The organism is Thermosyntropha sp. (genome assembly GCF_017656155.1).
Classification (GTDB): domain Bacteria; phylum Bacillota; class Syntrophomonadia; order Syntrophomonadales; family Syntrophomonadaceae; genus Thermosyntropha.
Genome location: NZ_JACDOH010000003.1, coordinates 115,343 through 173,013 on the forward strand (window position 1 = coordinate 115,343; position 57,671 = coordinate 173,013).

General features: G+C 39.2%; 60 protein-coding genes (2 of these 60 running past the window's edge). 8 read left to right on the plus strand and 52 right to left on the minus strand.

From position 1 onward, the window contains the following. From gatA to H0Z36_RS04195, 19 genes are all read right to left on the minus strand, one after another. On the minus strand, positions 1–360 hold the beginning of the coding sequence (gene gatA / locus H0Z36_RS04105; protein WP_296863978.1) for an Asp-tRNA(Asn)/Glu-tRNA(Gln) amidotransferase subunit GatA. Its footprint begins 1,092 nt before the window's first position; the window shows 360 of its 1,452 coding nt (coding positions 1–360); the start codon lies at positions 358–360; its stop codon lies off the left edge, out of view. Between the two features lie 17 nt (positions 361–377). Beyond that, positions 378–662: an Asp-tRNA(Asn)/Glu-tRNA(Gln) amidotransferase subunit GatC gene (gene gatC, locus H0Z36_RS04110; protein ID WP_296863979.1), complete on the minus strand. Its 285-nt coding sequence runs from the start codon at positions 660–662 to the stop codon at positions 378–380. A gap of 389 nt (positions 663–1,051) precedes the next feature. Continuing rightward, positions 1,052–1,627, minus strand: a complete 576-nt coding sequence (locus tag H0Z36_RS04115; protein ID WP_296863980.1) for a TetR/AcrR family transcriptional regulator — start codon at positions 1,625–1,627, stop codon at positions 1,052–1,054. A gap of 19 nt (positions 1,628–1,646) precedes the next feature. Next, on the minus strand, positions 1,647–2,765 hold the full coding sequence (locus H0Z36_RS04120) for an ABC transporter permease (protein WP_296863981.1): 1,119 nt from the start codon (positions 2,763–2,765) through the stop codon (positions 1,647–1,649). 23 nt (positions 2,766–2,788) lie between these two features. Then, on the minus strand, positions 2,789–3,688 hold the full coding sequence (locus H0Z36_RS04125; protein ID WP_296863982.1) for an ABC transporter ATP-binding protein: 900 nt from the start codon (positions 3,686–3,688) through the stop codon (positions 2,789–2,791). Beyond that, the gene (locus tag H0Z36_RS04130) at positions 3,672–4,598 is read right to left on the minus strand and encodes an ABC transporter ATP-binding protein (protein WP_296863983.1); all 927 of its coding nucleotides are present in this window, start codon (positions 4,596–4,598) and stop codon (positions 3,672–3,674) included. The genes H0Z36_RS04125 and H0Z36_RS04130 overlap by 17 nt, the downstream gene beginning before the upstream one ends. 2 nt (positions 4,599–4,600) lie before the next feature. Beyond that, the gene (locus H0Z36_RS04135) at positions 4,601–5,590 is read right to left on the minus strand and encodes an efflux RND transporter periplasmic adaptor subunit (protein WP_296863984.1); all 990 of its coding nucleotides are present in this window, start codon (positions 5,588–5,590) and stop codon (positions 4,601–4,603) included. 351 nt (positions 5,591–5,941) lie between these two features. Next, positions 5,942–8,014, minus strand: a complete 2,073-nt coding sequence (locus H0Z36_RS04140; protein ID WP_296863985.1) for a DUF6449 domain-containing protein — start codon at positions 8,012–8,014, stop codon at positions 5,942–5,944. Continuing rightward, positions 7,989–8,888 (minus strand): ABC transporter ATP-binding protein, encoded by a 900-nt coding sequence (locus H0Z36_RS04145; protein ID WP_296863986.1) that lies wholly within the window; start codon positions 8,886–8,888, stop codon positions 7,989–7,991. Before H0Z36_RS04145 ends, H0Z36_RS04140 begins: the two co-directional genes overlap by 26 nt. Continuing rightward, a complete protein-coding gene (locus H0Z36_RS04150) occupies positions 8,881–9,261 on the minus strand; it encodes a GntR family transcriptional regulator (protein ID WP_296863987.1) in 381 nt (126 codons plus the stop codon). Before H0Z36_RS04150 ends, H0Z36_RS04145 begins: the two co-directional genes overlap by 8 nt. A 241-nt stretch (positions 9,262–9,502) precedes the next feature. Next, positions 9,503–9,880 carry a hypothetical protein gene (locus H0Z36_RS04155; protein WP_296863988.1) on the minus strand — a complete coding sequence of 126 codons (378 nt, stop codon included), beginning with the start codon at positions 9,878–9,880 and terminating at the stop codon, positions 9,503–9,505. A 230-nt stretch (positions 9,881–10,110) separates the two neighbouring features. Continuing rightward, on the minus strand, positions 10,111–12,135 hold the full coding sequence (locus H0Z36_RS04160) for a sigma-54-dependent Fis family transcriptional regulator (protein WP_296863989.1): 2,025 nt from the start codon (positions 12,133–12,135) through the stop codon (positions 10,111–10,113). 93 nt (positions 12,136–12,228) lie between these two features. Beyond that, a complete protein-coding gene (locus H0Z36_RS04165) occupies positions 12,229–12,969 on the minus strand; it encodes a 2Fe-2S iron-sulfur cluster-binding protein (RefSeq protein WP_296863990.1) in 741 nt (246 codons plus the stop codon). Between the two features lie 13 nt (positions 12,970–12,982). Beyond that, positions 12,983–14,797, minus strand: coding sequence for an NADH-ubiquinone oxidoreductase-F iron-sulfur binding region domain-containing protein (locus tag H0Z36_RS04170; protein WP_296863991.1), 1,815 nt, complete (start codon positions 14,795–14,797; stop codon positions 12,983–12,985). Beyond that, the gene (locus H0Z36_RS04175; protein WP_296863992.1) at positions 14,775–15,281 is read right to left on the minus strand and encodes an NAD(P)H-dependent oxidoreductase subunit E; all 507 of its coding nucleotides are present in this window, start codon (positions 15,279–15,281) and stop codon (positions 14,775–14,777) included. The genes H0Z36_RS04170 and H0Z36_RS04175 overlap by 23 nt, the downstream gene beginning before the upstream one ends. Before the next feature lie 112 nt (positions 15,282–15,393). Continuing rightward, the gene (locus H0Z36_RS04180) at positions 15,394–17,193 is read right to left on the minus strand and encodes an aldehyde ferredoxin oxidoreductase family protein (RefSeq protein ID WP_296863993.1); all 1,800 of its coding nucleotides are present in this window, start codon (positions 17,191–17,193) and stop codon (positions 15,394–15,396) included. Positions 17,194–17,195: 2 nt separating this feature from the next. Beyond that, positions 17,196–17,702: a 4Fe-4S dicluster domain-containing protein gene (locus H0Z36_RS04185; RefSeq protein WP_296863994.1), complete on the minus strand. Its 507-nt coding sequence runs from the start codon at positions 17,700–17,702 to the stop codon at positions 17,196–17,198. A 259-nt stretch (positions 17,703–17,961) separates the two neighbouring features. Next, a complete protein-coding gene (locus tag H0Z36_RS04190; protein WP_296863995.1) occupies positions 17,962–18,651 on the minus strand; it encodes a HesA/MoeB/ThiF family protein in 690 nt (229 codons plus the stop codon). Continuing rightward, positions 18,644–18,868 carry a MoaD/ThiS family protein gene (locus tag H0Z36_RS04195; RefSeq protein ID WP_296863996.1) on the minus strand — a complete coding sequence of 75 codons (225 nt, stop codon included), beginning with the start codon at positions 18,866–18,868 and terminating at the stop codon, positions 18,644–18,646. The genes H0Z36_RS04190 and H0Z36_RS04195 overlap by 8 nt, the downstream gene beginning before the upstream one ends. A 425-nt stretch (positions 18,869–19,293) precedes the next feature. Here H0Z36_RS04195 and H0Z36_RS04200 point away from each other — a divergent pair, with 425 nt between their 5' ends. Both H0Z36_RS04200 and H0Z36_RS04205 read left to right on the plus strand, forming a co-directional pair. Then, positions 19,294–19,650: a nucleoside recognition domain-containing protein gene (locus H0Z36_RS04200; protein WP_296864130.1), complete on the plus strand. Its 357-nt coding sequence runs from the start codon at positions 19,294–19,296 to the stop codon at positions 19,648–19,650. Between the two features lie 10 nt (positions 19,651–19,660). After that, on the plus strand, positions 19,661–20,128 hold the full coding sequence (locus H0Z36_RS04205) for a nucleoside recognition domain-containing protein (protein WP_296863997.1): 468 nt from the start codon (positions 19,661–19,663) through the stop codon (positions 20,126–20,128). Positions 20,129–20,288: 160 nt separating this feature from the next. Here the strand turns inward: H0Z36_RS04205 and H0Z36_RS04210 are convergent, their stop codons facing one another. Both H0Z36_RS04210 and H0Z36_RS04215 read right to left on the minus strand, forming a co-directional pair. Beyond that, on the minus strand, positions 20,289–21,443 hold the full coding sequence (locus H0Z36_RS04210) for a hypothetical protein (RefSeq protein ID WP_296863998.1): 1,155 nt from the start codon (positions 21,441–21,443) through the stop codon (positions 20,289–20,291). 198 nt (positions 21,444–21,641) lie between these two features. Then, positions 21,642–22,121, minus strand: a complete 480-nt coding sequence (locus tag H0Z36_RS04215; RefSeq protein WP_296863999.1) for a flavodoxin domain-containing protein — start codon at positions 22,119–22,121, stop codon at positions 21,642–21,644. Positions 22,122–22,728: 607 nt separating this feature from the next. On the opposite strand from H0Z36_RS04215, the gene H0Z36_RS04220 reads away from it, so the two are divergent. Continuing rightward, entirely contained in the window at positions 22,729–23,982 is a 1,254-nt protein-coding gene (locus H0Z36_RS04220; protein ID WP_296864000.1) for a copper amine oxidase N-terminal domain-containing protein, read from the plus strand. Between the two features lie 97 nt (positions 23,983–24,079). Here the strand turns inward: H0Z36_RS04220 and H0Z36_RS04225 are convergent, their stop codons facing one another. The 5 genes from H0Z36_RS04225 to H0Z36_RS04245 are packed head-to-tail and all read right to left on the minus strand — an operon-like array spanning position 24,080 to position 29,838. Beyond that, on the minus strand, positions 24,080–24,778 hold the full coding sequence (locus tag H0Z36_RS04225) for a DUF554 domain-containing protein (RefSeq protein ID WP_296864001.1): 699 nt from the start codon (positions 24,776–24,778) through the stop codon (positions 24,080–24,082). 27 nt (positions 24,779–24,805) lie between these two features. Next, entirely contained in the window at positions 24,806–26,791 is a 1,986-nt protein-coding gene (gene ligA, locus H0Z36_RS04230) for an NAD-dependent DNA ligase LigA (protein ID WP_296864002.1), read from the minus strand. Positions 26,792–26,813: 22 nt separating this feature from the next. Further along, positions 26,814–28,907 carry a UvrD-helicase domain-containing protein gene (locus tag H0Z36_RS04235; RefSeq protein WP_296864003.1) on the minus strand — a complete coding sequence of 698 codons (2,094 nt, stop codon included), beginning with the start codon at positions 28,905–28,907 and terminating at the stop codon, positions 26,814–26,816. Between the two features lie 34 nt (positions 28,908–28,941). Beyond that, a complete protein-coding gene (locus H0Z36_RS04240) occupies positions 28,942–29,409 on the minus strand; it encodes a nucleoside recognition domain-containing protein (protein WP_296864004.1) in 468 nt (155 codons plus the stop codon). 15 nt (positions 29,410–29,424) lie between these two features. Next, entirely contained in the window at positions 29,425–29,838 is a 414-nt protein-coding gene (locus tag H0Z36_RS04245; RefSeq protein ID WP_296864005.1) for a nucleoside recognition domain-containing protein, read from the minus strand. A 184-nt stretch (positions 29,839–30,022) separates the two neighbouring features. Between H0Z36_RS04245 and H0Z36_RS04250 the strand changes: the two genes are divergently transcribed. Beyond that, positions 30,023–30,703 carry a DUF1287 domain-containing protein gene (locus H0Z36_RS04250; protein WP_296864006.1) on the plus strand — a complete coding sequence of 227 codons (681 nt, stop codon included), beginning with the start codon at positions 30,023–30,025 and terminating at the stop codon, positions 30,701–30,703. Here H0Z36_RS04250 and H0Z36_RS04255 read toward each other — a convergent pair. Then, complete coding sequence (locus tag H0Z36_RS04255; protein ID WP_296864007.1) at positions 30,691–33,435, minus strand: PAS domain S-box protein; 2,745 nt, start codon at positions 33,433–33,435, stop codon at positions 30,691–30,693. The two genes, H0Z36_RS04250 and H0Z36_RS04255, sit on opposite strands and share 13 nt — an antisense overlap. Before the next feature lie 158 nt (positions 33,436–33,593). Here H0Z36_RS04255 and H0Z36_RS04260 point away from each other — a divergent pair, with 158 nt between their 5' ends. Genes H0Z36_RS04260 through H0Z36_RS04270 form a run of 3 tightly spaced genes read left to right on the plus strand, consistent with a single transcriptional unit; the run spans position 33,594 to position 35,145 of the window. Further along, positions 33,594–34,070 carry a Smr/MutS family protein gene (locus tag H0Z36_RS04260; protein WP_296864008.1) on the plus strand — a complete coding sequence of 159 codons (477 nt, stop codon included), beginning with the start codon at positions 33,594–33,596 and terminating at the stop codon, positions 34,068–34,070. A gap of 28 nt (positions 34,071–34,098) precedes the next feature. Further along, positions 34,099–34,977, plus strand: a complete 879-nt coding sequence (locus H0Z36_RS04265; RefSeq protein WP_296864009.1) for an MBL fold metallo-hydrolase — start codon at positions 34,099–34,101, stop codon at positions 34,975–34,977. Between the two features lie 15 nt (positions 34,978–34,992). After that, a complete protein-coding gene (locus H0Z36_RS04270; protein ID WP_296864010.1) occupies positions 34,993–35,145 on the plus strand; it encodes a hypothetical protein in 153 nt (50 codons plus the stop codon). Here the strand turns inward: H0Z36_RS04270 and trpA are convergent. The 13 genes from trpA to H0Z36_RS04335 all read right to left on the minus strand — a co-directional run bounded on the left by trpA (position 35,120) and on the right by H0Z36_RS04335 (position 46,969). Further along, positions 35,120–35,911, minus strand: coding sequence for a tryptophan synthase subunit alpha (gene trpA, locus H0Z36_RS04275; RefSeq protein ID WP_296864011.1), 792 nt, complete (start codon positions 35,909–35,911; stop codon positions 35,120–35,122). The two genes, H0Z36_RS04270 and trpA, sit on opposite strands and share 26 nt — an antisense overlap. 4 nt (positions 35,912–35,915) lie before the next feature. Continuing rightward, positions 35,916–37,094 (minus strand): tryptophan synthase subunit beta, encoded by a 1,179-nt coding sequence (gene trpB / locus H0Z36_RS04280; protein ID WP_296864012.1) that lies wholly within the window; start codon positions 37,092–37,094, stop codon positions 35,916–35,918. After that, a complete protein-coding gene (locus H0Z36_RS04285; protein ID WP_296864013.1) occupies positions 37,084–37,707 on the minus strand; it encodes a phosphoribosylanthranilate isomerase in 624 nt (207 codons plus the stop codon). The genes trpB and H0Z36_RS04285 overlap by 11 nt, the downstream gene beginning before the upstream one ends. Positions 37,708–37,724: 17 nt before the next feature. Further along, positions 37,725–38,489, minus strand: coding sequence for an indole-3-glycerol phosphate synthase TrpC (gene trpC / locus H0Z36_RS04290; RefSeq protein ID WP_296864014.1), 765 nt, complete (start codon positions 38,487–38,489; stop codon positions 37,725–37,727). Continuing rightward, positions 38,474–39,505 (minus strand): anthranilate phosphoribosyltransferase, encoded by a 1,032-nt coding sequence (trpD, locus tag H0Z36_RS04295; protein ID WP_296864015.1) that lies wholly within the window; start codon positions 39,503–39,505, stop codon positions 38,474–38,476. Before trpD ends, trpC begins: the two co-directional genes overlap by 16 nt. Before the next feature lie 44 nt (positions 39,506–39,549). Next, the gene (locus tag H0Z36_RS04300; RefSeq protein WP_296864016.1) at positions 39,550–40,164 is read right to left on the minus strand and encodes an aminodeoxychorismate/anthranilate synthase component II; all 615 of its coding nucleotides are present in this window, start codon (positions 40,162–40,164) and stop codon (positions 39,550–39,552) included. A 1-nt stretch (position 40,165) separates the two neighbouring features. Next, entirely contained in the window at positions 40,166–41,647 is a 1,482-nt protein-coding gene (locus H0Z36_RS04305) for an anthranilate synthase component I family protein (RefSeq protein WP_296864017.1), read from the minus strand. A gap of 345 nt (positions 41,648–41,992) precedes the next feature. Beyond that, entirely contained in the window at positions 41,993–42,835 is an 843-nt protein-coding gene (locus H0Z36_RS04310; RefSeq protein WP_296864018.1) for an ABC transporter permease subunit, read from the minus strand. A 20-nt stretch (positions 42,836–42,855) separates the two neighbouring features. Beyond that, a complete protein-coding gene (locus H0Z36_RS04315; protein WP_296864019.1) occupies positions 42,856–43,755 on the minus strand; it encodes an ABC transporter ATP-binding protein in 900 nt (299 codons plus the stop codon). Between the two features lie 4 nt (positions 43,756–43,759). Next, on the minus strand, positions 43,760–44,857 hold the full coding sequence (locus tag H0Z36_RS04320; RefSeq protein ID WP_296864020.1) for a DUF4367 domain-containing protein: 1,098 nt from the start codon (positions 44,855–44,857) through the stop codon (positions 43,760–43,762). Further along, positions 44,829–45,356 carry a sigma-70 family RNA polymerase sigma factor gene (locus tag H0Z36_RS04325; protein ID WP_296864131.1) on the minus strand — a complete coding sequence of 176 codons (528 nt, stop codon included), beginning with the start codon at positions 45,354–45,356 and terminating at the stop codon, positions 44,829–44,831. The genes H0Z36_RS04320 and H0Z36_RS04325 overlap by 29 nt, the downstream gene beginning before the upstream one ends. 182 nt (positions 45,357–45,538) lie before the next feature. Further along, a complete protein-coding gene (locus tag H0Z36_RS04330) occupies positions 45,539–46,396 on the minus strand; it encodes a M50 family metallopeptidase (protein ID WP_296864021.1) in 858 nt (285 codons plus the stop codon). After that, positions 46,397–46,969 carry a M23 family metallopeptidase gene (locus H0Z36_RS04335; RefSeq protein ID WP_296864022.1) on the minus strand — a complete coding sequence of 191 codons (573 nt, stop codon included), beginning with the start codon at positions 46,967–46,969 and terminating at the stop codon, positions 46,397–46,399. It lies immediately after the preceding gene. A gap of 162 nt (positions 46,970–47,131) precedes the next feature. Between H0Z36_RS04335 and H0Z36_RS04340 the strand changes: the two genes are divergently transcribed. Next, the gene (locus H0Z36_RS04340; protein WP_296864023.1) at positions 47,132–48,109 is read left to right on the plus strand and encodes a nitronate monooxygenase; all 978 of its coding nucleotides are present in this window, start codon (positions 47,132–47,134) and stop codon (positions 48,107–48,109) included. A gap of 50 nt (positions 48,110–48,159) precedes the next feature. Here H0Z36_RS04340 and H0Z36_RS04345 read toward each other — a convergent pair whose 3' ends face one another. The 12 genes from H0Z36_RS04345 to H0Z36_RS04400 form a co-directional block, all read right to left on the minus strand. After that, positions 48,160–48,618 carry a YkvA family protein gene (locus tag H0Z36_RS04345; RefSeq protein ID WP_296864024.1) on the minus strand — a complete coding sequence of 153 codons (459 nt, stop codon included), beginning with the start codon at positions 48,616–48,618 and terminating at the stop codon, positions 48,160–48,162. 21 nt (positions 48,619–48,639) lie between these two features. After that, positions 48,640–49,776 (minus strand): rod shape-determining protein RodA, encoded by a 1,137-nt coding sequence (rodA, locus tag H0Z36_RS04350; protein WP_296864025.1) that lies wholly within the window; start codon positions 49,774–49,776, stop codon positions 48,640–48,642. Positions 49,777–49,902: 126 nt separating this feature from the next. Next, a complete protein-coding gene (minE, locus tag H0Z36_RS04355) occupies positions 49,903–50,175 on the minus strand; it encodes a cell division topological specificity factor MinE (RefSeq protein ID WP_296864026.1) in 273 nt (90 codons plus the stop codon). Positions 50,176–50,193: 18 nt separating this feature from the next. Continuing rightward, positions 50,194–50,994 carry a septum site-determining protein MinD gene (gene minD / locus H0Z36_RS04360; RefSeq protein ID WP_296864027.1) on the minus strand — a complete coding sequence of 267 codons (801 nt, stop codon included), beginning with the start codon at positions 50,992–50,994 and terminating at the stop codon, positions 50,194–50,196. Positions 50,995–51,006: 12 nt separating this feature from the next. Then, positions 51,007–51,663, minus strand: coding sequence for a septum site-determining protein MinC (minC, locus tag H0Z36_RS10645; RefSeq protein WP_366508860.1), 657 nt, complete (start codon positions 51,661–51,663; stop codon positions 51,007–51,009). A 144-nt stretch (positions 51,664–51,807) separates the two neighbouring features. Further along, a complete protein-coding gene (locus H0Z36_RS04370; protein ID WP_296864028.1) occupies positions 51,808–53,883 on the minus strand; it encodes a penicillin-binding protein 2 in 2,076 nt (691 codons plus the stop codon). Further along, positions 53,883–54,386 carry a rod shape-determining protein MreD gene (gene mreD / locus H0Z36_RS04375; protein WP_296864029.1) on the minus strand — a complete coding sequence of 168 codons (504 nt, stop codon included), beginning with the start codon at positions 54,384–54,386 and terminating at the stop codon, positions 53,883–53,885. The genes H0Z36_RS04370 and mreD overlap by 1 nt, the downstream gene beginning before the upstream one ends. A gap of 3 nt (positions 54,387–54,389) precedes the next feature. Further along, positions 54,390–55,250, minus strand: a complete 861-nt coding sequence (mreC, locus tag H0Z36_RS04380; RefSeq protein WP_296864030.1) for a rod shape-determining protein MreC — start codon at positions 55,248–55,250, stop codon at positions 54,390–54,392. 14 nt (positions 55,251–55,264) lie between these two features. Beyond that, a complete protein-coding gene (locus H0Z36_RS04385) occupies positions 55,265–56,284 on the minus strand; it encodes a rod shape-determining protein (protein ID WP_296864031.1) in 1,020 nt (339 codons plus the stop codon). 18 nt (positions 56,285–56,302) lie between these two features. Continuing rightward, positions 56,303–56,989 carry a DNA repair protein RadC gene (gene radC / locus H0Z36_RS04390; protein WP_296864032.1) on the minus strand — a complete coding sequence of 229 codons (687 nt, stop codon included), beginning with the start codon at positions 56,987–56,989 and terminating at the stop codon, positions 56,303–56,305. Next, positions 56,976–57,575 carry a nucleoside triphosphate pyrophosphatase gene (locus tag H0Z36_RS04395; protein WP_296864033.1) on the minus strand — a complete coding sequence of 200 codons (600 nt, stop codon included), beginning with the start codon at positions 57,573–57,575 and terminating at the stop codon, positions 56,976–56,978. Before H0Z36_RS04395 ends, radC begins: the two co-directional genes overlap by 14 nt. Positions 57,576–57,598: 23 nt before the next feature. Continuing rightward, on the minus strand, positions 57,599–57,671 hold the final stretch of the coding sequence (locus tag H0Z36_RS04400; RefSeq protein ID WP_296864034.1) for a DUF4321 domain-containing protein. The gene runs 194 nt beyond the window's last position; 73 of the gene's 267 nt are visible here — the last part of the coding sequence; its start codon lies beyond the right edge, outside the window; it ends in the stop codon at positions 57,599–57,601.

Here is a 57,671-nt window from a genome sequence, read left to right on the forward strand (position 1 = left end):
CATATTGAGCTTTCCTACCAGGACTCCATCCTGTTCATTTAATAGACGGGCAACCGTAGCATCATAAACTGGCACAAAATTTTCAAGCATTTTAGAAGAACAGGTCGTCCTTATCCCCTTAGTGCAGATAATATCTTTTAGGGCAAAAGGAATTCCTTTTATCGTGCCACCTTCCTTTTCCCGGTCGCACCAGTCTGCCTTATCATAAGCTAAATCATCTGTTATGGTTACAAATGATTTAACCTTTTCCTCAACTTTTTCTATCCGCCCCATAACTGAATCCAAAACTTCCCGGGCAGAAGCCTTATTTTGCTTTAGAAGATCTTTTACCTCATGCATTGTCATTTCATAAAGCTGCATCCAAAAAGAGCCTCCTCCTAAATAATTTTCGGCACCTTATAAAATCCGTCCTCTACTAATGGACCGTTAGACAGGATTTCATCTTGCGGAGTACTCGGTCTAACCTCATCTTCTCTAAAAACATTGTATACAGGAAGGATATGGGCTAAAGGTTCAACCCCTTCAGTATCAAGTTTATTAAGCCTTCCCGCATATTCCAATATCGCGCCTAACTGCTCGGCAAAAACCTGTTTTTCTTCATCATTCAGCTTAAGCCTTGCCAGTATAGCTACATGTTCTACTTCCTTTATAGTAAGAGCCATTTAAGACTACCTCCCTGCTTTTCACCAACATTTATGCTCAATATTATATCAAAAAAACGCATATTTAAAAAAAATTTTTACCTGAGACAAACTTTTTAAGTCAAAAAAAATCCATAATTTACTATATAGTTCTCTCCTTCTATAAAGATATAAATACTTCTAATCTCTCTTTAAAGGTCTTTAATTTCTTTTATCATTATTTATAATCATAAAATGTATATTTGTATTGCATAAAACGCAAAAAATATTTGTTATTTTACAGCCTGTATAAATGTATAATTATTCTTGTCAACTTATTTTAAAGGAGTAAACAGGAATCGCAAAATACCGGGGTAATATTTTAATACTCCCCGGTATTTGTAAATTTAAAAGCAAAATATAAATCAAACTCATGTTTCGCATTTTATAGATTTAAAGATAACAGAAAACAGCTTTCCCAACTGATTGGCAGCATCTTCAAAACCGATATTATTGTCCAGAATAAAAATTGGATTAAGCACTGCCTGAACTGCCGCAGCTAAAGCCGTTGATATAATTGTGGGGTTTACTTCTTTAATTTCAACAATGTTGCATTCATTTAAAGCTTTTTCAATAAGTTTTCGCATCTGTTCTATTCGGAAATTGTCTATTTTCTGCCATATATGGGGATAATAAAGTTTCAAATCTTCTAAAGAATTAGGCATAATGATAAATCTTCCGTGTTTTATTAAATTTTTCAACATGATATTTGGAATATCAGGCAATTTTTCATTTCCATTTATCAATTTATTAACTTCTTCTTGCATCTTAGTTAAAAAAACTTCTACAACCTTTTCAATTATTTCATCTTTGCTTCTATAGTACTTATATATGGTACGCTTACTCACCCCTGCATTTAGTGCCAAATCATCCACTGTAAAACCTCTAAATCCTCTTTGTTCAATAAGCATCCGGCAAGCCATCAATATTTTTTCTGCCATATCCATAACTCATTATCCTCTCAACTTACAAGATTTGTTTTTTAAATTTCAAACTGCTAAACACAATAAAAAATACGGAAAAAACTAAAAGTGCCATTACCTGCCCCACCAAATAGCCAAATCCTATCCCCTTCAAAATAATTCCTCTTATAATCTCCAAATAATACGTCAATGGAATAAAATCACTCATATAGTAAATTGCTTTCGGCATAGCAAGCCTTGGAAACATAAATCCGGACAAAAGTATACTCGGAAGCATTACAAAAAAAGCCATTTGAAAAGCTTGCATCTGGTTTTTGGCCAAATTAGATATCATTAAACCCAAACCAAGAGAAGCGGTGATAAAAAACAAGGTCAAAATATAAAGCTGAACAATGCTTCCGCGTATAGGCACCTTAAAAATCAATACGGAAATCAATAAGGCCACCGTTATCTGCAGATATCCCAGTATAATATAAGGAACAATTTTCCCAATCATAAGTTCAAAAGGTTTAATAGGAGTAACTATAAGCTGCTCTAAAGTACCTCTCTCTTTTTCCCTTACAATAGCTACTGCCGTTATTATAACCATAGTCATGGTAACAACAATCCCCAAAATAGCCGGAACCATATAATAAGCAGTAACCCCATCCGGATTATACCAGGGGCGAACCCTTACATCATAAGGTAATTCTTTATAATTCAAAGCTGTATTTTTCAGTAAAACTTCCTGTGATTTTATAAGCCCAATAGAATTAGCAATTGCCACCGCCTGGTTGGAAAGCATGCTGTCACTGGCATCCACCAAAACCTGTACCTGAGCAGATTCTCCCCTTTTAAGCTTTTTTGAAAAATCAGGAGGAAAAATAATACCTGCTCTGGCAGATCCTTTATCTATCAAATGATTAACCTCTTTAAAAGAGCTGGCTGAATGAACAATATCAAAATAGCCAGTTGCACTCAAAGTTTGCAGCATATCCCTGCTTTCCGGAGAAAGGGATTGATCAAAAACTACCGTAGGTATATGTTTAACCTCCGTCTGAATAGCATAGCCAAACAACAAAATCTGAATCAACGGAATCATCAATATAAGAGCCAGGGTCATCCTGTCCCTTCTCATCTGTAAAAATTCTTTTTTTAAGACCGCAATAATCCTGCTTCTCATCCCGTTCCCACACCTTTTTAAAATTATCTAAAAGATGATAGCTTTATAAAAACATCTTCTAAAGAAGGTTCAATTTTAACCGGTAAAACCCCAAAACAGTCAGCCAAATCACGAATATTTTTTTCCTCCTTAACCAGCACATGAATCATCTCTCCGTTTACATAACTTTCTTTTACATAAGGAAGAGAATTTAAAAAATCAATCTGCCCCATAGGATCAGGTAAATTAAGTTCCAATAGACAGCCTTCTATGCTGTTTTTAAGATTATCCGGCGTATCCAGGGCTAAAAGCTTTCCTTTGACAAAAAAAGCTATCCGGTCACACCTTTCCGCTTCATCCATAAAGTGGGTGGTAATAATTACCGTGGTCCCTTGATTAGACAAATCCTGAATAATATTGAAAAATTCACGCCTGGCGGTAGGGCTTACTCCGCTGGTAGGCTCATCTAAGAACAACACGGAAGGATATGCTATTATGGAACAAGCTAAGGCTAATCTCTGCCTGTGCCCTACACTTAAATTAGCAACCAGTTCACGTTTTCGCGTATGTAATTCAACCATGCTCAGCATCTCGTCTACCCTTCGTTTGCGTTCTGAATACGGTATATTGTAAATACCGGCATAAAATTCAAGATTTTCTTTTATGCTTAAATCCTCATATAGACTGAACTTCTGGGACATATATCCGATATGCCTTTTTATCTTTTCACTTCCCTTTACAAGGTCATATCCCAAAACCATTCCGCTGCCGCAAGTAGGAACAAGAATTCCGCACAACATACGGATTATAGTAGATTTTCCCGCCCCATTAGGACCTAAAAATCCACATACTTCTCCCCGATTTATTTTAATATTCACCCGGTCAACCGCAGTAAAATCTCCAAATTTTCGAGTCAAATCATTAGTTTCAATAACCCAGTCCATTCCGTGCCTCCCTCTCAATCAGCATAACAAATATATCTTCCATTGTAGGTTTAACCTTTTTAAAAAAATAATCTGCCATGCCGATTTTTGAAAGCCATTCTTTCAGTTCAGCCTCAGCTTTTTCATAATCAGATACAATAAGGCGGTATTTGCCCCCTCTAATAGAAAGATCATATATTGAAGAAAGCTGTCTTAAATTATTTATTAATTTCTTTTCCCGGATAATAATTTCAATGACCTGATAAGGGAAATTCTCCTTTAATCTGTACGGATAATCGACTAACTTTATGCTCCCACTGCTCATAAACCCCACCCTGGTGCAGAGTTCCGCCTCTTCCATATAAGGGGTAGAAATCATTATCGTCATGCCTTCCCCGCAAAGGTTATAAAGAATCCGCCAGAATTCCCGGCGCGACTGAGGGTCTACCCCATAAGTAGGCTCATCTAATATTAAAATTTTAGGTCTGGTTATAAGGGCACAGGTTAAAGCCAGTTTTTGCTTCATCCCTCCGGAAAGCTTACCAGCCAACCTTTTTTTAAAAGGCAAAATTCCGGTAACTTCAAGTATTTCATCCACACGTTTATTAATAGTTCTATAATCAAGCCCGTAAAGTGAACCGAAAAAATTTATATTCTCCATAACCGTCAAATCACCATAAAGACTGAAGCGCTGGGGCATATAGCCAACCTCATGTCTTAACCTCTCTATTTGGCTTATGGGATAATCCAGCAAATTTATTTCTCCTTCATCCGCCTTAATAATTCCGCACAATATGCGCATCAAAGTTGTCTTTCCCGCCCCGTCAGGCCCAATTAAGCCAAAAATCTCACCCTTATTTAAACTGATATTTACTTTATTAACTGCACAGATATCTCCAAAAAACTTTGAAACATCTTTAGCTGTAAGCAATTTTATCTCCCCGTTTCAAAAACAACATCAACCGGCATCCCCGGCTTTAAACTTTTATCATTGTTTTCTATCGCAATTTTTACCGCAAAAACAACATTTGCCCGCTCTTTTTTAGTCTGGATAGTTTTAGGGGTAAACTCACCCCTGTCTGCTATCTTAATTACCTTGCCCGAATAAACCTTAGAACTCCCGCTTACCGTGCATTTAACCTTTTGCCCCAGTTTGACTTTCGGAAGGTCATCGGTAGGTATATATACCTTAACCCATAAATCATCAAGGTCAGCCAGTGTATATACAGATGCACCCATAGTTACAAATTCTCCTTCGGTAAAGTTTCGGCTCAGCACTGTCCCCGAAATAGGAGCATTAAGCTTCAAATCTGATAATGCCGCTTCACTTGCCCGCAAAACTGCTTTACTCCTCTCCAGCTCAGCCACAGCTGCAGCGATCTGCCCCGAACGGCTTCCTTCTTTAATCAAGCTCAATTGAGCTTGAGCCGCTTCAAGCTGCTTTTCTTTCAAAACCATATCAGTATAAGCCTTTTCTACAGCTTCTTTAGAAACCGCACCTGCCTCAAAAAGCTCATTAAGCTTTTCCAAATCTGATTTTGCCTTATCTAAATTTACTCTTGCCATGTCAACATTAAGCATAGCCTGCATAACTTCCTGAGCCCGCGCACCGGTTAAAAGGTCACTAAGATTTGCTTCTGCCGCTTTAACTGCCATCTCATCCCTTGCTTTTTGAGCTTCTAAATCAGAACGGGATAACTCAGCCATCAGCTTCCCTTTTTCTACCGTGTCCCCTTCGTCAAAAAAACATTTTTCAAGGGTAGCAGAAACTCTAGCTTTCACCTCAACCGTTGTCGCTTCGATAGTGCCGCTGGCTTCCAACCGATAATCTCCATCCTTAAAATAAAATTTATAAATCCCCCAAAAAGCACCTGTTAAAACAAGAAAAACCATTATGGCAATAATAAGCCTTTTCTTATCCATTTACACCCACCCTCATCTATTTAAACTATAATCACTAATTTAGTTTACTTAGTAACATTCTAGCATCTATTCGGTTTTATCTGCAATAAAAAAGCAGGCTTTTCCAATTTAAAAACCTGCCTTTATAACACAAGCTTTGCATAAATTTATCTTCACTTTTTATCCTTTTTACTATTCAGCCGCTTTAAAGTTATAAACCGGGTTGACTACCTCGAGGACTTCTACCGTCTCGCCTATCAGCAATCACACTCCCTGAATTTTTTCCCAGTAACGGGAAAATCGCACAACTTACGCAAACAAACTAAACCGTCCTCTGAACATTCAATTTTGCACACCTCTCAAAACAGAATTCTACCACGATTCAAGCATTTCCTCATCGCCTTCTAGCACCCCGACAAAATCATTTCCATTATTAAGAACAAAAAGCAGAATATACCCGGAAAACATCTTTTCAGTTCCTTCGGAACGGTAAACATCCGAACAATTGCGCAAAAAATATTCTATCTTCTCCGGATCGTCTATTTTAAAAACCCCGGAGCTGTTTTGCCACGAAGACACATTTTGCCGTTTATATTTCAAATCTTTAGACACTTCATCAAAACTTACCCCCTCAACCCTTTGCACCAGAACATATGATATGTATTTACCAGGCATTACCCTTGCTTCTTCATATTTTCCAACCTCTTTCAGCCATTTTTCAAAATGGGTAAAAGACTTCTCCCAATCCATATAAAACCTTTCATAACCTTCTTTTCCATCTTCCCTTTCCACTTTTATCTTAAAGTCTATCCCTGCCCAAGTGGTTTTCCCTGGTTTTACCATCTCTTCATAAGTCATATCAAGCAGGTCCTTTTTTAGAGCTTCAACAGCACCTTTTATCAGAACCGGATCCTTTATTACAACAAGCGATCCTCCTTTCCCATAAGGAGTTATTTCCATTTCTTCTATCCTGTCAAGCTCAATACGGAAAAGAGCATTGCATGTTTCCTTATATTCATAAGATTCATAAATCGGCTTAAGCCATGCTTTATAATCATCTTTTCTTATTACATACTGGCGGGACATAAGACTTCCATCTTTCATCCTGTAAACAAAACAAATTTCCTCCAAATCCTTCTTAAGCCAATAAGGCTTCTGCATATTAGCCTTTTCCACATCACGTCGGGCAATTATATATTTATGCAAACCGTGGACTTTTTTAATATTTTCCCGGTCTTCAAATACCGCCGGCATAGCAAAATAATCATAAAGCGTTTTTTCTTCGAACACATTTCTTATATCCAAAAAACTGCCAGAAAAATATACCGTATCTACATTATCTAAAGAAGGCAGCCTCTTCTCATAACCAAAAATGTCAAATTTAAGCCCGACAATAAGCAGAACCACTACCCCTGCATAAACAAAATATCCCTTCATCTTCTTCCATCTAATTATATCAACCGATTTAGAAAGCAGAGCCTCTACTCCTATATAAGCTAAAATCGAACCTGCAAAATATCCAAAATAAACCCACGGTATATATCCCTGTGAATCCCCAAAATAAGCACCGAAAAGCAGCATAAAGCAAAAGACTACTCCATATTTAAAAATAACTCTTAAAACATCAAAAGCAATTGCTTCTCCAACCCTTTCCAGTCTACGCTTCCGGTATAAATACAGGCTGGCAAAATAAAGAACAATTATAAGAAAAATATATACTGCCCATTCTGTTCCACTTAAGTCATGCTGGGCAAATGCCCCCGAAATCCTTAGGAGAGGTGACAGGACTTCTATATTCTGCCCGTAATAATCCAAAGCCCAGCCATATATAAAAAAGTTCAAATTATAATAAACCAGCCCGATAAGTCCTGTCGACAAAATCATAATCACAAAAGTTAACAAAACCTGCAAAAAAGACATCCCAGTAATCATGCCCATCATAACAGTGGCAAAAAACAAAAGCCAGTTTAACAAAAGGCTTAAAATAAGCCATTTTAAAAGATAAGCATTTGTTATATACAAATTTATATTTAAAATATTAACTATTATCAGATTTAAGAAGAAAATCACTATTACAGGAAGGGACAGCAAAATACTGCCTGACAGCATATGGGTATGATACAAAACATCCCGGGTTACCGGCAGAGTATGCTGCATCCCAACCTCATTTTCTGCCTGCAGATACCTGAAAAGCAAGGTTCCAACCAAAACCGGCATAATAAGCAGCAAAAGCAACAGAAAAGGAGAATGATCCGGATAAAATATTACCAGATAATCGTAAAATTGATTATCAAGGTTATGTCTTAAATTGGTATTATGTTCCATAATTATCCTTAACGGGACCAGGAAAAACATGGCTAAAAAATAAACTATTCCTATCCAGCCGAATCTCTTAAAATTATTTTTTAAAATACCTTTATTAATCAAAAATACTTCTGATTTCATACCCTTCCCCCTCCATTTCATAAACAAATACTTCTTCCAAAGTAAGTGGCAAAACATCCAAAATCGCCGGTTCATATGAGTTAAAATGATTTATTACCTCATCTCTTTTTCCTTTTGCTATAAACACCAGAACACTTCCGCGTCTTTCCACACAATTAATTTTTTCATCCTTCCAAATCGCTTCAGGAACTTCCCGACTAAAAGCAATCTGTACCTTATGCATGTTGGCTTTATACTCATCCAGATCTTTCTGCACCAGCATTTTCCCTTCATGCAAAATCCCAATATAATCACATAAGTCCTCCAATTCCCGCAGGTTATGTGATGAAATGACAACTGTCGTTTCCCGCTCGGCAACATCCTTTACAATAAGGTTCTTTACCTTTTTTCTCATCACCGGATCTAATCCGTCCAAAGGCTCATCTAATATCATAACTTCCGGCATAAGGGAAAAATTGAGCCAGAAAGCAACCTGCCTCTGCATACCTTTAGATAAAGTCCTTATCTTTCTCTTTGGCTCGATCTTAAAAACTTCCCCCAATCCCATGTAACGTTCTTCATTCCAGCTTAAATATACTGAAGAATAAAATCTCGCCATATCCTCAATCGTGTAATTGGGGAAGAAATAAAGAGCATCAGGTATAAATGAAATCTTCCCTTTTATCACCGGGTTTTCAAAAACTTTTTCTCCTCCAATCCTGACCCATCCTTCATCTTCCCGGTATATTCCAGCCAGTATCTTAAGAAGCGTAGTCTTGCCGGCTCCGTTTGAACCTAAAAGCCCATAAATCGAGCCTTTCCTCACATTAAAACTCACCTGGTCCAATGCCCTTATATCATAAAAATCTTTAACCAGTTTATCTGCCTCAATCACCAGACTTACCCCCTTTAATTATCTCTGAAATAAAAGCCTTAATATCTTCTTCCCGCATACCGAAATAAAGCATCTCACGAACAATTCGTTTCAATTCAAGCTTAAGCTCATCAATTCTTTCGTCCTTTGCTCCGGGCTTTTGCGGATTGACATAGTTTCCTTTGCCCGGAAGTGAGTAAATATAGCCCATACGTTCAAGCTCCCGGTAAGCTTTTTGAATAGTATTAGGATTTATACCCAGGTCAGCAGCCAATATCCTGACTGCCGGAAGCTTCTCATCTGGTTTTAAAACTTCATTTATAATAAGCTCCTTTATCTTATCTACCACCTGCTCATAAATAGGCTGCCTGCTCTTAACATCCAGTTCAAACATGTTGCACCTCCTTTTAACTGTCCTATTACAACTAGGACAGTTAATACACTATAAATTTAAACCTTTTTTTAAAATCATGCAAGATATAATTTGCCTAAAAAGAAAAAAACTGCGGCATAAAACCGCAGGAAAAGCTAACAATACTTGTGGCAAAACATCTGAAGATCCTTTAACTGCCTATTTGGATTTCACCTTCACTTCCATCTTCTTCCCCTCCCCCTGCACAATTAGTTCTGTTAACTTAAATCATATTTGCAATCGTAGAACCCCGATGTTTATGCTGTTGGTGTAAGTTACCAGCTTCACCCCCAAACATAAACAAAGGATGTTCTACGAAAATGGGTAACTTATCCTGTCCCAAGTGTTCAAGTAATTCTCTTTGGAAATACGCCGCTATTATAAAGGTCGTCAAAAATATTGCTGTAAAAAATGCCGTACTCAATTTGTCCCTGAAGCAAGTCGACATAAGCAGCTTAATATTAAATGCCCTTGGTGTGGCTGTGCTATGGAAGTCTACAAACGCCGTAAGTTCTACACCCGTTATCGCTGCTCCTCTATTCATTACAAAAACCGGAAACCTTGTCGCTGTAAAATTAATATCTTTTCTATTCTCTTCCATAGCCGCCCGGCGCTCTTTAAAGGTCTCCGATGAATGGCATCTGGATGAAACTGTTGTTAAGGTAGCCGGTAAAAAATATTACCTTCTCAAACTCAACCTGTTGCTGGTTTTACACCAAAATTTAAACATAATCGCCGGTTTTCTATGATTGCGTGAGTTTTCTCATCATTTTAAGTTAACAGCTCCTATTTTTTATTTGCCTGTTAGGTATTCCTTCATCTATTCCCGGTTCACCTTAAAATATTATACTTTCTAAGTTTTCTGTATATAGTGTTCCTGGAAACCCCCATCTCCTTGGCTACCCGGCTTATATTACCTCCATGCCGGGCAAGAAGGGTTATAAGCAGGCTGTACTCTTCTTTTTCTACATATCTTCGGTGCTTTTCCCTTTCCTGCTCAACTGAAAAAGACATAATTCCACCCTGGTTTTCTTCCCTTAAATTCTTTTCTTCATAAGAAGATTTTCCTTCCCTTATTTCAGAGGGAAGATCCCTTGCTGTTATTCTCTGTCCGCCGGTAATGTTCAAGATCCTCTCTACCACATTATGCAGCTCCCGGACATTGCCCGGCCAGCTGTAACTGCTCAAGTAAGCTAAAACTTCCCGATCTACATCCGGCACTCTGCATCCCAGCTTGCTGCTTATATCTTCTAAAAAATAATAGAATAGAAGAGGAATATCCCCGGGCCGCTCCCGCAGAGGCGGCAGGGTAATAGAAATTACATTAAGCCGGTAGTATAAATCCTGCCTGAAATTGCCTTTGCGCACTTCTTTGTATAAATCTTTATTGGTAGCGGATATTATGCGGACATCAACCGGAATAACCTGGTCATCGCCTATGCGGGTAATCTCTTTTTCCTGAATAGCTCTAAGGAGCGCAACCTGTTTACCTAAAGGCATTTCCCCGATTTCGTCCAAAAAAAGGGTTCCTCCGGAAGCCAGCTCAAATTTTCCCGGCCTTCCACCCTTTTTAGCTCCGGTAAAAGCTCCTTCCACATAACCGAAAAGTTCACTGCCTAAAAGTTCTCTGGGTATAGCCCCGCAGTTCACCGCAATAAAAGGTTCACTACACCGCGAACTGCTGTTGTGTATAGCCTGGGCAAAAAGCTCTTTTCCGGTTCCGCTTTCACCCTGCAGGAGGACATTGCTGTTGGTAGTAGCTGCCATACGGGCTATTTTTACAGCTTCTAAAAATTTAGGGTCTCTGCCTATAATGTCATCAAAGGTAAATGTAGCATGGGATCCACTGAAGCGATTCACCAGATTACGGACTTTTCTTAAAGGGCTTAATATCATAATAGCTCCACTAGCTTTCCCTTTTTCATCACATATTAAAATCTGGGAAGCAATACAGTTTATAGTTTCTTCCTGGTTTTTTATACTAACCTCTATATCGCTGTACTCCTCACAGTTCCCGTTTAAAAGCATATCTTCAACATGCCGGGGAAAACGTATAACCTTTCCAATAAAAACCCCTTTAAGTTTTGATATTCCTTTCCGCAAGATTTTTTCCGCTGCCGGATTCATCTGCTGGATAAAGCCCTCACTGTCTAAAAAAATTACCCCGTCAGACATGTTTACAAAAACATTGTTCATTCTCCGGTTTATAATCGTAAGCTCCTGATTTTTTTGCTGGATCTTTATCTGCAGCATGATGGCTTCAGCAGCAGACACCGCCATACCCAGGGTATGCAGATGGGTTTTTTCTGAAGGCCCTGATATATCGATTACCCCGATAATATTTCCTTTTTCATCTTTTATAGGAGCGGCCGAACAGGTCCAGCCATGCAAAAAAGGCGAATAATGCTCGGGACCCGAAACCTGTACCGGCCTTCCTGTCTTTATAGCAGTTCCTATCGAATTAGTTCCTGCTGCCTCTTCTGCCCAGAAAGTTCCCAAAGATATCAGCTTTTTGGCCTCTTCAAGAACATCTTTATCTCCCAAGGCCTCTATTACATAACCGTTTTCGTCAGTTAAAACCACTATAAATCCTGAACCAGCCACAAATTCATGAATTTTGACCATAAGTGGACGCGCAATCTTTATTAGAACATCTTTTCTCATTATGAGCTCTTCTATCTTATCTTCGCTCAAAACCGGAAGATTACATTCATTCTGAGGTAAAACCCCTTTTTTATAACACCTTATCCAGGATTCCGCAATCTCCCCCCGGAGTTTGGCCGTTTCCAGTTTTCCTGTCCGCATAAAATCCTGCCATATATTTTTTATCTCCAGGCCCTTCTCCGGATCCAGCATGTTATGCCTCCTTAAAACAATCCATTATATTATAAATATAACACAAAACCGGCTTTGCTCTGAAAAAAGAACAAAGCCGGTTTTGTTTTTAAACTAAACTGAAAATTCTTTTATTACCTCTGCGGTTTGCCTTTTCCGGCAGCCTTCACAGAGGAACTTTTCTATTTTTCTTCCTGTTTTATCTTCGATAAATCTTATCTGTTCAGGAGTTGCAAATTCTCTTCCACAGCTCTCGCATTTTATTAAATCAAAGGTTTTATGCCAGATAATTCTCTGCCCATTTTCCTCTTTCACTTCAATGGCTCCGGTAGGGCAAATCTCAGCACATGCCTTACAGCCTATACATTCCTCAGCCCCCTCTGCATAAGGTGTCTCTATCCTTTTGTCAACTCCGCGGGAAACAGCAGCCAAAACTGCACTTCCCATCTCTTCACAAGCATTTACGCATAAACGGCACAGGATACATTTTTCATTTTCAAATCCTTTGAAAAAAAACGGTTTAACCTCATACTCCCCAGCCATTTTCTGAGCAAAAGGGCTTGCCTGAGCTCTTCCAGCTATGAGCATAGCTAGAGTTTTTCTTATTTTCCTTATTTTTTCCGAAGAAGTTATTACCTTAAGCCCATCACTCACTGGATAAGTACAGGAAGCTACCAATTTTCTCTGTCCCCTGCTGTCAATAATCTCTACCATACACATGCGACATGCCCCCTGCCCCTTGAAAGCCGGATGGTAGCAGAGGGTGGGAATAAATATATTTTCCCGGCGACATACCTCAAGGATAGCTTCCCCTGGATAAGCCATAACCTCGCGTTCATCTATCATAATCTTCATGCTCTGCCACCTCCTATCTCACCTTGACTGCCTTAAAGCGGCACCGGCGATAACATTCGCCACAGCGGATGCATTTGTCCTCTATAATTTCATGCTTCTTTTTAGCTTCACCTTTAATCGCATCAACCGGACAATTGCGTTTGCAAAGGGTGCATCCAGTGCATAGTTCAGGGTCAATATAAAATGTAGTGAGAGCAGGACATACCCCGGCTGGACACCTTTTATCAACTATATGGGCAATATATTCATCCTCAAAAAAGCGCAAAGTCGATAAAACCGGGTTAGGAGCAGTTCTTCCCAAAGCACAAAGGGAAGCTTCCTGCATAACTTCCGATATATCCCTTAAAAGCTGTAAATCACTAAGTTCCCCTTCTCCCTTACATATCCGGGTTAAAATCTCAACCAGTGCCCTTATTCCTTCCCGGCAGGGAGTGCATTTACCACATGATTCCCCGGCCAAAAAGTTTGTATAATAGCGGGCAACTTCCACCATACAGGTGGTATCATCCATAACAATAATACCACCAGAACCCATCATGGAGCCTTCACGGGTTAAGGTATCAAAATCCACCTTTAGGTCAAGATGGCTTGCGGGAATGCACCCTCCGGATGGCCCTCCGGTCTGAACTGCTTTAAACTGGCGTCCTTCCGGAACTCCACCGCCTATTTCATATATAATCTCGCGCAAAGTTATTCCCATAGGGACCTCTACCAAACCGGTATTAACCACTTTTCCTACCAACGAAAATACCTTAGTTCCAGGGCTCCCTTCAGTCCCCAGAGAAGCAAATTTTTCCGCACCGTGAAGGATAATCACCGGGATATTAGCCCAGGTCTCCACATTATTGATAACCGTAGGCTGTCCCCATAATCCCTTTTCGGTAGGAAAGACATATTTATCGTGTGGTTCCCCTGGATATCCTTCAATAGACTTGATAAGAGCAGTTTCTTCTCCGCAGACAAAGGCTCCTCCACCCCTCACCAGTTCAATATCAAAACATAAATTGCTTCCCAAAATGTTTTCCCCTAAAAATCCGCGCTCTCTCGCATCTAAAATTGCCTGTCCCAGATATTTAACCGCCAGGTCATACTCATCCCGGACATAAATAAAGCCTTTTTCCGCATTTAACACATAAGCACAAATAAGCATACCTTCGATAATAGTATGCGGATCACCTTCCATAATACTGCGATCCATGAAAGCCCCCGGATCACCTTCATCTCCATTACATATTATATATTTGGGAAAACGGGGGGTGTTTTTACAGGCCTGCCATTTAAGGCCGGTTGGGAAACCTCCTCCCCCTCTTCCGCGCAAACCTGATTTTAAAATTTCCTCTATTACCTCATCCGGAGTCATTTCTTTCAATACTTTTTCTAAAGCCTTATAACCTCCGCGCTCGATATAGTCATCAATAGATCCTGGGTCAATTTCCCCAATATTGCGCAGAGCAATTTTATGCTGTTTGCGGTAAAAATCAGTCTGATGAATAGAAGTTACAAACTCCTTCTTTACCGGATCACGATAAAGAAGACGCTTTACAAGTTCTCCCTTTAAAAGGGTTTTTTCAATTATTTCATCTACATCCTCTGCCTTAACATGACAATAGCTGATATCCTGCGGCATAATCTTGACTATTGGCCCTTTTTCGCACCAGCCATTACAGCCGGTCGCTTTTAAAACCGGCACAACCGCAAAATCCGGATTATCCTTGAGCCTGTCCATAAAAGCTGCAAGAACCTGCCTGGCACCATTAGCCGTGCAGCCGGTTCCACAGCAAACCATAATTTTATTTACACTGCTTTCAATCTTCATTTTTTCCTTCATGGGCATATCCTCCATACTCCCTGATAATTTTTTCTACATCACCCGGCATTACTTTGGCATAAACCCTGTCATTTACCACCACCACCGGGGCCAAAGCACATGCGCCCAGACAATTTACTGTTTCTATTGAAAATCTACCATCCGGGGTGGTTTCGCCCGGTCTTATGCCCAAACACTTATAAAGCTGCTCTATCAGGGTTTCCGATCCTTTAATATGACAGGCAGTTCCGTCACATACCCTGAAGACATATTGCCCCTTAGGAGTCAAGCTGAAAGCTTTATAAAATGAGGCCATGGCATAAACGCGGCTTAAAGGAACCCCTACATAAAAAGCAAGCATTCTTAGGCCGGCTTTAGGGAGATAGTTAAACCTTTTTTGCATATCCTGCATTACTGCTAAAATATAGCGTTCTTCAGGAGGATAATTATCAAGTATCTCCCTTATATCCGCAAGCATCTTTGCTTCATCTGCAACCTTCACCATATAAAATCCTCCTCACATCTTCAGTTTCACAATAAAGAAGCCTTTCCAAAACTATAAAAACTGCAAAGGAAAGGCTTCTTTAATTGACTTAGAGGCTTAATTTTATAATTTATTAAGCTAGGTCTAATTCTTTAAGCTTTTCTTCAGTCGGAACACCGTTTTCATCCCATCCGCGCACTTTATAATAAAGCGGAAGCATAACATCGAGTTTAACTACATTCCCTTTATGTGGACCATCTTTCATAGGCTCTTTTAAAAGCCTTTCAGGGAGTGTATCGTCTTTAGCCGAAAAACCTGCCTTAAGATTAAACAAACGTTCTAAATTCCAAATGCGCTCCCCTGCTTTAAGATATTCTTCATCTGAGATATTAAATCCGGTAGCCGTTCTAAGCTGTTCAGCAAGTTCTGGAAGTCCCAGAGCAAAAGTTACAAAAAGGCATATACCGGAAGAATCGAGGAGAGCCGTTAAATCCTGGAATGTCTTTAAAAGTTCAGGTTTTCCTTCTACCGTATCAGGGTCAACCTTAACCGGAACGCCTAAAACTTCAGGAGAAGTCATATATCCTCTTACATGACAGCCTCCCCGGTTTGATGTAGCATATTCAAGACCTATTCCCTGTTGTCCCCTTGGATCATAAGCAGGCAGTTCCTGTTTTTTAACAGTCATTGAAAACTCAGGATGCCCATAGCTTTCAGCTAACCTATAAGAACCTTCCGCCAATTCGTCCCCAAAACCTTCCCGGTAAGCAGTCTTTCGAACCATCTCTACCAGCATTTCGCCATCGCCCCAGTCAAGGTTAATCTTATCCCTGGGGATTATCCCCTTTTGCACCATTTCTACCGCACAGGCCAAGGTTCCGCCCATAGTTATAGGGTCAAGTCCCAACTCGTTGCAAAGGAAATTAGCCTTACTTATCGCTTCAAAATTATCTATTCCCAGATTAGAGCCAAAAGCCCAGGTAGCTTCGTATTCCGGACCTTCTCCCAAGCTCCTGAACTTGCCTTCTTTTATGCGGGTAACCCTTCCGCAGGCAATTGAACAGCCAAAACAGCCTTTATTTCGCACCAGGTATTTTTCAGCCTGATATTCCCCGGAAATCTTTTCGGCATTCGGGAATACCGCAGCTTCGCTGAAGTTTTTAACCGGCAGTCCTCCATGCTCATTCAAGATGTTTATCAAAACATTGGTTCCATAGGAAGGAAGACCTGAACTGGTTACCGGATGTTCTTTAAGCTTCTTTCTGGCATCTAAAACTGCAGCCTTAAAGCCTTCACGGTCAGCCACTTTAATTCCGCCCGTTCCCCTGACTGCTATTGCTTTAAGGTTTTTAGAGCCCATTACCGCACCTACGCCTGAACGTCCCGCTGCCCGGTTGTATTCGTTCATAATGCAGGCAAACTTAACCAAATTTTCTCCAGCCGGTCCAATACATGCTACTTTAGCCTCTTCATCTGTTTCTGCTTTAATAGTATCAGTAGTTGTAACCACATCGGTTCCCCAGATGTGAGATGCGCTTCTCAATTCGACCTTATCATCATTTATCCAGAGATATACCGGCTCTTTTGCCTTGCCTTCAATAATGACTCCATCATAACCTGCATATTTCAGTTCCGGACCAAAACTGCCGCCTGAGTTAGAAGCCGCAATAGTTCCGTTCAAAACCCCTTTAGTAACAACATTATAGCGGCCGGCCGAGCTGGCTAAAGTCCCGGTAAGAGGCCCAGTCATAAATATAATCTTATTTTCTTCACTTAAAGGATCCACTTTGGGATCTACCTCGTCGCAGAATATCTTAGTGCCTAATCCCCTGGCGCCTATGTAGCCATGCAGCAGCTCTTCATCAATTTCTTCAAGCCTGACAGTTCCTGCAGTAAGGTCAACCCGTAAGACTTTTCCCATCCATCCGTACATCTTTACCTTACCTCCTCTAAAACTTCTTTAATCTTAGCCGCTGCTGCCCGCCTCTTCAAGCTTACTGCCGGACTGGATTTACTAAAAGTCAATGCTTTCGAACCGCAATTCTTTACACATTCTGGATCTCCTCCGCAGAGATCACATTTTATGATCTGGTTGTCTTTGGCATCATAAAAAGTAGCTCCGAAAGGACAGGCAATCATACACATCTTGCAGCGTATGCATACTTCATGGTTAACTTCCATGGCACCGGTAGCTTCACTGCGGGATATAGCCCCTACCGGACATACCTCCATACACGGTGCCGGATCGCACTGCTGGCATACTGCGGGGAAAAAGAAACCAGTCTTTTCAAAGCCTACTACTGCTATTCTGGATCGTGTCGGGTCAAACTCCCCTGTATGCATAAACGAACAGGTAAGCTCACAGGTGCGACAGCCGGTACATTTCTCAGGCTGAACATAAATAACATTTCCCATACCTTTTCCTGGCCCGCCCTTAGGCAAACCAGTTTACTCCCTCCCTTTCTCTTTATTTTCACAGTCCTGAATATTTTCAAAAAATCAAGGACTGCTCAAAAACCTGTCTAGCTAATCTGTTATTCAGATATTGCAAAATTTATGCCAGAATTAAGAAAATAAAAAAACAGCGTCAGATGATGCTTTATAAGCTTTTGCCTTTTTCAGTTATGTTTCATAAGTGTAACATATATGTAACTTTAGTGGCATTATATTAACATTGCTTTAACATATTGTTACACATCTCTCAGGCTAATTCTAAAACTTCACTTTCCATTTCCAAAAAATCAAAAAACAGAACTTTCCCGTGCAGGATTTCTCCGCGCCCTAAAATAACCTTGACCGCCTCTGCCGCCTGCAAAGCAGCTGTTCCACCCACCACAAAAGACAGAACTCCTTCCTCTTTTTCAATCCCCTGCCCTTTAATGCCCATCCGGCAGAGATTTTCCAAAGTTTCATCCCCGGGAAACTGGGTTCCTACTTCTCCGTACCATCCCCCTACCATACCGTAAACTAAAGGAACCTTCTTTTCCCGACATATTCCGGCAAGTTCCAGACGAGAAGGAATACTGTCCAGGGCATCTACTACTACCTTTATGTCGCTCTCCCACATCTCTTCAAAACCTTCTTCAAACCTCGCCTTTATGCCTTTAAACTCTACTTCCGGATTAATAAGAGACAAAGCCTCTTTTACCACCTCAACCTTGCTCTTATTGATAGTTGACATATCGGCAAAAATTTGACGGTTAAGGTTGTGTTCGGCAAACTCATCCGGGTCAAAAGCTGTAATTTTGCCTACTCCAAGCCTTGCCAGGTAAGATATGACATATCCGCCCAGTCCTCCACAACCTGCTACCAGAACATGCGATCTTTTAAGCTCTTCCTGTTCCTTCCTGTCTATCGCATTAAAATTGCGCATGTACCTGATATTAACCACCTCCTACCAGTGGAAAGATAGACAACACATCCCCTTCCTTAAGTTCGACTTCTAAAGAGACATGTTTGCCGTTTATAAAAATTATCCCCAGTTCTTTTACCGGAAGGGAAAGCTGTTTTACTACATCTTTCACCTTAGTTCCTTCCGGATAATCAAAAACCTCCTCCTTAAACCGCCCTTTCCGGAAAGTCGCAAAAAGCTTTACCTTTACCTTCAATTTCGCACACCTCCTTATATTCCTTTTTCTATTCCTTTCTTTATCAACTTTTCTGCAATAATTATGAATTTCCCACTCCTTTTGGGAATTGTTCCTTTCATGCTTTTATCCCTTCACATTCAATATTCTCCCTTACCATTATTACATATATTAATATATTGATCAGATAATCAGGCACTCCTCTTTTTTTAATGTAACTAAAATACTAAAATTCCTAAATATTTGCTTTTTAGCCAAAAGTTATAAATATAATTTTAATAAATAGAAAATAATCTGTTTTTAATTTATAAGGTTTTGTCGTATAATGTCATTTAGGGCTTAACATTTCAAAAATTTACAGTTTAATCTTTAGGAGGTATATAACTATTTACGACATTGTTCGCAGAGGAATTGCTAAAGGGCTTAATCTTAGTTGGGAACTCGTAATCAAAGTAGTTTTGCCCGTATACCTAATTGTGTCGTTTTTGACATATACGCCGGTAATCAACTGGTTATCCAAAATCATGACTCCTCTAATGCAGCTTATAGGGTTACCGGGAGAGGCAACAGTTCCCATCGTTCTAGGAGCTTTGGTCAGTGTTTATGCTGGTATCGCAGCAGTTGTTCCGCTAGGGTTTGATGTTAAAGAGCTCACCATAATTGCAGCCATCCTGCTTATTGCTCATGATATTCCTATAGAAGCAGCCGTAAGCAAGAAAACCGGCAGCACTTTTATAAGCCTTATAATCATAAGAATTATTGTGGCTTTTGTGGTGGGAGCAGTTATAAATTTGATAATGTAGGAGGAGCACTTTGCAACCAATAAATATAATATTAGAAGTAGTAAAAGGTAGTATTACTCTTGTTATCCAATTGTCATTGATAATAATCGGCATAATGATACTGATAGAATTCCTGCAAACCTATAATATCTTGAATAAACTTACCGCGTTCATAACACCTATAACAAAATTAGCAGGAATATCCAGGAATGGCAATTTGTCTATTCTTGCCGGACTCCTGCTGGGTATAGGCTATGGTGGAGCTATTATTATTGACTCTGCTCAGCAGGGAAAACTGAAACCGGAAGAAATCTACCTTATAAACTTATTTTTGGTAATATGTCACTCTTTAGTAGAAGATACACTTATTTGGTTAGCTATAGGTGCCAAAGTGATTCATATTCAAATAGCTCGTCTGTTTCTGGCCATATTGATTTGTTTTATCTGTTCATGGTATCTACAAAGAATAAATACTGACAGACAGAATATCAATCTATAAAAAACCTTATTTCACTTTGGCTGTTATGTTTAATCCTGGAGAAACATGTATATTACGAGATAAAGCTAACCACCTCACAATATTTTTATATTCCCTTATGTGTTTATCAATAATTTGCAAAAAAGTATAGATGTTGAGCAATCATTCCTAAATTATTTCTCTACATATTAAAATAATTCATAAATCCTTTGGTATAAGCAAATGATAACATTTGAGATAACAACGAAGCCTCCATCAACCTATTATCCGCTGTACGTTCCAATACCAAGCTGTTCAAATCATCATATAACTCTAAAGTATATTCTTGAGGTTCTTCAGAAAACATTTCCTTATGTCTTTGATATCTTCTTACATCTTGTCGGGAAAAACCAAGGCTTCTATGCACGTAGTTTTCCATTCTTTCAACAGAAATTTTCAAATCAGCCAAAAATTTAATATTATCCTCATTTTGGAGAAGTTTGTATAAGAAAAAGCTGCTGCATAATTTGCAAAATTCAACTGCCTCTTCTACATTCATATTTTGCAAAGGGGTAAAATCAATCTGATTACCATTGAATTCTTCATTCAATTCCGATATAATTGTAAACGCTGTAAAACAGCCATATTCCAAAGCACGAAAAAAGTCCCTGAAAAAGTCGTTTTCTGGGAAACTATCGGCTACTTTACGAAAATGCATCAAGACACTATTTAGTCCGAAAGGTATTTTTACCTGCTTATTGTTGTTTTCTTCCTTTTCCGCTTTAAGTTCATTAATTTTTTCAGCAGGTAATTCCAGATATTGCAAAGCCCTTTTTGTTGCTTCATGCAATGATTGCAAAGAAGAAAAATCCCCAGTCATATAAACTTCCTCAGCTCCATATACCCCATTAGCTAACATTTCATTTAGTTCATTAGATTCCATTTTTCGCAGGAACTCAAGCAACATAAGTACTGACAGTGGAGCAAAATGGTCTTCATCTCCCATTGAATTAGATGTTATAATTATCGGACAGCCATTACTGTCTTCGATCAATTCTCCTGAATATGTTTTTATTGGATTCAAAACAGGTTTATCAATCAGCATAAAATCCGACTCAAAATAATTAAATACCGATTTATCCAGGTTGTTTACACTAACATTGACCACACTCCTCAGATTTTGTACCAACTGTTGAGCATTACCCAGGTTAAAAATCATTTTAGTATAATATGTAACGAAAAGTTGAGAAAATAACAATAAACTATTACGCTCATAACCTTTTGAAATACTGCACTTGACTGAAGCACTTAACTTATCCCTAAAGTCAATATCTGCCTTAGCTATCAATCTGTCCATCTTTTACCTCCAATAATTGTATTAATTAATACTAACTAATTATAAGTTTACCATATAAGAAATATCAGGTAATTATCTGTAATGTTTTATTAACGATAAATATAATTTATTTGAGTGAAAAATATAATTACTAGAAGCAATTGCCGGTAGATAAAAATAACAAACTCTCATATATTATTTCTACACATTCAGCAAACACTATCTAATTAATTCCATTCCCAACCTGGCTCCAAATTCCTCAGCTTGTTTTAGTTCTTCCTTACTAATATGATCAAGCGATAAGTATCCTTCTTTCCGTGAGGGGCAACCAATAATAAAATTTGCATTTTGGCAAGAAATCGAGCCTACATACTTTGCTCCTTTAGATGTAACCAATCTTTGAAGTATATCTATAGATTTTCCCTTGTTAGTCCCATAGGCTACAAAAATAAAAACCGGTTTGCCGCTAAGTTCTTTACATTGACTAATATACTTTCTTATTTCTCTAACAGGATTAAAGAAATAAACAGGCGAGCCAATACCAATAAGATCATACTGACAAATATTGCGAGGCTTTGCATGCATAATATTGTATAAGTCAACATTATACCCGACACTTTGTAATCCTTTAGTTATATATTCAGCAACCTTTGCAGTTGTCCCACTCTGCGAATAATAAATTATTAAACATTTTCCCATAATTATTCTCCTAACTATCATAACTGAGATATTTTCATATCAATCAGCACAGGAAAATCCAGTTTTCTATAGACAGAAAAAGGATTCTCCCTCTGTCTTGGCCGAATATTTCAGGCAACAACAAATCTTAAAATCAAAAACGGAAAAAGGTACAGTTATCTATGTTTATTCGACAAAAATATTTACTTTCCTTCAAGAATCCTGTAAAAATATGCCTCCACTCCAAATGTATAATTATTCTTGATACCATTTGGCAAAAAAATCCTTTTCATTTATTCAACTCTGATAAAACTGGCCGTTTTTTTTCGAAGAGCAGGACTGCCGCTATGGGATATTTCCTTTAAAACAGAGGCTTTTTCCAATACCTTTAATTATCAGAAATCACAGAAAAATATTGCTTTTGCGAACTTTAAATCGAAGTGAGAATAAAATATAAATAAATATAATAAGCCACAAAAAACAAGAAGCTTTAAAAGATAATCTTAATAGTTTTTTATAAATAAAATATTAGGTATTGTAAAATAATGGTTGAGTGATACAATTAAAGCAGGATTTATATATATTTATATATTGTATTACATAATTTGAAAAAGGGGAGGTCTGCTGGATGAAGCAGCGAGTTATTTTGCTATCTGTTATGTTTGTGCTTCTGCTGTTTACTGCTCCAGTTTTAGCTGTCGGGGGAGGAATTACCATTGAAATAAATGGATCTGTGTATACCCCTGAAGTAGCTCCTGTGCTGGAAAATGGTATCACATATGTTGATCTGGCCAGCATTGAAAAAATTATAGGGGCTGATATTGAAGCCAAGGGTAATTCATTGACCATAGTTAAGAATCAAAATGTTCTTAAACTGCAGGTTCCGCAAAATTCAGCCTATTTGAATGATAATGAGATAAAAATGCCGGCTGCTCCGTTTATAAAAGATGGAGAGATAATGGTTCCTCTACGCTTTACACTGGAAAATCTGGGAGCTCAAATAGGCTGGGATCAAACAAAAAAAACCGTAACTGTAGCTTATAAAGAAACCAGAAACGGAATGTCGGCAGATGAACTTCTGGTTAAATCATCTGAAAAACTGATGCAGTTTAACACCTATAAGATGTCCGGCGATATAAAAACGGATATGGAAATGTTGGTCACCGGAGAAGAAACAGCTTCTGTGAATATAGGCATGAACATAAAAGCAGAATCTTTTTATCAAAAAGAACCTCTGGTTATATATACAAAACAAAAAATCTCCATGTCGGGGCAGGGAATTCCGGCAGAATTACAGGATATGACTGCGGAAAGTGTATTGAAAGAGGACGTATATTATACCAAATTACCCAACCAGGGATGGGGCAGAATGGATCTAAGTGAATTTAATTTTAAGGAACTTATTGAACAATATAATACTCAGGATCCGGCTACAATGCTTAAAATGATGAAGGATTTTGGAATAAATTCAACTTTTGGCAATGACATAACAATTGGTGGCAAAGAATACTGGGTTATTATCAGCACCCTTGATAAAGCAAAATTTGCACAAGAATATCAAAAAATGTTAGAGCAGTTGGCTCCTGGTATGCCTGGGGTAGATGTTAACCAGCTAATGAACAAAACCGACTTTAATATTTATTACTATAAAACTTATATCAATAAACAAAGTTTGCTGAGTGAAATGATAGAAATGAAAACAGATATGCGTTTAAACCTTAAAAACTCTGAGCCTACGGATAAATCTGCTGAGAACATCAAAATGAACGCAAGCATAGAGTATAATATCAAGATGTCAGACTTTGATAAACCTTTTACACTTCCAGATCTCAGTTCAGCAATAGATATGGATGAAATCCTTTCTAAAACGGATGTTAATTAAGTTAAGTAAAGATTATTACGGAAATGGCTCCTTACTTATTTTCTAAAGAAAGCGGCAAATGCCGCTTTCTTTACGGTTTAAATTTTTTTACCAGTTTCTAAATCCGCATCCCTACCCAGCCTAAAATCAACATAAAAATAGGCACCAGGAACACTGCCGGCAATAGATTGGCCACCTTGATTTCCTTCAGCCCAGTAAGGTTTATGCCTAAAACCGCGATTAAAACTCCGCCTACTGCGGTAATGTTGTTCAAAATGGCATCATTAAGTAAAGGTTTTATCAAGCCGGCAGCTAAGCTTATGCCTCCCTGATATATAAGAACAGGAATAGCGGAAAAGATCACACCTAGGCCCATGCTGGCAGCAAATATTAGAGAAAATATGCCGTCAAGCATGGATTTGACGAGGAGTATCTGATAGTTTCCGTTGAGCCCGTCTTCTAAAGCCCCGATTATAGCCATAGCTCCAATACAGAAGAGAAGGGTTGCCGATACAAAGCCTTTGACAAACTGGCTCTCGCTTTCTCCCATCAGGCGTTTTTCAAATTTTCTTCCCAGTTCGTTAAGCCTTTCATCCCACCTTCTCCATTCTCCAATTACAGCTCCTAAAGCAAGGCTCACACCTATAAGGGCATAATTTTCACCCTGCAAGGCACACTGAATCCCTATAATTATTACCAAAACCCCTAAACCATCCTGTATGGTTCTACTTATATTATCCGGTATTCCTTTTTTAAGGAATAATCCAATAATCCCCGCTATTACAATCGCTCCTGCATTGATTAAAGTTCCTGTCAAAACAAACCCTACTTTCCTGGATAATTTTTATCTCTGATTTACAATCTCTAAAAATTCTGCCTCAGTTAAAATAGCAATTCCAAGTTCCCGCGCTTTTTCATATTTGCTGCCCGGATTTTCTCCAACCACTACAAAATCAGTCTTTTTACTTACACTACTACTCGTCTTTCCTCCCTGTTTTTCAATAAACTCTTCAGCTTCTTTGCGGGTAAGACTCTTTAAAGTTCCAGTCAAGACTATCGTCTTTCCGGCTAAAGCCTGACCCTCGCCTATTTCCTCTTCCTCCACCATGTTGACCCCTAATGCCTTTAGGTTTTCAATCATAGCAATATTTCGCGGCTCGCTAAAGAACAAAATTATGCTTTCCGCCATTTTATCCCCGACTTCCGGGATCTGTTTAAGCTCATCAGTAGTAACCTTTTTAAATTCATCTATGCTTTTTATATAGCGGGTAAGGGTTTTAGCCGTTTTTGCACCTATATGCCGTATACCTAAAGCGGTAATCAAATGGTGTAAAGGCCTCTTTTTGCTGTCTTCAATGGCTTTTATAAGGTTAGATGCCGACTTTGGACCCATACGCTCTAATTTTTCTAATTCTTCTGCTTTAAGGCGGTAAATGTCATCTATGCTTTTTACCAGACCTTTATCCACCAGCTGTTCAACCACTGCCGGCCCCATACCTTCTATATCCATAGCATCGCGGGAAGCAAAGAATATAAGGCTTTCTTTCAATCGTGCCGGACAGTTTATGTTATCACAGCGTATTGCTACTTCATCAGGATATTGGACTGCTTTGCTTCCACATACTGGACAATATTCCGGAGCTTCTATCTTTTTTTCCTTTCCGGTTCTTTTCTCCGGCAGGGAAGCAATTATCTCCGGAATTATATCACCTGCCTTGTGAACTAAAACAGTATCCCCAATTCTTATATCTTTTTCTTTTACTAAATCAAAATTGTGAAGACTAGCCCGGCTTACCGTAGTGCCAGCAAGGCTTACCGGTTCTAATATGGCAGTAGGAGTAATAATACCGGTTCGCCCTACATTTATTTCCACATCTTTCAGAATCGTTTCTTTTTGTTCAGCCGGGAATTTAAAGGCTATCGCCCAGCGTGGGCTCTTTGCAGTATAGCCTAAAACCTCCCGGGGAGCAAAAGGGTTAAGCTTCACTACTACTCCATCTATTTCATAAGGCAGTTCATGCCTCTTCTCACCGTATTCCCTACAATACTCATATACTTCATCTATATCCTGACAAAACCGGTAATGGGGATTAACCGGGAAGCCTTGTTCCTTCAAAAAATTCAAGGCTTCTTCCTGGGTTTTAATCTCTTCTCCTTCGATGTACAAAATATCATATATAAATGCAGAAAGATTGCGCCCAGCGGTTATCCTGGGGTCAAGCTGTCTTAAGGAACCGGCTGCTGCATTGCGGGGATTGGCAAAAGTTTTTCCTCCTTTTTCTTCCTGTTCCTGATTTAGACGCAGGAAAGCCTCTTTAGGCATATATATTTCTCCCCGCACCTGAAGGTTTTTTATTTTATCTTTAAGCCTTAAAGGAATTGCTTTTATTGTCTTGACATTAGAGGTAACATCTTCACCGGTGATTCCATCCCCTCTGGTAGCAGCTGTTTTTAATATTCCATCTTCATAGATAAGGGCAATAGAAAGGCCGTCAATTTTCAATTCTGCTACATAAGAAGGATTTGGGGCTTCTTTTTTTATCCTTCGGTCAAACTCTCTGAGCTCCTCTAAAGAAAAAACATTATCAAGGCTTAAAAGGGGGACCCTGTGCTGATAAGTCCCAAATTTTTCTAAAGGTTTGCCTCCTACCCGCTGGGTGGGGGAATCCGGGGTTATAAGTTCAGGGTGTTTTTCTTCCAGTTCTTTAAGTTCCTTCATTAACCTGTCATATTCAGCATCACTTATAAGGGGATTATCTAATACATAATAGTGATGGTCATGTCTGCGTATTTCTTCCCTGAGTTTTTCAATATATTCCTTTAAGTCCACGCTTTCTGCCTCCTTTGTTTTGTTAACCTATTTTCTCCAGAGGCGCGATATCCAAACGCAGCATTTTAGTCCCGACATGGGCAAAGTCAATAATCCCTATCTGTCCATCATCCATAAATCCTGTAACAACTCCAATCCCAAACTTACTGTGGCGCACTTTGTCTCCTTCAGCAAGCTTCGAATTCATAAAAGCTCTTCTTTCCTCAGGGGTACAAATAAGTTCAGGAGGAATCTCTTTTAAAAACCGGGAAGGCGGATTGCTCCGTTCATACCCGTAGAGAAGACGGGTTACGGCATTGGTAAGATAAAGTTTTTCCATCGCCCTGGTTATTCCAACATAGCAGATTCTTCTCTCTTCTTCCATCTCTTCCGGAGTCTCACAGCGGTAAGAAGGAAAAACGCCCTCTTCCATTCCGGTCATAAACACTACCGGAAACTCAAGTCCTTTAGCCCCATGATAGGTCATAAGAAAAACCGCATCCTTGTAGTCCATTTCATCTGCATCCTGAACCAAAGCAATTTTCGCCAAAAATTCCTCTAACCTTCCGCCTTCTTCCCTCTCAAATTCAACTGCCAAAGACCTTAATTCTTTCAAGTTATCAATCCTGACTTCAGCCCCTTTAGGATCATTATGGCGCAGATCTTCGACATATCCGGTCATCTCCATAACATTATCCAGTATTTCAGTAATCGAAGCTCCTGACTCATTAAGCCCGGCAAAAAATTTTACCATACCGAAAAACTCTTCTAAAACCCCAACCATTTTTTGGCTAATGCCAGGAACAGCACTACAGTCGGCCAAAGCTTCCAAAACCGGCAAGTTTTTTTCCATAGCATATCTTTCGATTTTGTTCAAAGTTTTTTCGCCAATTCCGCGGCGGGGCACATTTATTATCCGGCGGAAGCTTAATATATCATTAGGGTTGCAGGCCAGTTTAAGATAAGCGATTATATCTTTTATTTCTTTACGCTGATAAAATTTATATGCCCCTACAATATGATAAGGTATATACTTCGCCAGTAATGCCTCTTCCAACGCGCGCGACTGGGCATGAGTCCGGTATAAAATGGCAAAATCACTGTATTTTCTGTTCTCTTTTGCAGCCAGTTCAGCAATAGTATCAGCAATAAATCTGGCTTCCTGAAAACTGTCCCGGGCACAAAAATGAATAATCTTTTCTCCTTCTTTTCTGGTGGTATAAAGGTTCTTTTCTTCTCTGTCTTCATTATGTCGTATTACAGCATTGGCCGCTTCCAATATGTAGCGGGTAGACCGGTAATTTTGCTCCAGCTTTATCATAACTGCTTCCGGATAATCTTTTAAAAACCTCTTTATATTATAAGGCTCTGCCCCTCTCCAGCTGTAAATTGACTGATCCGGATCACCCACCACAAATATATTGCGGTGTTCGGAGGCTAAAAGATTAGCCCATATATACTGTGCGTAGTTGGTATCCTGGTACTCATCAATCATAATATATTTAAACCATTTCTGGTATTTGGCCAAAACATCCGGATTTTCCCTAAAAAGCCGAATGCACAGAAAAATAAGGTCATCAAAATCTAACGCATTAAGCTCTTTTAAACGCAGGTTATAAAGCTTAAAAAGCCGGTAATATTTCTCTTTTTCACCTTCTGGGCAAGAAAGGTTTTTAAAATAGTCTTCAGGTTTTATAAGCTTGTTTTTTATCTGTTTAAAATGATAAAGCAGATTTTCCGGCTTAGTTTCATAATCTTTTTCTGCTTTTAACATCTCTTTTAAAAGCGACTTAACATCACTTTCATCCATAATGGAAAAGTTTTTGTTATATCCCAAAGGCTCTATATCCATCTTAAGTATTTTATAGCAGGCAGCATGGAAAGTCTGAATCCACTGACCCGTATAATCTGGAATCATTCCGGCAATACGGGTGCGCATTTCTTCTGCTGCTTTGTTGGTAAAAGTTATAGCCAGAATAGAGTTGGGATGCACCCCCTCATCTATAAGATTGGCAATTCGACAGGTTAAAACCTTTGTTTTACCGCTGCCGGCGCCGGCCAAAACCATACAGGGGCCTTCTTTATGTATAACAGCTTGCCTCTGCTGTTTATTCAAATTCTCCTGTATCTCAAGCATTTTCAACTTTACCACCTTTATAATTTTGATTAAGTTATGATTTGCTATTTATGATAGCATAACTCTCTACTGGCATAAACCTGGCAGCCAGATGACAGACAATTACCGCCAGAACTAATCGAATCAAAAGTATAGGCAACCATTTGGCACCTATCGCCGCAAAAAGCAATGTATCTTCAAAAACTGAATGACATATTACAAGAAAAAGATTTATAAGGTAAATTTCGCGATAGGAAAGCCTACCCTCTTTCGCACTGTTTATAATAAGCCCTCCTCCATAGCTTATACCAAAGATAAGACCTGCCATTATAGGCAGGTTAGCTTCTTTAGAAAGTCCTATAATACGGGTTACCGGATCAGCAAGGATCGTAATTTTATCTAAAAGTTTAAGTTCTTTAAAAATTTCAATAAATATCATTAAAGGTATAACTATAAGTGCAATCTGTCCCACACTTTTAAGGCTGCCAATCAAAGCAAAACCTAGAATATCTATAAATGTCAACCCTATCTCACCTCTTTACAAGACTACATTAAAAAAAGCTCCTATGATAAAAGCCATGATTATACGGGTTAAAACTAAAAAGGAAGTCTTTACCCCTGTCATCCTGGCTATCGCCGTTTCCATCGGCAAACTGTGAGCTAAAAGCAGTATAGCCGCAATGATCGTTATCTCCTTAATGCTCATATTTAAAGGAAGTATGGCTCCTATAGCCGCATATATATTTACAAAAAAACCTAAAACTACAGGTAAAGCTGCTTTTCCCGGCAGTCCCACCAGTTTCATTACCGGAGACATAAAACGAGAAATCCCCTCCAATAAACTGGTATGAGTAAGAAAAGTAATAATAAAATAGACTGGTATTACAATCTTTGCCAGTTCATAGGTTGTTTTAATTCCATTATTAAAACCGCGTTTAATTGCTGCAATCATAAATCATCCCTCAGTATTTTCTTATTTTTCCTGTCACCGTTCAATTAAATAAGCATATCTTTTAGATTACTCATTAGATACTAATTTATCAAGAGAAGATTTGCAATTTGTAGATAAATAAGCCCAGCATATAAAGCATTTATGCTAAAATAAAAGGGAAACAAAATCAAACAAAGGAGATGCTATGAGCACATCCAAAAACACTTATAAAAAAATTTTTTTAATTCTCGGCATAAGTGCTTTAGTTCTAATTGCGCTCAAGTTTCTTCTGTCTGACAACGATTCCCTAAATTTTAACACCCAAAACTTCTACTCACCCGTAGAAAAAATTCCGCCCGAAGAGCGTACTGTTCCTGACCTGATAGTTCTGGGGGCTCGTAAAGAAGTAGAAAAAAAAGTAACCTATGACGCTTCCTATGTTGTCATAGATTACCCTGGTGGGGATGTTCCCCAGGATCGCGGAGCATGTACAGATGTTGTAATACGCGCTTTTCGTAATGCCGGCATTGATCTGCAGGTTCTGATACATGAAGACATGCAAAAAAATTTTGCAGAATATCCGAACAACTGGGGACTGGACAAGCCCGACCCAAATATTGACCACCGCCGTGTCCCCAACCAAATGCACTTTTTTAAAAAGCATGGCCTCGTATTAACTACTCAAGTAGAAAACCATTTGACCGAATGGCAGTGGGGAGATGTGGTGTACTTCAAATTTGATAACGGGTTGGAACACTGTGGTATAATAAGTGACCGCAAAAATAGCAAAGGTATACCCCTGGTCATTCACAACGCTGGAATAGCAACAGAAGAAGACTGTCTAAAGCGCTGGCAGATAATAGGTCATTACCGCTATCCCCCGTAACCTCTCTTCTTCAAAACAAATATAAACTCTTCAACCAGCCAGGGGTCAAACTGGATACCTGCACATCTTCTAAGCTCCTCTACTGCCTTTTCATGAGACATCGCCCTACGATACGGACGGTCATTGGTCATAGCATCATAAGCATCGGCAATAGCTAAAATTCTGCATTCTAAAGGAATTTCATTGCCTTTAAGCCCTAATGGATAACCTTTTCCATTCCACCATTCATGGTGTTTTAAAATCCAGTCGGCAATAAATACCAGCTCAGGAGCGGATAAGGCTATACGATAGCCTATTTCGCTATGTCCTTTCATGATCTCATATTCCTCTTCTGTCAAAGGCGCTGGTTTAAACAAAATGGAGTCAGGTATTCCTACCTTTCCTATATCATGGAATTGAGCAAAAAGCCTTAAATCATTGATACGATTTTCCGAAAGATTAATAGCTTCTGCAACTGCCACCACCAGATCCTGCATTCTTTCTCCATGTCCTTCAGTTATAAAATCGCGGGCTTCTAAAGCTTTAGTTAATGTCTGCACAATAGAGCTGCGAGTACTCTGTCCACTGTGCAGTTTTTCCCGGTACATGCCGTTATCTGCCTGGCGGAACAAATCTTGCATGTTTATATTGCAAATATCCCTTACTGCATAACCAACAGAAAGACTAAGCCACATGCTGCTGTTTCTTTCATTATAATCTTTAATATTATTTTTAAGTCGATTTACAGCTTTTTCAGTTACTTTCCGGTCAGCCCGCGGAAGAAGAACAGCAAATTCATCTCCTCCCACCCGGGCTATGACATCATCTTTGCGAAAAGAAGACTTTAATACTTCAGCAGCAGACTTAAGTAAAAGGTCTCCCTTATCATGACCTAAAGTGTCATTTACCAGTTTCAGTCCATCTACATCACACATTATAAGTCCTACCGGCACACAGCCACTGCTTTCCATAAGCCGCATTTGCTCCTCAAAATAAAAGCGGTTGTAAAGACCGGTGAGCGCATCATGACAACTCAAATAAGTAAGCTTTTCCTCAGCCTTTTTGCGCTCCGTAATATCTCTTCCCACTGACTGATAGCCTATAAGTTTCGCCCATTTATTAAATAAAGCCCGGTGAGTCCACTGCTGCCAGCGTATCTCTCCATCCGGCATTTCTACCCTGCTTTCAATATTGCACACCGATTTCATCAGATTAAGCACTTTAAGCGAATCAGCCACATATCCCCTGTCAGCTTCATATACCAGATCCCGAAACTTCATGCCGCGGAGTTTTTCCCGGCTTTGCCGGTAATAACGGCAAAATGCCTCATTCACAAAATCTAGATGACCTTCTGCATCAAGTCTCATTATAAGCTCCGTCTGATCTTCCACTATCGCTCTATATTTTGCTTCGCTCAGTTCCAACTCTTTTAATGCCCTTTTAGTTTCTGTTATATCTTCTGCCAAAACCATGCTCCCGCCAATGTTCCCTTCTTCGTCTATTATAGGAGCTGCATTCATTTTTAAAATTATCTTCCTGCCGTCTTTGTGTATAAAAGGGATTTCATAACTGCTGTCTTTGCCCTGTTTTATACATTTATCCAGTTCTGCTGCTGCCTGAACATGATAACCGGGTGCCACAAGTTCAAGTAAATACCTTCCTAAAACTTCCTCAAAAGAGTAGCCTATAACCTCGGTTGAACGCTTGTTTATAAAGGTAATCCTTCCTTCTATGTCACAAGTAAAAAAAAGTTCATTCATATTGTCAATAAGGGTATTAAGATAGTTAACCTGCTTTTTTAAATTTTTTTCACTCCTCAATAAAGCTTCTTCTGCCTTTTTGCGTTCGGTAACATTGCGCAATATACCTCTAAACCCTACAATTTTATCTGATTCTAATATAGGAAGCACTGTGCTTTCTACATAAAGCCTGGTTCCATCCTTCCTTATAACTTCCCAGCTCAACTCCCTGAGCCGTTTACCTGTTCGGTAAACCTGATTAAATTCCTTTAAAACTTTTTTCCCATTCTCCTCATCCATTACTTTGCGGAAATTTATGCCGGTAAATTCCTGTCTGGTATATCCTATATTTTGCAGAAGAAAATCATTGAAATAAGTGAAGTTTCCTTTCAAATCCACTTCAAAATAACCGTCTTCTATGCTTTCTACAATGTAACGATATTTTTCTTCACTTTCGCGCAGAAGCTTTTCTGCCTTTTTCTGTTCAGTAATATCCCTTATAGTCTCTATCGCTCCGATAATGCTTTTTTTATGGTCTAAAAGCAGAGAAGCCTTACATGACAAGTATGCACCTCCAGTTTTAAGCTGGGGAGAAAAAATCTCCTCAAACAAAACTTCGTTATAGCCATATCTTCCTTTATGTAAGGCCAGATCAATAAGCATAGGCTTTCTTTTACCGTAAAAAGGCACAGCATACTCATAGTTGCCTTTTCCCAGTATTTCTCCTGCTTTTATGCCGGTCAACTCCTCCATCGCACGGTTCCACATAGTTACATTTCCTTTAGCATCAATGACAAAAGTAGGATCGGGCAAAAAATCTAATATCTTTTCCAGCCTGTAATGCGCATCAGCTAAAGCTTCCCGATTTTTTTCTGCTTCCTCCAACTGTTTGCGCAGTTCCTCCTCGACAGCCATGAGCTGCTCATTAGCAGCTATTAATTCCTGCTGTATTTGATAAAACAGAATATAATCTTCAGAAAAAGGTAATCCTGTTTCTTTATCACGGCTGGACAATTCTGCGGCACCTCCAATTATACTGCTACTTCCAATTTATGCGGCAAAATCCCTTTTATGTATTTTCCATACACAATGAAAAATCCCTGCCTTCATTTCAATATAATGGAAAATATATCAAGTAAACTTTTTTATTTTTCTTGAGCTGTACTGAACATATGTTTATACTTATCTTAGATTATCTTTTCGAAAAGGAATGTCGTCTTATGAAAATAGAAACAGTAGATTTACACGGTTTAAGTATAAGTGAAGCTTTAGAAAAGGTAGAAAAAAATTTAAACTGGTGCATAAAAAACGGAGTAGTAGTCCTCGACATCAATCACGGAAAAGGATACCACAGCAGCCGCAATTTTTCGGTTGTAAAGAAAGAAGTCCGCAAAATGCTTAAAGAAAACGACTTCCTGCGTGAAAATAGCTATATTGTAATCTATGGAGAATCCGACCTGCCGGTTGCCCTTACTTTTGATGAAGGACATACCCTGGTAGTAGCAAAGGGCTTTGAAAATAAGTATATCGGGGGACAAAAAAAAGTAGAAAAAAACCTGGCTGTATTTTCGAAAGAGGGCATGAAAAAGCGGAAAGCGCAAAAACGAATTAATGCCCAAAAAAGATCATCGCGCAGCTGGAAATATTAAAATATACATCTTTTGGGGGGATTAGACCGTGTTAGAACACATAGTAGATAATATTTACCAGGTATCACCGGGCAAGAACACCATTTTTCCGTATTCTTTTTGTTTTTACATTGATGATGAAATCAAGACTTTAATTGATACCCCTATTTTCCCGGATTTCGTCAAACATTTGGAAGGCAGGAAAGTAGATCGTATTATTAATACACATTTTCACCGCGACCACTGCGGGAGCAATTATATCTTCCCTGAAGCCGAAATTTTTGCTCATGCTGAAGATATACCTCCCATGCAGTCTATTGAAAGCTTTTCCCTTTATTATGGTTTTGAAAAATACGGAGGAAGCGAAATTGCTGCTGCCCTTTTGCCGAAAATAAACTGGCAGCCTTCTCATATAAATGGAGAGCTTAAAGAAGGGGAAATTATAAGCTCAGGGAAAATAAACCTTAAAGTAATACATACCCCGGGACATACCCCGGGACACTGTGTCCTGTTCTGGGAGGAAAAAGGCCTGTTATTTGCCGGAGATATAGACTTAACCAGTTTTGGTCCATGGTACGGCAATGATGTAAGTGATATAGACCTTACCATTAAGTCAATTGAAAAAATTATAGACCTGAAACCTGAAATTATCCTTTCTGGCCACCGGGGAACAATAAAGGAAAATACTGAAAAAGAACTAAAAAAATATCTTGATAAAATATATCTTAAAGAAGAAAGAATTCTCAAAGCCTTAGATACTCCCAAAACCCTGGAAGAGCTAATCGAACTTAAGATAGTATATGGGCGTTTTAAAAAACCAGAAAACCTCTACGCATTCTTTGAAAAAGTTTCCCTTTTAAATCACCTTAAAAGGCTTATTAAGCTGAATCTGGTAACATACCATGAAGGGAAATATCATAAAGCTTAAAAGGAGCTGATAAAAATGGCACATCGCTGTGAAAACTGCAAAATCAGACAAAAAGCAGAAAAAAATCCGGACTCCATTTTAAGCCGCATCTGGCGCTGGCATACTAAATGGTGCCCGGGATATAAAAGCTACCAGGCAGAACTCAAAAAGAAAGGCCAGCTTTCTTAAAATTCCTTATTGTTCTCTCAATTTCTCCTGGTAAAAGTTCAGGCTTTGCTTCATATTCTTCGATTATTGAAGCCAACAAACTGCCAATGACTACTGCATCAGCATATCCCTTAAAAACCCTGACCTGTTCAGGGGAAGATATGCCGAAACCTAAGGCTAAAGGGGAAGAGGTGCTGGACTTTACCTGCAGAAGATAATCTTTTATCTCTTCTTCCGGCAAAACCTGCATACCGGTAGTTCCCCTTACCGATACACAGTAAATGAAAGCCGGATTAAGCTTGTCGGCTTCTTTTATCCTCTCTTGCGGGCTACTGGGGGCAATCATAGGTATAACATCCAGGCCGTATTCAGTCAAACGCGTCAGCTCTTCTAAGGGGAGGTCAGGCACAATAACCGCTTCTGCTCCTGTGTGTTCTAGTGCCTGCCTAAATTCAGGTATTCCCATGTTGTAAACCGGGTTAAAATAAGTAAAAATGACTAAAGGCATACTTACTGTCTTTCGAACCTCAAAAGCAAATTCCATTCCTTCTTTAAGGCTCAACCCCTTCTCAACACATCTATGGTGGAACTTTTCAATCATTTCCCCATCAGCCAAAGGGTCGGAAAAAGGCATTCCCAGTTCTAAAACATCACAGCCCCCTTGTTCTAATGCCTTTATACATTCTAAACAGAGCTTTTTATCCGGCAAAAACGACATTATAAAAGCTATAACCCCCATTTCCCCTGATTTTTTTAAACCATTTAACCTCTCTCGCAATTGGCTCATAACCCTAAACCTCCTTTAATCCGGCAACCTGTTCTACATCTTTATCTCCTCGTCCGGATAAATTTATTACAAGGCATTCTTCCTCGGAAAGCCCAGGAGCGATTTTTAAAGTATAAGCTACAGCATGGGCACTTTCTAAAGCAGGTATTATTCCTTCCAATCTGCTCAAAAGGTGGAAGGCATATAGCGCCTCTTTATCAGAAACATTGACATAATTTACCCTTCCTGTTTCCTTCAAAAAAGCATGTTCCGGCCCTACCCCGGGATAATCAAGACCGGCTGATACTGAATGGGTCGGAGAAATCTGCCCTTTTTCATCCTGCAGAACCCGGCTTAAAGCTCCGTGCAAAACCCCTTCTTTTCCTGAAGATAATGTGGCACAGTGCTTACCCGGCTCAAGGCTTATCCCGCCGGCCTCAACACCGATAAGCTTAACAGCATCGTCTAAAAAAGGATAAAATATCCCCATCGCATTGCTTCCTCCGCCTACACACGCTAATATATAGTCCGGCATTTTGCCAGTTAATTCTTTAAACTGAGTTTTTACTTCTTTTCCTATTACTGATTGAAAATCCCGCACCATCATGGGATAAGGATGAGGCCCGACAACTGAACCTATAACCATATGAGAACATTCAAAGCTGCGGATAAAGTCGCGAAATGCTTCATTAGAAGCATCTTTTAAAGTTTGGCTTCCTTTTTTTACTTCTACTACTTCTGCTCCCAGCATTTTCATGCGAAAAACATTAAGTCTTTGCCTTTCAGCATCTTTTGCTCCCATATAAACCGTGCATTTAAGACCTAAAACAGCAGCCGCAGTTGCGGTTGCTACTCCGTGCTGCCCCGCGCCAGTTTCAGCAATAAGCCTTTCCTTTCCCATATATTTGGCTAAAAGCGCCTGCCCCATCGTATTATTTATCTTATGCGACCCGGTATGGTTCAAATCTTCCCGCTTCAAAAATATCTTTGCACCTCCTAAAAAAGAGGTGAGCCTTTCAGCAAAATATAAAGGTGAAGGCCTTCCTACATAATTTTTCAGGATATCATTAAGCTCCACATTAAATTTTTCATCTTCTTTCAGCTCAAGATAGCTTTTTTCCATCTGCTCAAGAGCGGGAATAAGGGTTTCCGGCACAAACCTTCCGCCGTATCTGCCAAAATAACCTTTTCTATCAGGATACACATCTATCCGCCTCCTTAACTTCTGCTATAAAACGCTTTACCTTTTCCGGGTCTTTTCCTCTCCCTGCAAATTCAACCCCGGAAGAAACATCTACAGCCATCGGCCTTATTTTTAAAACTGCTTCTTTTACATTATCCGGGGACAATCCTCCGGCCAGAATAATGCGGCTTTTATCCTTAAGATGGCTTATAAAATCCCAGTTAAAGGTTTTTCCTGTGCCTCCGGCTACCTTAAAGTCAGCAGTATCAAAAAGATATGCCCATGTTCTCCATCTTTTAAACTCATCTTCATCTACTTCCCCGCCGACTTTAAAGCACTTAATAACCGGCAGATAAATTTCTTCTGCATATTCCGGGCTTTCTTCCCCGTGCAGTTGCACCATGTCTAAAAAGGCACTCCGGGCAATATATAAAAGGTTCTCTAGCTTTTCATCAACAAATACCCCTATTTTCAGGATTTTTTCTCCTACCCTCTGGTTTATCCGGGCTGCTTCCTCTACTTCTATTCTCCTCTTAGAAGGTGCAAAAACCTCACCTATCGCCCAGGCTCCATACTTCTGGCAAAATAAAGCCTCAGTTTCAGTTCTTATTCCGCATATCTTAACTAAAGTCATATCTCATCTCTCCTGTTTTATCTATAAGCCAACAAAGCCTTAAGTTTATCCCCCGGAGAACCTGAGCGGACCAAACTTTCGCCGATTAAAGCCGCGTTGTATCCGTAAGTTTCAAGTAAAGCCAGCTCTTCCGGGCTTTTTATACCGCTGGCACTCGCTTTAAAATAAGAAGAAGGAATAAGTTCAGACAAAGCCAGGCTATTTTTTATATCTACCGAAAAGTCCCGCAAATTCCGGTTGTTAACCCCTACTATCCTGACCGGCAAATCATAAATAAGCAAAGCCTCATCTTCATCATGAATTTCTAAAAAAGGTTCCAAGCCCAAATCTATTGATTTTTCGCATAAAGCTAATAAATTTGAATAATCTAAAACAGCAGCAATAAGCAAAACTAAATCTGCACCTAAAAAAAATGTTTCATAAAGCTGAACTTCATCGATAATAAAATCTTTGCGCAAAACCGGAATCTTTACCGTTTCTTTAACCTGAGGCAATAAACTGCGGCTGCCTAAAAAATACTTTTCTTCGGTGATGACCGAAACCGCAGCGGCTCCGTTCTTTTCATAAACAGAAGCAAGCTCAATCGGGTCTAAATCCTCAGCCAAAACCCCTTTAACCGGAGAGGCTTTTTTTATTTCAGCGATAACCTTTATCTTTCCGTCTTTTTTATCAAGAAAAGAGCTTAAATCAGGTCTCTCCTTCGGTGAAACTGCACTCATATCCAGCTTTTTTTCAAGGTTTTTTATTTCCTCTTTCTTGGTCGCTATTATCTTATCGAGCATAAATTCACCCCATCCCGGCTTAAGGCTATCATTTCTTTAAGCTTATTCATGGCTTTTCCGGAATCGATCGCTTCATAAGCCATGCTTAAGCCTTCATTTATACTTTTTGCCTTTTCGGCTACGGTTAAGGCAGCAGCAGCATTTAAAGCTACTGCCTGACGGTAAGGGCTATATTCACCGTTTAAAACACTTAAAAATACAGCTGTATTTTTCTTTAAATCACCGCCTTTAAGCATATCAAGGGATATGGAATGAAACCCCAGCTCTACTGCATCAACCTTGTAGCTGTAAACCAAATCATCTTTTATCTCACAAACCTTGGTTTTGCCGACCGGGCTTATCTCATCCATCCCGTTTTCCCCGTTTACTACCATAGCCCGTTTACGCCCTAATTTTTTCAAAACTTCCGCTATTTTTGCCTGCATAGAATTATCTGCTATTCCCATTACCTGATAAGTAAGTGGGCATGGATTTAAAAGAGGCCCCAAAAAATTGAATATAGTAGGGAAGCCTAAACTGCGGCGAAGCGGTGCCACCTCTTTTAATATAGGATGGTAGCTGGGAGCAAAGAAAAAAGTTATACCGATTTCCTCCAGTATCCTTAAAGCTTCATCTTTTTTAAGATTTATATTTACCCCCAAACCTTCTAAAATATCAGCACTTCCTACCTTTCCGGTAACCGCCCGGTTGCCGTGTTTGGCAACCGGTACTCCGCAGGAAGCAACCACCAGAGCAGCAGCGGTAGAAATGTTAAAAGTAGAAAGCCCATCTCCACCTGTTCCGCAGGTATCAATAACTTCTAAATCTGTCTCCACTTTTACGGCCTCTTCATAAATAGCCTTAACAAACCCTAAAATCTCCGCCGAACTTTCTTTTCGTGACCGCATGGCTCCTAGAAGGGCAGCGGCCTTAATATCCGGAACCTCGTTGTGTAAAAGCATCTTGGCCAGGTCATAAGCCTCTTCAGTGCTTAAAAATTCTCCTACAGTCACCTTTTTTAAATACCTTTCCAGCATAATTCTCATCTCCTCCATTCTCATCTCGTCTCACCTGAACTTATTTATACCAAGCAGCCTGCATTAGACTTCATCTTCAAACCTTCCCACTTATAAGTAAAGTCTATAAAATTTTTTATTATCTTTTTTCCTTCTGCCGTCATAATAGACTCCGGATGAAACTGAACTCCTTCTATCGGCAGATACCTGTGCCTTATCCCCATAACTTCCCCTTCTTTAGTTGAAGATACCACCATAATATCATCAGGAAGCCCTTTTTTATCAACTATCAGGGAATGATAGCGGGTAGCTGCAAATGGATTACTGAGCCCCTTGTAAATTCCTTTACCATCATGATATATCTTTGAGATTTTGCCGTGCATAATTCGCCAGTTAACTTTAACCGTTCCTCCAAAAGCATACGCAATCGCCTGATGTCCCAGACATACCCCTAAAACAGGAATCTTATCCCCCAGTTTTAAAATAATCTCGACCGATATGCCGGCATCTTGAGGCCTTCCCGGGCCGGGAGAAATTACAATTCCTCTTGGATTAAGCTCTGCTATTTCTTGAACTGTTATCCGGTCATTTTTAAAAATTAAAGTCTCTTCCTCTGATTCTTCTAAATACTGAACCAGGTTATAAGTAAAAGAATCATAATTATCCAGAACTAGAATCATTTTAACCCTCCTCCTCCGCTCCTTTTATAGCCTCAATTAAGGCTTTAGCCTTATTTATCGTTTCCTCGTACTCCTTCTCTGGAACTGAGCCTTCAACTATTCCGGCTCCGCTCTGGAGCAAATAAATTCCATCTTTATACCACATCGCCCTTATGGTTATGCAGGAATCTAAAATCTGATTAAAACCTATATAACCGACTGAACCTCCATAAAAACCCCGATTTGCACCTTCCAGCTCGCTTATTATCTCCATGGCTCTTTTCTTGGGAGCACCAGTTAAAGTTCCGGCTGGAAAACAGGCAGCAAAGGCTTCGATAACATCAATTCCCGGTTTTAAAACTCCTTCCACAGTTGAAACTATATGCATTACATGAGAATAGATCTCAGGGTAAAAGAATTCCTTGACCTTAACAGTTCCAGGAAGGCTAACCTTCCCGACATCATTGCGGCTTAAATCTACCAGCATCAGATGTTCTGCCCGTTCTTTCTCATCTTCCAAAAGTAGCAAATACTCTTCTTTTGTCCCCCCCTGGTGAGTAACTTTGCGGGTTCCGGCAATAGGCCTGGTTCTTAAAACCCCATTTTCCACTTTAACCATCATCTCCGGTGAAGCCCCCAAAAGTACACCGTGCGGGAGATTAAGATAAAACATATAGGGAGAAGGATTTATCTGTCGCAGTCTTTTATAAACCTCAATTGGAGGGGCTGTGCTTTTTTTATAAAGCCTTCGCGACAAAACTACCTGAAAAATATCCCCGGTATTGATATATTTTTTAGCCTTCTCTACCATTTGACAAAAGCTTTCTTTATCGATGTCACTTTCAAATTCGCTTAGATCCCTTTCTTTCAAAACCGGCTTTCCTAATTCTGTGCTTTCTTCTCTGGAAGATAAAATTGAAAATAAAAGATAGTCCAATTCTTCATATACCTTCTCAACTTCATGAACAGATTTAAGCCACAAAAAAACGGTTACCCTATTTTCATACCGGTCATGGACAACAACCTTTCCCGGCATGAAAAAATACCCTTCTTTTCCATCAAGGGATACAGGCTCTAATTCCTGCATAAAAAGACCTGACTCATAAGAAAAGTAGCCAATAATTCCTCCACAGAAAAAGGGAAAATCAGGCGAAAAAACCTTTATGGAATTTAAAAAATTCCTGATTATCCTTATTCCACATCTTTTTTTTAAAGAAGGATTCAATATGTGCATATCATGAAAAGCTAAAACAGAAAAGCGGTTATTATCCCGACCGCTCATGCTTTCCAGAAGACAGCTCGGAGGGGAAGGATTAAGGCTTTCATAAAAAGAAAGCAGGCTGAAATTTTTAACTTCTGTTGAAGCATAAACTGGAACATAATCGTAGATTTCAAAAAGATTTCTGATTTCATCAGGGGAAAAAGCAGCTTTCACCCCCGATAAAGGCAAATAAAAACCAGCATGAACCGACATGCTGGCAGTAAAATTACCATCCCGGCTCATCTCTTCAATCTCTCCTCATCTAATTTAATCTAATCTCATCTCAAAAAGTTAGATATTCAATTTTTATTCATTAAAAAACAAATTCATGATTTTGTCAAGGACTTTTATAATCCATCAAATAAATTTATTTCTTTCTTCTTCCAATCGATTTTCCTGTATTTTTTTACCATTTATAAATGTATTAGCTGATATTTCATGACTATGCCTTACAATATTTACATTGCCGGTTTTCTTATATTTTCTAATTATTTGCTCTTTGAATTCATTACTCCTCGCCAGTTTTTCTTCTAAAGTATTATAGGTCTAAATGCTAAAACAATTTCGCAAAACAGTCTACATAGGCTGCTAACTCAGGTCTTTATTGTTAAAAAAATAGACAGTCAATACCAGAAGCACCATAATATATATCAGGGTATAAAATAACATAGCCGTGCTCGGTACGGAAACAGTACCAAAAGGACCGAGCTGGCTCATTATCCCGATTTCCATAAAATCACTGATTTTAGAAACCGTCAGGCGAAAAAGAGCATCGACCGGCAGGATTAAGCTGCTTATAATTCCCATGTTAACCAGTCCTGTTTTATGAATAATGGCCCCTATCTGTTCCATCATTCCTCCGATTATAGCCAGAGAATACAGTACAAACATGGATACACCATTAGCCATAGAGCTCATCAGGGTTGAGCCCAGAAATACCGGAGCTAAAAGACATACAGGTATTAACATGAATATGAGTACCCCCAGAGTAACACCAGCCCACGAAACTGAGAGCCTGAAAAAATAAATGCTTAAAGCCATTACCGCACCAGCCAAAACCCCGGCATGAAGTGCTGTGGAAAAAGCATAAACCCCAAACTTACCCATTATAATTGAACTGCGTTTAATCGGTTTAGAGGCCAGAAACAGCACAGTCCCGCTTTCAACCTCATGAGAAATACTTCCAACTCCCAGCATAATAGCCAGCGTGCCGGTTAAAAAACTCGATATAAACAAACCAAAAGTCAGCAGTTCAAAACCGACCTCCTGCATAAAAAGTGCCTGCATTCCTCCTCCCGCAGGTGCATTTTTAACAAGATAATGCAAACCTACCCCATAAAAAATAAGATAAATCAAAGTAAGGATTATGCCTATATGCAAAATCTTTTTGTTTATTATTTCTCTAAATGTTAATCTGACTATATTTTTCATTGTTTCCCCTCCGGCCCAACTTAATCTTTTACCAAATCCAAAAATACCTCTTCTAAACTTCTGCCGTGCATTGTGGCCCTATATATACGAACTCCGCCTGCTGCCAGCCGGGAAATAATTACAGGTACTTCCTCCTCATCAGATATGCCAATGGTAAAGGTTCTGTTATCATCAAGCCCCAGCAGCTTTCCTTCCCTCTCCCATTCACTCAAGATGGCTGCAGGTACTCCTTCTGCCTTCAGGCTCAGCTGATGACTGCTTAGAACAAAATCTGAAATTTTACCACTGGCAACCAACCTGCCCTTTTTTATAAAAGCCAGATGCGTGCAGCTGGCTTCCATTTCACTTAAGAGATGACTATTAATAAAAAGGGTCGTACCAGAAGCTTTTAACTGTTCAATTATCTCCCTGACCTCTTTTCTCCCTACCGGATCAAGGGCTGAAGTAGGCTCGTCCAAAAAAATAAGCTTTGGGTCATGTAAAATTGCTGCTGCCAGTCCCAGTCTCTGCTGCATCCCCTTGGAATAATTTTTAATCTCCTCCTTCTCCCGGCCTTTCAGCCCTACTGTCTCCAAAGCCTTATCAATCGCAGCCTGCTGCCTGTGAGGAGGAATATCATAAAACCTGGCCGATATTTTAAGTAGCTCATATCCGCTCAGCCAATCATAAAAACGGAAAAGCTCAGGTAAATACCCCGTATTCAGCCGGGATCTAGGATCAGACACAGGTATCCCGTTGAGCAAGGCCCTGCCGGAACTGGGCTTAACCAATCCCAGGATCATTTTTACCAGAGTGCTTTTTCCCGCCCCATTAGGCCCTAAAAGCCCAAAAACCTGCCCCTCCGCAACGGAGAGGCAGATATCATCACAGGCCAGATTATTTCCGTATCGCTTAGTAAGATTAATAGTTTCAATCAGCATCTCATCACCTCATTGATTCTGCAACATTTAATAATTCATCTTTATCACAGTCAGAACCACCCAACCAGAACATAACTCCGTTATCCTGCCAGACCAGGTACTTGGTATCAGCTTCTTCCAGATAAATTGCTTCATTGCCATTTATCTTAACCACTTCATGTTCTCCCTCAAGCACAGGGACAGGCAGGGTGTTTTCCCAGTTGCTTACAGATTCCAGCTGTTTTTTCACATGATCCGGCCAGATAGGCAAAGCAATAAGCGCTTTAGCCACTTCATTCACATCAACCCCTGCCGGAACCTGAATTTCGAGTCCCGGTCCCTGAACCAGCTCATATTTATCAAAAGATACTGTCAAAACCTCAGGTATAACAATTCTGAAGGTTTTTCCGTCAATATTTTCTGACAGTAAATAATCACTGCCCAGGGATTTTAGTATTTTGTTTACATTTTCCACCTTTAACTTTACTTCCAGATCAGATACCTTTTCAACAGTCATATCTTTTATCTTTTCATCGTAAGGTTCAGCAGGTAATTTAGCCTTAAAAGGCAGATTCTTAAGATCCTCTACCTTAATTTCATTTCTTTCCCATTCTCCATTAGTTTTGAAAGTACCTATACTGTCGATATCTATATTCTCGGCCTCAGTACTGTATAAGGCTTCCTCAATCTGATTCAAATCCGAATGTGTAAAGCTGACAGTAGTCATTTTCTCTACCCTAAAGATCTGCAGCAGGTTCTCTGCCATGACCTGTACAGAAGGGACAGAAAACAGGAAAGTAAAAGCCAGCACTATAGCTGCCGCTATACCAAATCTCTTAAACTTCATCAATACCTCTCCTTTCCTTCTGGTAACGGTAGTTCGGGTAATATTCGTCCAAACCTCATCCATTCCAGTAACATCTATATCTTGATATTGCTGACGTAAATCTTTCAAGTGTTCACAGCAAAAATCTGCAGTCTTAAGCATTTCTTCCAAACGCCGCGAACAAGCCGGACATGAGGTTAAGTGTTTTCCCAATTCAGCCTTTTCTATACTGTTCAGCTCCCCATCTATATATGCCTGTAATACTGCTCTATCCGGACACCGCATTCCTTTCAGCATCAGCAACCTCCTTTCCCTCATACTCCACCTTAAACCTTTTCATGGCACGGGCAAGTAAAGTGCCGACTGATCCCAGAGAAATGCCCATCACTTCGGCAATTTCTTTATAAGATAATCCCTCCATTCTCAATTTCAAAAGCAGCTGATCTTTCCATGATAATCTTTTTAAAGCTTCCTCAACTTCAAAATTAGTCAAATCACGGTCCATGTTACTGGCAATCTCCTTACTTTCCAGTGCTTCATAATCCTCCAAATTAAGCCTCACATTCCGATGACGCAGGTAATTGTATGACAGATGGGTACATACTTTCCGCAGCCAGGCCCGGGGCTGTTCAATTTCTTCCGGCCTGTCAAGGCTAAACCAGCGGAGGAAAACTTCCTGGCAAATATCTTGGGCAACTTCTTTTTCACCCGTAAGGTAGAATGCATAACGATAAATCACCGGATATTCATTTTCAAAGAACTCTCTTGCCTCATCTGCATTCCACTTTCGTTTCAGAAAACCCTCCTCCCTTCTGAAGTCTTAAGAGCGCTCTCATTATCTATGACAATTTAAACACTCATTTTATTACACCTCAAAGCAAAAATTTTTCCACTTTTGTATCCTGATCTCAATAATGTTTAGAGGCGAGAACAAAATCTCGCCCCTATCATTTAAACGCCCATCTGCCTTATATATCTCTACAAATCTTTCAAAGTAGCATTAGGTCCCCTGGTAAGCATACATTCGATAAGTTCTGCCTCGCCATACATACCCTGTACATGATGATTTTCATCTACAATGACAACCAGGGTATATTCCTGAGGTCTTAATGTCGATAAAATATCTTTTATCTTAGTATCGGCATAACTAACCAGCTGGCGGCTCTTAAGAAATCCTTTCCCATTAAGCTCTTTCTTTTTGTTGACCAAAAAACGCATAAAAGCATAATTTAATAATTTGCTTTCCCGCCTTGCTCCCCAAAAAAGAAATACTCCTGCTAATATATAGTTAATTCCGGAAAAATCATAAATAAATAATTTATATCCACCATAAGAAGCAAGGAAAACCGAAAACAACTGCCCCAGGAACGCAGCATTTGATGTAGCCTTCCTGTAACCATTAGAGGTTGATAAAAATGCTCTCAAAATGCGTCCGCCATCTAGCGGCAGACAGGGAAAAAGATTAAAAATCCCCAATATAAAATTAACCTTAATAAAATAAGCCAGACTTTCCTCAGGCAAAGAGTAAAAATAAAAAACTGCCGCTGTTATTAAACTGGCAACCGGTCCAGCTAAAGCAACATACAACTCTTTTAACGGTTCCAAACCTGTAAAGTCTTCAAGCTGTGCCTGACCACCAAAAGGAAATAATTCTATCTCCAAAATCTTAACATGCATAGTTTTAGAAACAAAAATATGTCCCAACTCATGTATTATTACTGCTGCAATTATTATAAGGATCTCTATACCCATGCCTAACAAAATACACACCAGAGATAAAATCAGAACTAAAAAATTAACTTTTAATTTGATCCCACCTATATTACCTATTCTCATTTATTCCACAATACTGTTCGAATTTATAGGCCCCTCCTGATCGCGCAGTTCCATATACAAAACATCGGTACTCTTCCCTAAAATCGTCTCTTTATCAACTTTGCTTTTTTCAGTAACTAAAATCTCTTTTAAGCCACCATAAAGAGAAAAAAAACTTTCATCATGCTTTATCAATACATATCTGCCTTTTTTATCGCTGCCAATCTCTTCTACCACACCTTCAGTTATCGGTTTTATAAGTGAATTATTTTTGACCTTAATTCTTATCCCGGGGGAGAATTCCTGCCTTTTTTCTTTTTCATTCCAGTACCATCCGTATTTTTGTATCACATATAAAAATTCACACGGTTTTTGCCATCTAATGCCTTTTGACATTACAGGTACTTCTTCATGCTCTTCCTGGTAATTTTCTAAAAAAGCTGCTATTTTACTTTCAAAGCCATAATCTCTGAGTATATATCTGAGGACAGGTTCTACCACTGCTTTGCTTTCATGTCCTGCTTTTAAAGAAATACTGGTGAAAATAGCAATAATCAAAACTATAAACATTCTGAATCGAAAACTACCCAGCATAATAAGTCCCTCCCCCCTTATATGGACATACCTCTTATAAAATAATATAAAAGTTTTTTACATTTATTACTCCATTTTTAACTTAAATAAAAAAATCATTTTGCTTTAAATATTTCATTATTGTAATATATAAGTACATACTGAATTAAGAGGAGGAATACTATGCAAATTAAAACCAGGATAACGGAATTATTTGGAATCGAATATCCAATAATATGTGGAGGAATGCTTTGGCTTGCTACACCAGAACTGTGTGCAGCTATTTCTAACGCAGGAGGACTGGGGAATATAACTGCCTGCAACTACAACACCGGGGAAGAACTTAGAGAAGCCATACAGAAAGCCCGTCAGCTTACCGATAAACCTATCGGCGTAAATATCACCCTCCTGCCTTCTATGCGCTTCACCGAAGAAATCTTTGACGATTTTTTCAAAGTGTGTGCCGAAGAAAAAGTAGAAGTAATTGAAGTATCCGGCAAACCAGCAACAAAATACCTGGACATGCTGCACAAAGCCGGGGTAAAAGTTATGCACAAAGTAGGAGCAGTCAGGCATGCCAAAAATATCGAAAGATACGGTTATGACGCAGTAATTGCCGCTGGAATAGAAGAAGGCGGACATCCTTTAAATGATGACGTTACTACTATGGTTCTCCTTCCACGCATTGTAGAAAGCGTAAGAATACCGGTAATCGCAACTGGAGGTATAGCCACCGGCAAGCAAATGGCTGCTGCCTTAACCCTTGGAGCAGAAGGAGTCCTTATGGCTACACGGTTTATTGCTACCAAAGAATGTCAGGTTCATCCAAAAATATGGGAAGAGTTAATCAAACGCGAAGAATATGAAACTACTCTTATCTGCAAATCAGTCGGTTTGCAAGGAAGAGCCTTGAAAAACAAACTTACCGAACAGGTTTTAGAAATTGAAGCCCGCAGTGGCGACCTTATGGAAATCATCCCTCTCCTATCCGGCCAGAGAGCTAAAGAAGCCTGGACCACCGGTGAAGTAGATAATGCAGCATTGATGGTAGGTCAATCAATAGGTATGATAAAAGAAGTATTAACCTGTGAAGAACTGATTACATCAATGGTAAAAGAAGCTAAAGAAACGTTCGAAAAGCAGTTAGCAAGATTCAGTTAAAACCTTCAAAAGTCTGAGGCAGGAGAAAATTTCTCCTGCCTATTTGTTTGCTACTTTATTTCATATTCAACATCAATAAAATCCCTATCCTTCTTTCCCGGATTTTCTACTTTCTTTATAAGTTTGCGGTAAATACCTGGAGGAATAAAGCTTACCGCAAGATTTATAATATTTTCGGTTATTTCAAGCAAATCCCTTCTTCCATCCCAATAGGAAAGCAAAACCTCATGTTCCACACTGTCCATAAGCCGTTTGGTAGTAAGGGCTAAAAGCAAGAGGTCATCTAATTTTCCCAGGAAAGGGACAATATCAGGCAAAAAATCAACCGGAGACAAAACATAAGCAACCGTTGCCCCTAATAAAACCTTATCTGCCTTAGGCACCCTTTCATCTTTCATCAGCCGATACATAAGCTTCATAAAATTAGGAATAAAAAGAAGAGCTTCCTTCAGCCAGGTTTCATCATTATTCCGTGTCTCATCCTTCACGCTATCTGAGTTCAAAGACATAACTCCACCTCCTTAACTTTTCTAAAAAACTATCTTCTTCCCCCTTATATTTACACTCAAAACTATTCCTACTGCAACTATGTTGGTAAGCATCGAACTTCCACCATAACTCAAAAAAGGCAAAGGAATTCCGGTTATAGGCATTATTCCTATTGACATTCCAATATTTTCAAAAATATGAAAAAGCCACATGGCGCTGATTCCTGCCACTATCAGAGTACCATATAAATCACGTGCACTATAGCTTATATAAATCGCTCGTAAAAGCAAAATCCCATATAAAATTATTACTGAAACAGCACCAATAAAACCTAGTTCTTCTCCAATCACTGCATATATAAAATCCGTATGATGTTCAGGTAAAAAATTAAGCTGAACCTGGGTACCGTTAAACAAGCCTTTTCCGGTAAGTCCGCCAGAACCTATAGCTATAAGGGACTGAATCGTATTCCAGCCAAACCCTCTTCCACCCTGTCCGTCATTATAAGGATCAATAAAAGCTATAAGCCGTTTTATCTGATAATCCTCCAATGGAAGCCAGGTACCAAACTGAAAATGCATAAAAATCATAATCAAAACAACCGTTAAACCAGCTATTACCATCCCCCAGATAATACGGGGATTAGCACCTGCTATAAGCAGCATAACCAGAGTAAACGCAATATATACCAAACCGGTTCCCAAATCAGGCTGCATCATAATAAGTCCAAAAGGAACTCCTATATATAAAAGACAAACTAATATCCCTTCAAGGGAATCTAACTTAGACCTCTTTTGATTTATAAAATCAGCAAATGCTAATATTACTAAAACTTTGGTAAACTCAGCCGGTTGCACTGCGGGCAGAGGCCCTATACTTATCCATCCGGTAGTACCTCTTACTTCCTGCCCTAAGGCTAAAACGATAATAAGAAGAATTACAGAAATCCCGTAAAATATCCAACTATAGCGTGAAAATTGCGTATAATCATATCCTATAATCAAAAAAGCAATTATCAAACCTAAAACAATAGCCCCCAACTGTTTTTTAACATAAAAATAAGGGTCAGGTGACATAGTATTAGAAGCGCTGAATAAAACAATCAATCCTAAAATCACCAAAATAAACCAGACAAAAATAAAAGATCTATCAATAAATTTTAACCTTTTTAGCTCCATTTCAAACTACCTCCCATGTTTATTATACCACAGGAGGATGTATTAAAATTAAAAGGGCTTTTTCGTATATACATAAATATACATAAAAAAAAGAGGTCTTAATAACCTCCTTTCAATAAACAAAACTCATACACCAACCGCCCTTTTGAAACCTTTTACGGGTATATTAGCCACCAAAGCAACGGAATTTTCTTCATTTTCCAGATTAACCATCAGTGCATCTTCATCAATATCCAGATATTCTCTTATAACCTTTATCAAATCCTCCTTAAGTGCATTTAAAAACTCAGGGGATACTGAAGCACGGTCATGTACCAAGACCAGCCTCAGCCTTTCCCGGGCAATATCTTTGCTGGAAACTGCGTCTCTGTTAAATATTTTATTTAAAATATCCAACAAAACCATACCCTCCCTCACTTATCTGGCTAATTTAAGCATTTTGCGGAATCTATCTACAAGGTTGCCGGTATCATCAAGAGATTCAATCGGGACATTTTCGCCCATTATCCTGCGGGCAATGCGGCGATAAGCTGCCCCCGCCCTAGAATTATTTTCAATAACCGCTGGTTCACCTTTATTAGTCGATATTACTATTGTTTCATCTTCCGGTACTACTCCTAAAAGTTCTATAGATAAAATTTCAATTATATCTCCTATGTCCATCATATCCCCGCGTTTTACCATTTTACTGCGCAAACGGTTTATTATGAGCCTCGGATTATTAAGGCCGGCCGCTTCCAACAAACCTATGATGCGATCAGCATCCCTTACCGAAGAAACTTCCGGCGTAGCAACAACTATGGCATCATCTGCCCCAGCTATTGCGTTTTTAAATCCCTGTTCTATGCCTGCAGGACAGTCTACCAGTATAAAATCAAAGCTATTCCTCAATTCATTGGTCAAATTCTTCATTTGATGGGGGCTCACCGCACTTTTATCTTTGGTTTGGGCTGCCGGTAAAAGGTACAAACCTTCAAATCTCTTATCTTTAATAAGCGCCTGTTTTAATTTACAATTGCCATTGACAACATCAACAATGTCAAATACTATGCGGTTTTCCAAACCCATAACAACATCCAAATTACGCAAACCAATGTCAGTGTCGATAAGTACAACCTTCTGATTCATCATAGCCAAAGCAGTGCCTAGATTGGCAGTGGTCGTTGTTTTTCCTACCCCACCTTTCCCGGAAGTAATAACAATAACTTTTCCTTTCATCCTTTAGCCTCCTCATATTTTTAACTTCTCAATCACAACTTTACCAGCTCGTATACGTGCAATTTCGGGAGCATTTACAATAATCACCTCTCCATCAGGAGGACGGGTAATATGATTGGCTATACGCAGTTGTGTAGGGTTAAGTCTCAATGCTGCTATAACTGTATTTTCATCTCCAAAAGCCCCGGCATGTGCCATCCCTCTTAATACTCCCATAACTATGATATTTCCCCCTGCAATAACTTCCGCACCTGGATTAACATCTCCCAAAATGACTATGTTTCCCCTGGCAAAACATTTTTGTCCTGAGCGCAAATTCCTTCGAATCAGTGCAGTTTCTTCATATTCAGGCATATCTTCAGGAAAGCCAATAAACCCTTCCTCCGAAACCTTGGAAAAAGACTCCTTTCTTTTTTGTTTTCCCGGCGGTCCATTCGTCATGAGCTCTTTCAAGTGTAAGCCATAGTCCAGTAATATATCCTCTATTTCCCTTATCTGTTTATCTGTCAAACTTTTGTCCCCTACATAAACATTGATTTTCATCCCTGGAAGCAAAACCTTGCTCTGTCTTATTTCCTTTTGAAGCCCCTTCTTCATTTCTGCGAAAGTATCATAAATCTCAAGATTTATTACATTTTCTCCTTCCCAAATTTTTACTGCTGCTGACACCTTACAGTCCTCCATTCAACATCATTTTCTTTCCTAACAATTCTATTACTTCATTTTTTTTCCTGCAATGAAAAACAAAAAAATAGGGGGAATATTTCCTAATTCCCCCTATTTTAGTCGTATGTCCTGACCAAAATTATGCTATTATTCGCGTCCAATAGTCGACAAATCTGTCGTTTTTTCTTGATTCTGTTCCATTTCAGCCACATGATCTTTTAAACCAAAATACTGCTCAAAAACAGCACGCGCTACATATCCTGCTGACCCCCCGCCGCTAAAACCATATTCTACAATTCCTGCAAAAGCTATTTGCGGATCATCAGCTGGGGCAAACGCAATAAACACCCCATGAAAATCATGCCTGCGGTCATCCCCTACTCTTCCAGTTTCAGCAGTTCCTGTCTTGGCAGCAACCTGTATCTCAGGCGGAAAATCTGCAAAAAGATGATATGCTGTTCCGCCTGGCCGCGTAACTTCAATCATGGCTCTTTTTGTTTCAGCTAAAGTCTTTGGCTTTACTGAAACCTTTCTTATGATAGTCGGTTTAAACTCTTTTATTACTTTTCCTTCGGGGCTAACTATTTTCTTGGCAACATGAGGTTTCATCAGCTTGCCTCCATTAGCAATGGCTGCTGTATAATTAGCCAGTTGAATAACAGTATAGTCATTCGATCCCTGTCCTATCGACATATTAAAAGTATCAAAAGGTTGCCATTTGGTATGAAAATTGTAATCAATCTTATACTGAGCTTCCAGCATTGCTTTCTCACTCGCCTTTTTTTTCTCTAATTTTTCTCGTTCCTCCTCATTCTTCGCTTCTTTAAGCAATGCATTATACTTTTCTTCCAGATTTTTTCTTTTTTCTTCATATTTACGGTTAATAAGCAATGCATTAAGCTCTTTTTTCCATTCAACTGTTGGTAAAAGCCCGGTCTTCTCTCCCGGCAAATCAATTCCCGTAGGCTGCCCCAAACCAAATTCATAAGCCAGTTTTATTATCTCATCTTTACCAGCCCTGCGTCCCATTTCTTGGAAATAAGTGTTGCAGGACACAGCTAATGCTTTATAATAATTAACGTTTCCATGAATCCCGGTACATTTTATATAAGGAGCAATCCAATATCTCCCCTGGCAATTAACATAATCCTTTAAAGGATCCATAACACCCTTTTCCAAAGCTGCCATACCGGTTATAGGTTTAAAAGTAGAACCCGGCGGATAAGTCGCCTGTATCGCACGGTTGATGGCCGCACCTGGATTGAGAGGATCATAGTATTTACCCTGGGGAAAATAATAAAGAGCTTTTTCCGGAGTCAGATTTCCTTTCCAATCGTCCGGATTTAAATCAGGCTTACTGGCCATAGCCAGGATTTCTCCTGTTTTAACATCGATAACTACAGCTGCACCTACCTTGGCCTTAGTATACCCTGATTCCTGCAACCGCTGTAAGGTATCGTCCAAGCTTTTCTCCATCACTTTTTGCAAATCCATATCTATTGTTAAATACAAATTATTCCCTCTTACCGGTTCTAAAGTAACCAACTCTCGTATTGGTCTGCCAGCAGCATCCACTTCTACCCGCCGCGCTCCATATTTTCCTCTAAGTTCTTTCTCATATGTTTTTTCTACTCCAGCCTTGCCTACCAGACTGTTTATGTTATATACTCCCTCTTCAGCCGCAGCTAATTCTTCAGCATTTATGGAATGTATATACCCTAAAACATGTCCAGCCACCGGACCATTAGGATAATAACGCAAAGGCTCTACATTTATTTCAACCCCACTGAGTTCGCGTCGGCTTTCTTCAATTTTTACCACCAGCTCCCAAGGAACGTCACGCATGATAACAACAGGCTCATATAAACGATACCTCTGCTTCTCTATCTTCTCCTTTATCGTTTCAACAGTAACATCAGGATAATATTCATCCATAATATCTGCTAATTTTTTAACAACATTTTCCTGATTACCCTCCAAGGCTGATAAAGTCAATGTATATACCAGTTTATTTGATGCTAAAACTTCTCCATTTGATGCATATATCTCACCGCGGGGGGGTTTTATTGAAAGAAGCCGTATTCGATTCTGCTTGGCCTGGGTCTGATAAATTTCATTGTGCAAAAGCTGGAGAACAGCAAGCTTAATACCTAGAACAGTTAAAAGACCTATGATTAGATAAGAATATATTTTAAATCTCTTTTCTGCTCTGGCTGATTTCATTACCTCTCCCCACCATGCCTCAATACCCCACTATTTGAGGCATTATAATACCATATATAAACAGGCACAGCTAAAAACAGATTATAAAGGCTTTGCAAAAGCAACATCTTCAACATATTAAAGTCAATATTTAAAAAAATCGGCCCTATAAAACTTAAAAGAAAAAGGAACAAACCGTTTAATATGGTAGCCAAAAATACCCCTAAAGCACCCACCATAATATTTTCCTTAAAAACATTGCCTTGAAGACGACCTGCTATATAAGCTGTCAAAGCTTTGCTTAACGCATTAAACCCCACAAACCTGCCCAAAAAAAGATCTTCCAAAAGACCACATAAATATCCATAAACTGCACCCTTTTCCGCTCCATTAAACAGAGCAAAAAAAATTACAAAAATCAAAACTAAGTCTGGTACAACACCATTTATATTATAAAAGCCAAATAATGTCGACTGTAAAAATATTGCCATAACTGGCAATACAAATAATACAAAATATCTCATTTTTTAGTCCTGCTCCTCATTTAAAACATTTGGAGGTTTTTTATAATCAGTAATAACTAAAACCTCCTCCAATTTGTCAAAATTCACTGCTGGCTTTATATCTGCCGAAAGTAAAAGTCCTCCTGGCTCATGATATATCTCTTCAACTTTACCTACCATTATTCCTTTAGGATAAATCTGGGATAAACCTGAAGTAATAACATGGTAGTTTTTCTTGATATTCGAATAATACGGTATATTAGTCATCCTCAAAGTATTGCTGTTACCGGTTCCTTCAACTATTCCATTAGTTTCCCGGCTTTCCTGGACTAAAACCCCTATAGCAGTCGATCTATCAGTAAGCAGACTTACATAAGAGACATTATGACTGGTGTTGGTAATTATACCTACCAGACCTTCTGGACTTATAACCGGCATCCCTTTTGTAAGCCCATTATTTTTTCCTTTATCAATGATAATTCCTTGATACCAGTTGTTAGGACTCCTTCCTACTACCCTCGCCGCCGTTAGACTATAAGTTTCTAAACTGGTATTCTTAAAATCTAAAATATTTTGCAATCTTTCGGCCTCAGTCTTATATTCTTTTAATGTTTGATTTTCCAACCTCAGTTTTTCATTTTCGTGCTTAAGCTCATCAATAGTCCTTTTTAACATTCTCCTATCTTCAAAAAAAGCTTCCAAAGAAGAAAAAGCGTCCCTAATACCGCTAACCCCGCTGAAAAGCGGGGTATAAGCTTCACAAACCCAGTTTTCTATAATAGTTATATCACGGCGCTCATAGGAACTCACTTTTATAAAAAACAATGAGATAACTATAATAGAAACAATAATCCAAAAATATCTTTTTTTCATTAAGCTGCGCAAGATTTTTCACCTGTCTAAAATGTTTTTTTAGGTCCAATTAAAACCCGCTTCAAAACCTCGATATTCTCCAGAACCTTACCGGTACCTCGGGCTACAGCTAAAAGAGGCTCCTCACAAACATATACCGGCATATTAGTTTCCCGACTGATGAGTTTATCTAAACCGCGCAGGAGCGAACCTCCACCTGCCATTACAATACCACGATCCATAATATCAGAAGCCAATTCAGGCGGAGTCTTTTCCAAACATACTTTAATGCCTTCAACAATAGCATCGATAGTTTCTTTCAAAGCCCCTTGAATTTCTAAGCTGGATACTTTTATAACCTTGGGAAGCCCAGTTACAAGATCCCTTCCCTTAACTTCATAATATTCTTCTGGTCCTTCCCATAAAGCAGAACCTATGGAAATTTTTATATCTTCCGCAGTTCTTTCCCCAATAAGCAGATTATAATTCTTCTTTAAATGCTGGATTATAGCTTCATCCATATCATCTCCTGCTACCCTTACCGACTTGGAAGTTACAATTCCCCCTAAAGATATTACCGCTACTTCTGTAGTTCCTCCTCCAATATCAACAATAAGATTTCCAGTAGGTTCATGAACGGGAAGACCTGCTCCTATTGCTGCAGCCATCGGTTCTTCAATAAGATACGCTTCTTTAGCTCCTCCCTGCAGGGCAGCTTCTCTTACCGCCCTTTCTTCTACCGTCGTGCAGCCGGTAGGAACACTTATTATAACCCGTGGCCTAGCCAAAGGTGTTTTTTGTCCCAAAGCTTTATTTATAAAATACTTAAGCATAGCCTGAGTTACATCAAAATCGGCAATAACCCCATCTTTCATAGGTCTTATGGCCACGATATTTCCTGGGGTTCTGCCTATCATCTGCTTTGCTTCATCACCTACTGCCAGGACATTTCCCGTATCACTCTGAATCGCTACAACTGAAGGCTCACTTATAACTACTCCTTTTCCTTTTATATGGACTAAAGTATTAGCAGTTCCTAAATCTATTCCTAAATCTTTGCCAAACAATGTTTTTTCCTCCTTCAATCATATTAGACCTTCTGCTTTTAAACTGCAGTATCTATTTTCTCCAATTATTATATGATCAAGAACTTCTATTCCCAGGATCTTTCCCGCATTCACCATCTGCCTGGTAATTTCAATATCTTCATTACTTGGACTGGGATTACCGCTGGGATGGTTATGCACTAAAATAACCGAAGCAGCACTGAGCTTTACCGCATTCTTAAAAACCTCACGCGGATGCACGATTGCAGTGCTGAGACTCCCTATTGACACATCTTCCATAAAAATAACCCCATTTTTTCGATCCAAATATAAAACCCGAAAATGCTCACGGTCAAAATAACGCATATCTTCCATTACTATATTTTTAACATCTTCCGGAGATTTCACCAATTGCCTTTCCTGAACTGCTAAGGACATACGACGACCCAGTTCCAAAGCAGCCTTAATAGCCACCGCTTTAGCGGGACCAACCCCTCGTTCACTAATAAGTTCATTGAGGCTTGCATCTCTTAAATTACGCAAACCCCGGTATTTGACCAGTAAATTTTGAGCAAGAGAAAGAGCATTTAAATTTTTAGTTCCCATACCTAATATTATTGCTAAAAGTTCGGCCTCACTTAAACTCGCCTCTCCTTTAGCCAACATTTTTTCACGCGGGCGCATATCAACTGGCATATCCTTAATCCCAACATTATACTCCCCCAAAACCTTCTCCCCCTAAAATATTTAGCCCTAAAACTTTAAACATTTTGTTTAAACGGTTTAACGGCAGACCTACCACATTAAAATAGCAGCCTTCAATTTTTTCCACCAAAAGGGCACCTAAGCCCTGTATGCCGTAAGCACCTGCCTTATCCATTGGTTCACCCGTTTTTATATAATACCATATTTCTTCTTCCTCTAAAGTGCGGAAATATACATTTGTCAATTCTGCCTCCACTATTTTTATATTTTTGCCTATATCTTTAACACATACCCCAGTAATAACCTGATGTTTCTTCCCGCTTAACATTGACAACATGGCATGAGCTTCATTTTCATCTGCTGGTTTACCTAATATTTTTCTTCCCAAAACAACAACTGTATCAGCAGCAACAACAATGCCTTTGCTGTACTGATCAGCCACATTTTCGGCCTTATTACTGGCCAGTCTTTTTACCACTTCTTCCGGATTTTCATGGGAATAAAACTCTTCATCAACTGAGGCAGGATGTTTTATAAAATCTATTCCTATACACCTCAAAAGTTCGCTGCGTCTTGGCGATTCTGAGGCAAGTATAATTTTCGGCACATTATCTCCTCACCTTACTAAAATTATAATCTGCGGTAAACTATATAAGCTATTACAAATCCCAGTAAGGTAAAAAGATTAATATATATTATAAAA

Coding starts and splice junctions, on each gene's coding strand:
- gatC (WP_296863979.1), bottom strand. CDS start 662: ATGGCTCTTACTATAAAGGAAGTAGAACATGTAGCTATACTGGCAAGG.
- H0Z36_RS04115 (WP_296863980.1), bottom strand. CDS start 1,627: ATGGATATGGCAGAAAAAATATTGATGGCTTGCCGGATGCTTATTGAA.
- H0Z36_RS04120 (WP_296863981.1), bottom strand. CDS start 2,765: ATGAGAAGCAGGATTATTGCGGTCTTAAAAAAAGAATTTTTACAGATG.
- H0Z36_RS04125 (WP_296863982.1), bottom strand. CDS start 3,688: ATGGACTGGGTTATTGAAACTAATGATTTGACTCGAAAATTTGGAGAT.
- H0Z36_RS04135 (WP_296863984.1), bottom strand. CDS start 5,590: ATGGATAAGAAAAGGCTTATTATTGCCATAATGGTTTTTCTTGTTTTA.
- H0Z36_RS04140 (WP_296863985.1), bottom strand. CDS start 8,014: ATGAAATCAGAAGTATTTTTGATTAATAAAGGTATTTTAAAAAATAAT.
- H0Z36_RS04150 (WP_296863987.1), bottom strand. CDS start 9,261: ATGTTTGAACTGGATGTTAAGAGCAGGCAGCCTATTTATGAGCAGGTG.
- H0Z36_RS04155 (WP_296863988.1), bottom strand. CDS start 9,880: ATGGAAGAGAATAGAAAAGATATTAATTTTACAGCGACAAGGTTTCCG.
- H0Z36_RS04160 (WP_296863989.1), bottom strand. CDS start 12,135: ATGCTGGATCCGGAGAAGGGCCTGGAGATAAAAAATATATGGCAGGAT.
- H0Z36_RS04165 (WP_296863990.1), bottom strand. CDS start 12,969: ATGAAGATTATGATAGATGAACGCGAGGTTATGGCTTATCCAGGGGAA.
- H0Z36_RS04170 (WP_296863991.1), bottom strand. CDS start 14,797: ATGAAGGAAAAAATGAAGATTGAAAGCAGTGTAAATAAAATTATGGTT.
- H0Z36_RS04175 (WP_296863992.1), bottom strand. CDS start 15,281: ATGGTGAAGGTTGCAGATGAAGCAAAGATGCTTGCGGATATAAGGGAG.
- H0Z36_RS04180 (WP_296863993.1), bottom strand. CDS start 17,193: ATGTACGGATGGATGGGAAAAGTCTTACGGGTTGACCTTACTGCAGGA.
- H0Z36_RS04210 (WP_296863998.1), bottom strand. CDS start 21,443: ATGGACAGATTGATAGCTAAGGCAGATATTGACTTTAGGGATAAGTTA.
- H0Z36_RS04215 (WP_296863999.1), bottom strand. CDS start 22,121: ATGGGAAAATGTTTAATAATTTATTATTCGCAGAGTGGGACAACTGCA.
- H0Z36_RS04220 (WP_296864000.1), top strand. CDS start 22,729: ATGAAGCAGCGAGTTATTTTGCTATCTGTTATGTTTGTGCTTCTGCTG.
- H0Z36_RS04235 (WP_296864003.1), bottom strand. CDS start 28,907: ATGCTTGAGATACAGGAGAATTTGAATAAACAGCAGAGGCAAGCTGTT.
- H0Z36_RS04245 (WP_296864005.1), bottom strand. CDS start 29,838: ATGATTGCAGCAATTAAACGCGGTTTTAATAATGGAATTAAAACAACC.
- H0Z36_RS04250 (WP_296864006.1), top strand. CDS start 30,023: ATGAGCACATCCAAAAACACTTATAAAAAAATTTTTTTAATTCTCGGC.
- H0Z36_RS04260 (WP_296864008.1), top strand. CDS start 33,594: ATGTTTATACTTATCTTAGATTATCTTTTCGAAAAGGAATGTCGTCTT.
- H0Z36_RS04270 (WP_296864010.1), top strand. CDS start 34,993: ATGGCACATCGCTGTGAAAACTGCAAAATCAGACAAAAAGCAGAAAAA.
- trpA (WP_296864011.1), bottom strand. CDS start 35,911: ATGAGCCAATTGCGAGAGAGGTTAAATGGTTTAAAAAAATCAGGGGAA.
- H0Z36_RS04285 (WP_296864013.1), bottom strand. CDS start 37,707: ATGACTTTAGTTAAGATATGCGGAATAAGAACTGAAACTGAGGCTTTA.
- trpC (WP_296864014.1), bottom strand. CDS start 38,489: ATGCTCGATAAGATAATAGCGACCAAGAAAGAGGAAATAAAAAACCTT.
- trpD (WP_296864015.1), bottom strand. CDS start 39,505: ATGCTGGAAAGGTATTTAAAAAAGGTGACTGTAGGAGAATTTTTAAGC.
- H0Z36_RS04300 (WP_296864016.1), bottom strand. CDS start 40,164: ATGATTCTAGTTCTGGATAATTATGATTCTTTTACTTATAACCTGGTT.
- H0Z36_RS04305 (WP_296864017.1), bottom strand. CDS start 41,647: ATGAGCCGGGATGGTAATTTTACTGCCAGCATGTCGGTTCATGCTGGT.
- H0Z36_RS04310 (WP_296864018.1), bottom strand. CDS start 42,835: ATGAAAAATATAGTCAGATTAACATTTAGAGAAATAATAAACAAAAAG.
- H0Z36_RS04315 (WP_296864019.1), bottom strand. CDS start 43,755: ATGCTGATTGAAACTATTAATCTTACTAAGCGATACGGAAATAATCTG.
- H0Z36_RS04320 (WP_296864020.1), bottom strand. CDS start 44,857: ATGCTGAAAGGAATGCGGTGTCCGGATAGAGCAGTATTACAGGCATAT.
- H0Z36_RS04330 (WP_296864021.1), bottom strand. CDS start 46,396: ATGAGAATAGGTAATATAGGTGGGATCAAATTAAAAGTTAATTTTTTA.
- H0Z36_RS04335 (WP_296864022.1), bottom strand. CDS start 46,969: ATGCTGGGTAGTTTTCGATTCAGAATGTTTATAGTTTTGATTATTGCT.
- H0Z36_RS04340 (WP_296864023.1), top strand. CDS start 47,132: ATGCAAATTAAAACCAGGATAACGGAATTATTTGGAATCGAATATCCA.
- H0Z36_RS04345 (WP_296864024.1), bottom strand. CDS start 48,618: ATGTCTTTGAACTCAGATAGCGTGAAGGATGAGACACGGAATAATGAT.
- rodA (WP_296864025.1), bottom strand. CDS start 49,776: ATGGAGCTAAAAAGGTTAAAATTTATTGATAGATCTTTTATTTTTGTC.
- minD (WP_296864027.1), bottom strand. CDS start 50,994: ATGAAAGGAAAAGTTATTGTTATTACTTCCGGGAAAGGTGGGGTAGGA.
- H0Z36_RS04370 (WP_296864028.1), bottom strand. CDS start 53,883: ATGAAATCAGCCAGAGCAGAAAAGAGATTTAAAATATATTCTTATCTA.
- mreD (WP_296864029.1), bottom strand. CDS start 54,386: ATGAGATATTTTGTATTATTTGTATTGCCAGTTATGGCAATATTTTTA.